We start from the raw sequence: 57,671 nt of genomic DNA, 5'->3' as shown, positions 1-57,671 counted from the left end.
ACGGCTGCGGCGACGGCGTCGGAGACGTCGTCGAAGACGGCGGGCGGCAGGGATTCCGCGAAGGGGCGCAGGCTCAGCACTTCGCCGTCCAGGACCTGCTGGGCGGCCAGGGTGCGGGCGCCGTCGAGGACGGTGCCGGAGCGCAGGACCAGGTGGAAGCCGGTGGGTGCGCCGACGGGCTGGGTCTGGCCGGTGAGGCGCAGCAGCTCGGGGTAGATGTCGGCGACGGCGATGTCCTCGGGGAGGGCGACGTCTATGCGGCTGTCGGGAGCCACGACGGTGACCCTGCGGAAGCCGGTCGCCTCGGCGGTGTTCACCTGATGCCCCCCGGTGGGTGTGTGCGCTGGTGTGCGTGCGTGGGTGCGGTCGCGCCGGTGGCGGTGGTCCGCCCGGCGGTGCGCGGCCGATTCGCGGATGCGCATGCCGCGCGCGCCACCCTACCGGGAGGGCCGGTGACTGTCGGCAAGTAGGATCACCTCTCTGCGGAGGAGACCCCCTTCGCGCCCGGGACTTGAGGGCGCCGGTTGCGACGTCCCGTCTGTTTTCGAGGGATTGATGCTCCGGTGAGCCAGATCGTCGTCAAACGTCCGCCCCGGTCGCTGCCGCCCGAAGTGCCTTCGGACGAACTGAGGCTGGAGGCGCCGCCGGAACTTCCCCGGGGGCAGCAGGAGGGCGTGCTGATGCAGCTCCTCCCGATGCTCGGGATGGGTTCGTCGGCCGTCTTCTTCTTCATGCCGGGTGCCGCGCCGTTCATGCGCATCATGGGCGTGCTGATGATGGTGTCGACGGTGGGCATGCTGGTGGCCCAGCTGATGCGGCACCGGCGCGGTACACAGGGGCAAATGGCCGATGTCCGGCGGGACTACCTCAAGTACCTGGCTCAAACCCGCCGTCAGGTACGCAGGACCGCGCGGGCCCAGCGCGACGCGCAGCTGTACCTGCACCCGGCTCCGGAGCAGTTGTGGTCGGTGGTGGCCGAGGGTTCGCGGCTGTGGGAGCGGCGGGTCGGCGACCCGGACTTCGGGCAGGCCCGGCTGGGGCTGGGCGCGCAGCGCCTGGCGACCCCGCTGGTGGCTCCGGACACGGCGCCGGTGGACGAGCTGGAGCCGCTGACGGCGGGTGCCATGCAGCGTTTCCTGAGGGTGCACTCCTCGCTGGACGGGCTGCCGATGGCGGTGTCGCTGCGGGCGTTCTACCACGTGACGGTCTCCGGGGAGCCGGAGTCGGCGCGGGGCACCGCGCGGGCGCTGGTGGCGCAACTGGCCACGCTGCACTCCCCCGAGGACCTGATGGTGGCCGTGGTGGCGGCGCCGGGCGCGGTGGCGGAGTGGGACTGGGTGAAGTGGCTGCCGCACACCCAGGTGCCGGGCCAGATCGACGGGGCGGGCACGAAGCGGCTGTTCGGCGACGACATCGGTGAGCTGGAGGGGCTGCTCGCCCCGCGGCTGGAGGGGCGGCCCCGGTTCAGCCGGGAGGGCTCCCCGGTGCTGGACCAGCCGCACGTGGTCCTCGTACTGGACTCCGGTTCCCGTGGCGGTCTGGTGCCGCCGGACTCGGTGTTCGCGGCGGCCGAGGGGCTGCAGGGGGTCACCGTCGTCGAGGTGGTGGCGGGCGAGCTGGACGAGGCGCGCGGCGGGCTGTCGGTCGTGGTGCGGCCGGGGCGGCTGCGGCTGGAGTCGGGGGCGGGCTTCGCCTACGAGGGTCTGCCGGACACCCTGTCGCTGCCGGCGGCGGAGGCGCTGGCCCGGCAGCTGGCGCCGCTGCGGACGGGCGGCGGGGACGAGGACGAGCCGCTGCTGGCCAACCTGGACTTCACCGACCTGCTGAACCTGGGCGACGCGGCCGCCGTGGACGTGGCCCGGACCTGGCGGCCGCGCTCCGCCGGTGAGCGGCTGCGCGTGCCGATCGGGGTCGGCGAGGACGGCTCCCCGGTGATGCTGGACCTGAAGGAGGCCGCGCAGGAGGGCATGGGCCCGCACGGGCTGTGCGTGGGCGCGACCGGTTCGGGCAAGTCGGAGCTGCTGCGCACGCTGGTGCTGGGGCTGGCCGTCACGCACACCTCGGAGACGCTGAACTTCGTACTCGCGGACTTCAAGGGCGGTGCGACCTTCACCGGGATGGGGCAGATGCCGCACGTCGCGGCGGTCATCACCAACCTGGCGGACGACCTCACGCTCGTGGACCGGATGGGCGACTCGATCCGCGGCGAGCTGCAGCGCCGCCAGGAGCTGCTGCGTTCGGCGGGCAACTACGCGAACATCCACGACTACGAGAAGGCCCGCGCGGCGGGTGCTCCGCTGGAGCCGCTGGCCTCGCTGGTGCTGGTCATCGACGAGTTCTCCGAGCTGCTGACGGCGAAGCCGGACTTCATCGACATGTTCATCCAGATCGGCCGCATCGGCCGGTCGCTGGGCGTGCACCTGCTGCTGGCCTCGCAGCGGCTGGAGGAGGGAAAGCTGCGCGGGCTGGACACGTACCTGTCGTACCGGATCGGTCTGCGGACCTTCTCGGCGGCGGAGTCGCGGACCGCGATCGGCGTGCCGGACGCCTACCACCTGCCGTCGGTGCCCGGTTCGGGGTACCTGAAGTTCGGTACGGACGAGATGACGCGCTTCAAGGCGGCGTACGTCTCGGGCACCTACCGCTCGGGCGGGCCGGACCTGTCGGTGGGGCTGTTCCCGGTGGAGCGTCGGCCGGTGCTGTTCACGGCGGCGCCGGTGCCCGTGGTGTACGCGGCTCCGGACCCGGCGTACCTGTCGGCGCGGGCGGAGCAGGAGGCGCGGGCCGCGCAGGGCGACGACGCGCTGGCGGACACGGTGCTGGACGTGATCGTGGGCCGGCTGGAGGGGCAGGGGGTGCCGGCGCACCAGGTGTGGCTGCCGCCGCTGGACCAGGCTCCGCCGTTGGACCAGCTGCTGCCGGCGCTGGCGCCGAGCGCGGAGCGCGGGCTGCACGCCGAGGGGTACACGCGGCCGGGCGGGCTGGTCGTACCGCTCGGGCTCATCGACAAGCCGTTCGAGCAGCGGCGCGAGGTGCTGTACCGGGACTTCTCGGGTGCGGCGGGCCACATGATGGTGGTCGGCGGTCCGCAGTCGGGCAAGTCCACGCTGATGCGGACGCTGATCTCCTCCTTCGCGCTGACGCACACCCCGCGCGAGGTGCAGTTCTACGGGCTGGACTTCGGCGGCGGCGGGCTGTCCTCGCTCGCCGAGCTGCCGCACGTGGGCGGGATCGCCTCCCGGCTGGACCCGGAGCGGGTGCGGCGCACGGTCGCGGAGGTGGCCGGGGTGCTGCGCCGGCGCGAGGAGTTCTTCCGCGCGAACGGCATCGACTCGATCGGCACCTACCGGCGCCGGCGGGCCGCGGGCGAGCTGCCCGGGGAGGCCTGGGGCGACGTGTTCCTGGTCGTCGACGGCTGGGGCGGCTTCCGGGGCGAGTACGAGGCCCTGGAGCAGGTCGTCACGGACATCGCGTCCCGCGGACTGGGATACGGCATCCACGTGGTGATCACGGTCGCCCGGTACATGGAGGTCCGGGCCGCGCTGAAGGACCAGATCCTCAGCCGGCTGGAGCTGCGCCTCGGCGATGTCATGGACTCCGAGTTCGACCGCAAGGTGGCGGCGAACGTCCCGGCGGGGATGCCGGGCCGCGGCCAGGTCGCGGAGAAGCTGCACTTCCTGGGCGCGCTGCCGCGGGTGGACGGCTCGCACGCGGCGGAGGACCTGTCGGAGGCGACGGCCGCCTTCGTGGACGCCGTGAAGCAGGGCTGGACGGGCCAGGCGGCCCCCGGCGTACGGCTGCTGCCGCGGCTGCTCCACGCGGACCAGCTCCCCAAGGGCGGGGAGTACCCGGAGCGCGGGATCGCGATCGGCATCGACGAGACCGAGCTGGAGCCGGTGTTCGTCGACTTCGAGACCGACCCCTTCCTCCTCGTGTTCGGCGAGAGCGAGTCGGGCAAGACGAACCTGCTGCGGCTCATCGCGCAGCGGATCTCGGAGCGGTACGGCCCGGACCGGGCACGGCTGGTGGTCGGCGACTACCGGCGCGGCCTGCTCGGTGCACTGCCGGAGGAGCACCTGCTGGAGTACGCGCCGATGGCGAGCTCCCTGCAGATGCACATGGAGGCGCTGGCCGGGGTGTTCGCCCGGCGCCAGCCCCCGCAGGACGTCACCCCGCAGCAGCTGCGCGACCGCAGCTGGTGGACGGGCCCGGACGTGTTCATCATCATCGACGACTTCGACCTGGTGGCCACGAGTCAGGGCAATCCGCTGGCGCAGCTGGTGGAGTTCCTGCCGTTCGCCCGGGACACGGGGGTGCGCTTCATCATCGCGCGCAGCTCGGCCGGGGCCTCGCGGGCGCTGTACGAGCCGTTCATGCAGCGGATCAAGGAGCTGGGCGCGCAGGGCGTGGTGCTGTCGGGCGATCCGTCCGAGGGGGATCTGGTCGGCAGCGTGCGGCCGCGTCCCATGCCGCCGGGCCGGGCCTCCTTCGTCTCGCGCAAGCGCGGGACCTCGCTGATCCAGATCGGGCGGATGCCGGGGCTGTAGCGCGGGACGCCGGCCGGGGTGCGGGGCCGGGCGTCCGGGAGGGTTCCGGAAAGCCTCCCGCGCGCGGCTGGTCAGCGTCGATAATCGGCAGGGACCGCACCACCGAGGGAGAGGCCGCGCATGGGCACCCAGCAGGAGAAGGACGAGCTGTACGGGCTCGACATCAGCGGCGTCGAGTGGGAGGGCCCGCCCGGCACCTCTCCCGACGAGGAGCGGGTCGAGATCGCCCGGCTGCCCGAGGGAGCGGTGGCGATGCGGTCCTCGCTGGACCGTGACACGGTGCTGCGCTACACCGCGGCCGAGTGGGAGGCGTTCGTACTCGGGGCCAGGGACGGGGAGTTCGATCTCGACCGGGATCCGCGCTAGGCCCCGTACACGCGAAGGAGGGGCGCGCCCGGTGCGGGCGCGCCCCTCCTTGCTTCGCGGTACCGCGGGCCTAGTAGGCCTCGGTGAACAGGCGCGAGGCCTTCACGTCGGTGGCGCGGTAGTCGTTCTTGCCGCGCTCGATCAGGTCCGCGACCTGGCGCAGCGTGGCGCGCATGTGGTCGGCCTTGGCGTTGTACTTGCGCTGCAGCTCGACGTACTGGAGGTGCGCCTCGCCGTCCCAGGTGTCGGTGACGACCGTCAGGGCCGCGCCCATCTCGTCGAGGTCCTTCTTGATGTTGTCCGAGACGATGCGGATGCGGTCCGCCATCACCTGGACGCTCTCGTACTGGACCTTGGTGTGCCCGTTGTTCGCGGTCATGCTCTTCTCCTTCGCACGGGGCTGATGGGCAGGTGGGTGGGGAAGCGGGTCAGATCCCGTTCAGGGCGGAGGTGTTGCCGCCGCCGCTGGCGGCCTTGACCGTCTGGAACGCCGCGACCACGTCGTCGTCCTGTGCGTTGCTCAGGTTCTTGGTCTGCGCGACCGCGTTGTGCAGGACACCGAGCAGCCGGCGGATCTCGTCGTGGTCCTCGTTGACGACGGTCTGCGCGGAGGTGAACCCCGACGCGCCCACACCGGTCCAGCCGGCGCTGACGGTGGCGAGGATGTCCGCCAGCTCGCGGGACTGCCGGGTGACGCTGTCGGCGGTCTCCGAGATCTTGTTCAGTGCCTGCTTTACCGGGTCATCAGCGAGTCCGAAATTGTTGGTCATCCGAAGCTCCTCATCTTTCAATTCGCCAGACAGAACCGGCGGATCGCGTGGCGGAGCGGTACTTCGAGAGGGCGGTTTTCAGCCACACGCCCCCGGTTCCCCCTCCGCTCCACGCACCATCCCCGATCACAGTCGTGAAGCCTCCGATCACTGTAGTCAGTTGATCGGCCTTACCCAACACAGCCCTTTGGGATCTGTTGATGAACCGTGACCGTTCACTGCAAACGGCGCCTTCTCCTCCGGGCGTCCCGCACCACCGTCGCGGTCCCGGCGATCACGGCGATGAGCACGCCGCCGATCCCCAGCGCGTAGGTGCCGAGCCGCTCGTCGCGTTCGCGGGGCGATTCGCCCGTCCGCATCACGGCCGGTTCCGGTGCCGCCGCGCGGGGCGGCCCCGGGTCCGGTACGGGGGCCTTGGGGGGTTCCGCCCCCTCGGCGGACTGGGTGAGTGCGCGGACCGGGTCCACCACGCCCCAGCCGACGTAGTCGTCGTGGCCGTTGACGGAGCGCTCGGCGGTGTTCTGGAGCTGCCAGACCACTTCCTGCGCGGTCCACTGCGGGTGCTTGGCGCGCAGCAGGGCGGCGACCCCGGCGACGTAGGGGGCGGAGAAGCTGGTGCCGTTGTCCACGCACTGGCCGAAGCCGGGCACGGTGGAGACCATGTCCACCCCGGGGGCCGCGATCCCGATGAAGGAGCCGGGCTGGGAGAAGGCGGCGCGCTCGTTGTTGCGGTCCGAGGAGCCCACGGCCAGGACCCCGGGGAAGGCCGCCGGGTAGGTGGGGCGCTTCTTCCCGCTCAGGCCGTCGTTGCCCGCCGAGGCGACGACGACCACATTGGCCTCCACCGCCTTCTTGACGGCCTGGCCGAGCTTGGAGTCCTGGGTCATCGCCACCTCGGTGTCCTGCGAGATGTTGATGACCTGGGCGCCCTTGGACACCGCGTGGGTGATGGCCTCGCTCAGGGTCTCGGCGTTGCCGTTGCCCTGTCCGTCGTTCTGCCGGATCGGGATGATCGTGGCCTCGGGGGCGAGCCCGACGAAGCCGGTACCCGCCTTCGGGCGGGCCGCGATCAGCCCGGCGACCTTGGTGCCGTGCCCGACGGTGTCCCCGGTGCCGTCGCCCTTGGCGTCGAGGAAGTCCCGGCCCGCCCCGATGTCGAGGGCGTCCGCGAGCTGCGGGTTGACCCGGTCCACGCCGGTGTCGATGACGGCCACCCGGACGCTGTTCCCGTCCTTGGAGCGGCCCTTGGTGTCCGCCCACAGCTCGTCGAGCAGCAGGCGCTGGAGCGCCCAGGGCCGGTCCTCTATCTGCTTCTTCATCGGGAAGGTGCACTCGCCGGCGCCCGCGAGGCGCAGGGGGTACGGGGTCTCGCGGGCGCTCCCGTACGAGGGCTGCGGCGCGGCCCCCAGGGTGAGGGCGGCCGCCGCCAGCAGCGCGGCGAGGGCGGGCTTCGCTGTGCTCCGCATCACGAGCCCTGGGGCTGACGGGCGGAGTTGCTGTCGAGGCGGGGCCCCTTGGAGAGGAACTCCGACCACGCGATGGGCACCGTCACCGGGACCACGTTCGCGTATCCGAGCCGGGCCTGGGCCTGGCTCGGCACGGGGCGGCCGTCGGTGCCGGCGGGCCCGCCCTGGCCGGGGCCCGGGCTCGCCCCCGGTCCGGGTGAGGGCTGGTCCGCGTCGCTGTCGCCGTTGGCCTGGACGGCGTACCGCAGTCCGGTGTCGGTGACCAGGAAGAGCGCGCCGCCCGCGGTGGTCTGGCGGCCCTGCGCCTGGGTGTAGAGCAGGCCGGTGCCCGGGGTGACGTAGGCGCTCGTGCCGCTGGCGGTGATGTCGACGGGGAATCCGGTGCCGGCCCAGGTGCTCAGCGTCTGTCCGCCCTGGGCGTCGACCGAGCGGAGCACGCTGCAGACGGTGTCGCGGACGCCGTCCGCGCCGGTGGATCCGGCGGCCGGGGCGCCGGACGCGCGGACCTCGTTGATCCGCTCGGTCTTCTTCTGCGGCCATTTCGCGTCGCCCCGGAAGGGCGTGCGGTCCGGGTTGATGGACTGGAGGTCCACCTCGTGGGCCTTGCCGTGCATGTCGAGCCGGTCGGTCGCGGGCGAGGAGATCATCAGCCAGGCGGTGAAGTCGGAGACGGGGACGACCTTGCCGGGCAGCACCAGGTAGTGCTGCGCGCCCGAACCGGTCACGGCCTTCAGGACCATGCCGACCTTGTCGTCCTTGCTGGCCAGCCCCTTGACCCCGGCGGCCGTCCCGGCCTTGGCGCCCGGCAGTTCGGGGAAGGCGAGGTCGTCGCCGGAGCCGAGGGTGGCCAGCCACTCCTCGGTGACCTGCTGCGGGACGGCGCTGCCGCCGACGAGGGCGTTGGTCATCGTGCGCGCGTCCGCGGTGCCTTCGGGGAACTTGTACTTCATGCCCGCCGCGTCGACGAGGTAGCGGGCCCTGCCCTGGCCGGTGCTCTGGACGTAGAGGGCCTGCTCCTCGGAGAGCCGGCGCCCGTCGTCCATCAGCTTCGCCTCGCGGTCGGCCAGGACGAAGGCGGCCGTCTGCACGCCCTTGCCGTTGCCGCCGGGCCGCTGGCAGACGGCCCAGCGCTTGGCCTTGCCCGCCTCCGCCGGGGCCGGCAGCCGGTCGGGGGCGTACGGGATGCCGATGATGGGGCCGCGCGGGAGCTTGCCCGCGTCCAGCACCTTGTCCTCGACCTGGACGACCTTGGCCTTGTTCGGGTCGAGCAGCAGCCGGGCGGAGGCGAGGTTGAGCACCGGGTGCAGCCGGGTCTGGTCCTTGCCGTCCACCTTGGTGGTCAGGACCACGTAACGGGTCGTCGAATCCTTGCCGACGATGACGTGGTCGCCGGGGGTGTCCCAGCCCTTGGGCGCCGTCGGCTTGAACATGCCCCAGGCCCCGAAGGCCGCGAGGACGAGCGCCGCGGTGATCACACCGGGCAGGACGGCGCGCAGCGGTCGCGGAGCGCCCTCCTCCGATCCGCTCGCCGAAGGCTGAAGGAACGCGGCCACCGTGCGTCGCTTCGCAAAGGTGTACGCGTTGAGCTCGTCACGTCGTGAGGCCATGGCCGCCTGATTCTCCCCGCACGGCCCGGGCGATGGGTACGGTCGCCGGGCCTCTGTTGTCCGACCGGCCACCTACTATGCCTCTTGACGGAGGGCGGGTGGGTGCCGGGTAGGGTGAGGCAGCCGCTCCACGCCTTCCGGGCCGGGGGAAACAGGGGTGTTGGGGCGGGTTGGGGAGATTCCGTGGGCGTGCGGCCGGCTGACGCGCGTGCCGCCGGGGCTCACCGGGGCTCAGGGGTACGAACCCCGGAAAGATGAGGTGCGCGAGTGATGGCCACTGCCGTGAGGCCGCGGACCGGGGCGCCCGCACCCGCGCGCGCCGGAGTGACGCCGCATCCGAAGTCCGGCCCGGGGCGGTTCGGCCCGTTCCGATTGCAACAGCTCGTACTCCTCCAGGTCGCCGCGGCCGCGCTGCTGACGGCCTGGGTCGTGGAGCCCCTGCTACTGGCGCCGGCCGGTGTGCTCGCCCTGGCCCTCGTCCTGCTCGCGGTCGTACGCAGGCACCGGCGCTCGCTGCCCGAGTGGATCGGCGGAGCGCTGGCGCTGCGCGCACGCCGCCGCCGGGCCGCCGCCACCGCGGTACCGGCCGGCACGGAGCCCGGGCTGGCGCCGCTCGTCGAGGCCGAACCGGCTTTGCGGACGCTCACGTTCAGCGAGCGGGACCGCGAGCGGGAGCGGGGCCGTGACCGGCGGCCCGTCGGGATGGTCGGCGACGGCACCTTCCTCACCGCGGTGGTCCAGGTCGACATGGACGCCACCGCGCTGCGCCCCGACCGGACGGCGCGGCCGCTGCCGCTGGCCCTCGTACGGGACGTCCTCGAAGTGGACGGCATCCGGCTGGAGTCGGCGCAGCTCGTCCAGCACACCCAGCCGGCGCCCGCCCCGCACCTGCCGGCCCAATCGATGGCCACGCGCAACTACGCCCCGCTGCAGGCCCAGACCGGAAGCCCGGCGGTGCGCCTCACGTGGATCGCGCTCAAGCTGGACCCCGAGCTGTGCCCCGACGCGGTCACCGCGCGCGGCGGCGGACTGCCGGGCGCGCAGCGGTGTCTGGTGCGGGTCGCGGACCAGCTGGCGAGCAGGCTCGCGGGGGCCGGGTTCCGCGCGACGGTGCTCACGGAACAGGAACTGACGGGCGCGCTGGCCACCTCCTCGTGCGCGAACCCGATGGCGATCACCCAGGCCGGGCGGTCGGCGGCCACCGGCCGGCGGACCGAGGAGACCCCGCGGACCTGGCGCTGCGACGACCGGCGGCACACCACGTACTGGATCAGCCGCTGGCCCCAGCTGGGCGGGAGCGGGGCCGGACTCCCGCAGTTCGTCGCCCTGCTGACCTCGCTGCCGGCGCTGGCGACGAACTTCAGCCTGACGATGACCCCGGCCGCGCGGCACGAGGTCACGCTGACCGGGCACGTACGGGTCACCGGGCGCAGCGACGAGGAACTGGTCGCGGCACGGCGCGGACTGGAACAGACGGCCCGGGGCGTCAAGGCCGGGCTGGTGCGGCTGGACCGGGAGCAGGTGCCGGGACTGCTGGCGTCGCTGCCGCTGGGAGGGGCACGATGAGGGGCTCTCGGGCGCGTACGGGGACTGGTTCGGAGCCCGGCGCTCGCTCGGTGCGGGGCGGGTTCGGTCTCGTCGGCCCGCGCCGGGAGCGGCACGTGGTCCAGGCGTCGGAGCTCGATGCGCTCGCGCTGCCGGTCGGGGACGACGGGGTCGTCATCGGCGTGGACTCGGGGGGCCGCCCGGCGGTCCTCGGCGTCAACCGGCCGACACCGTACGAGATCACGCTGATCGGCGGCCTGTGGACGGCGCAGGTCCTCGCCCTGCGGGCGGCCGCCACGGGCGCGCGGGTCACGGTGGAGACCGGACGCGGCCCGGTGTGGTCCGGGCTGGCGCAGGCCGCGGGCGGGGGCCAGCAGTGCGTGACCCTGCACGACGTGGGCCGGGTGCCGCCGCAGGGCGCGTCGGCGGGCAGCCCGGTCCTGGTCATCCGCGACTGCGGCATGCGCCCGCCGCGGGGCCGGGTGGCGGCGGGACCCTGGCAGTCCGTCCTGACCCTGCTCCCGTACCTGAGCCCGGCCGCCCCCCGCCTGGTGCGCAACGCCTCCCTGGTCGGCATCCAGCGGGTCTCCCCGGACGAGGCAGAGCAACTCGGCAGCCTGATGCGGCTGCCCGCGGCGGCGGTGGAGTCCCTGCCGACGCTGGGCGACGGGGTCACGCTGTGGTGCACCGACCGGGACCGGCAGTTCGTGATGACACAGCCGACGGACGGGGAGACGGGGCTGCTGGGGGCGGCGCGGCGCATCGACTGAATGGGGCGGGGACCGGCGGGGGCGGGGGCGCGAGGTTCAGCCTCACGGGGGACACCGGGTCGCGGAGTGGACACTCCGGAGGTACCGGTTCGGGGGTTCCGGGTGGCGGGACTGCATGTGCGGGGCGCTCGGGGCGGAGTTCGGGGACCGGCAGGCCGGGAACAGTAGGCAAGCGTTGTGCCGCTCTGCGGGAACCGTCCGGTGGAGTGGTGTGCCGGGGCCGGCTGGGCGTGCTCGGACGGGCCGCCCCCACCGACGGCTTGCGCCGGTCGCCTGGTGCGGGTGGGTTGGCCCTGCGGGGCAAGGCCCCCGACCCGCCCTTCCACCGTTCCCCGGGCGCCGCCCGGACCCGCGCCTCAAACACCGGCGGGGCTGGGTGTCTCCCCCAGCTACGCCCGGACCCCGGTCCTCGAACTCCGGTGGAGCTGGGTAGCTCCCCGGGCGCTGCCCGGACCCCGGCCCTCAAACACCGGCCGGACTGGGTGGCTCCCCGGGCTACGCCCAGACCCCGGCCCTCAAACACCGGCCGGACTGGATGTCTCCCCGGGCTACGCCCAGAACCCCGCGCCTCAAACACCGGACGGACTGGGTGGCACCCCGGGGCTGCGCCCGGACCCCGGCCTTCGAACGCCGGACCGGCTGGGAAGGGGTGCCGGGCTGCGCCGGGGCGCCTTCTGGGGCTCCGCCCCGGACACCGCGCCTCAAGCGCCGGCGCGGCTGGATGTGGCCGGCGTCGGCCTGTCAGTGCGCGCAGCGCGCCCTCGCGGGCCGGGACGGCCCACAGGGCCGTCCCGGCCCCTCCGGCACCCTCAGCCCCTCCGGCGTTTGAGGAGCGGGGGTCCGGGGCGGAGCACCGGGGAACGGGCGAAGGGCGGGTAGGGGACCTCGCCCCGCAGGGCCAACCCACCCGCACCGGACGAGCGACGGCTCCGAGGCCCGGGCCCAAGCACCGGCAGGCCGAGCCGAGCCGAACCGACTCGAACGGGCAGCGCCGGGACGGGTCCGACCCGGGAGGCGCGCGCAGATTCGGGGCCCGCAGGGCGGGAACGGGCAGGTCGGGACCGGGTACGCACGCGCGGTGCGGGGACGGGGTGACCCGGCAGGTCGGGGAAGGGGAATTGGCCGGGGCACGGCCGTATGGGCAGGATGGAGGCGGCCCGCGCCCCGGGCCCGACCCCGGGTACGGGCGGACGGGGGCGGATACCGGCTGCGGGGCACGATTAGGCTGGGCGCCGGCGTGGCGCGGTGGGACGCCGGACCAGTGTTCGACAGATCAGGAGGACCAGTGAGCGGCGATCGGAACGAGAGGCGCGGCGGGACGTGGGACGTCCCGACGGACGATCAGTCCGACGCGGAGCCCGAGCTGACGGGCGAGTTCACCATCGACTACACCCCGCCGGCCTGGTACACGCAGGGCTCGGCTCCGGCAGCCGCCGCGATCCCGGGCCTGCCCGAAGGCAGCGGCTTCGAGCCCCACCGGCCGGCGGCGGACCACCTGGAAACCCCGCCGACGATGCGCATCGCGCCGCCGGCTCCGCGCGCGGCGTCGAACACACCCGCACCGGCACCGGCACCAGCCGTGCCGTACCCGGGCACCCCCGACACTCCCACGGCCCTGACCGCGGACTCGGCGGCCGCACCGCCGTACCCGCCGACGCCGGGCACCGGACTGCCGTCGTACCCGACGGCTTCGAACGCCCCCGTCCCGCCCTACACCCCGGCCCCGGACGCGGCCCGGCCGCCGTACCCGTCGCCCTCGGACAGCACCCCCTCGCACGCCCCGGCCCCCAGCACCGCACTGCCGACGCAGCCGCCGACCTGGGACAGCCACACCCCGGGGGCGGACTCCGCCGGGACGCCGTTCCCGGCTCCCTCGGACACCGCCGTCCCGACCCACACCCCGGCCCCGGACACGGCCCGGCCGCCGCACCCGCCGACCGTGGACGACGCCGTACCTCCCCACACCCCGGCCCCCGCACTGCCCACGCAGCCGCCGACCTGGGACAGCCCCACCCCGGCCCACACCCCGGGGGCGGACTCCGCCGGGACGCCGTTCCCGCCGGCCTCGGACGCCGCTGTCCCGGCCGACGCTCCGGCCCCGGACACCGCACTGCCGTCCACGCCGTCCGGCCCGGCCGCTGCGGAGGCCGTCGTCCCGGAGCCGGGCACCGGGGTGCCGTCGTACCCGTCCCCTTCGGACGCTGCCCTGCCGTTGGATCCGCCGGCCTCCTCCGCCCCGGCGTACGCGTCCGCGCCGACCGGCGCCGAAGGCACGGGGGGTGACTCGGCGGTGGCTCGTCCGGGTGAGGGGCTGCCCGTCGGAAGCCCGGCCGATCGGGGTTCCTTGAGCGACCCGTACGCGGCCGCGCCGGTCGAAGGCGCGCCGCCCGCTGTCGTGCGTACGCCCACTCCCCCGGCGGGGAACGTCATTCCGGCGCCGCCCGCGGCGAACACGTTCGAGGGATCCGGCGGGGCCGACTCCGCGCCCGGCGGCGAACTTCCGCAGTGGCCCTCGGAGTTGACCGCGCCTGCGGACCCCCGGGGCGGGTACGACATCCAGCCCCCCGTCCAGCAGCAGCCGCAGCAGCCGCAGCCCCAGTCGCCCGACGCCGGGTACGGATTCCCGCCCGCGCAGCCCCAGCCGCAGCAACAGCCGCCGCAGTACGCCGATCCCCGCGGCGGCCAGTGGCCGCAGGGACCACAGGGACCACAGGGCCCTCAGGGGCCCCACGGCCACGACCCCCGCTACGGCGCCCCCCAGCCCTCCGGCGGCGCCCCCCTCGGCTACACCGCCGCCGTCGAGCTGTCCTCCGACCGCCTGCTCCGCGGCCGGCAGAAGGCGAAGAGCGGCAACAACGCCTCCGGTGGCGGCGGCCTGTTCCGCTTCGGCGGGAAGGCGGCCGAGGCGGAGCGGCGGCGCAAGCTGGAGCTGATCCGCACGCCGGTCATGTCCTGCTACCGCATCGCCGTGATCAGCCTCAAGGGCGGCGTCGGCAAGACCACGACGACCACCGCCCTCGGCGCCACGCTCGCCACCGAGCGCCAGGACAAGATCCTGGCCATCGACGCGAACCCCGACGCCGGCACCCTCGGCCGCCGCGTGCGCCGTGAGACCGGGGCCACGATCCGGGACCTGGTCCAGGCGATCCCGTACCTCAACTCGTACATGGACATCCGCCGGTTCACCTCCCAGGCGCCCTCCGGTCTGGAGATCATCGCCAACGACGTGGACCCGGCCGTCTCGACGGCCTTCAACGACGAGGACTACCGGCGGGTCATCGAGACGCTGGGCCGCCAGTACCCGATCATCCTCACCGACTCGGGCACCGGTCTCCTCTACTCCGCGATGCGCGGGGTCCTGGACCTGGCCGATCAGCTGATCATCATCTCGACGCCCTCCGTGGACGGCGCGAGCAGCGCCAGCACCACCCTCGACTGGCTCACCGCCAACGGGTACGCCGATCTCGTCTCGCGCTCCCTCACCGTGATCTCCGGGGTCCGCGAGACCGCCAAGATGATCAAGGTCGAGGACATCGTGCGGCACTTCGAGACCCGCTGCCGCGGCGTCGTCGTGGTCCCGTTCGACGACCACCTCGCGGCCGGCGCCGAGGTCGATCTCGACATGCTCCGGCCCAAGACGCGCGAGGCCTACTTCAACCTCTCCGCCCTGGTCGCCGAGGACTTCATCCGCGCCCAGCAGCAGGCACCCCAGAACCACTGGGGCCAGCCGCAGCCGCCTCAGCAGCCCTACCCGCAGCAGCCTCAGTCTCAGCCGCGCCCGTCCCAGCAGCCGCAGCAGCCGCCGCAGGCCCCGTACGGGCAGCAGCCCTACCCCACCCCCGGCCAGCCCTGGCCCCAGCAGCCCGGCCAGCCCGGTCACGGCCAGCCCGGCGGGCCCCCGCGCGACCCCCGCCTGGGCTGACCGGCGCAGCCGGCACACGCACGAGGGCCCGTACCGCCCCCGGAATCCCCGGGACGGTACAGGCCCTCACCCGTAAGCCAGTAAGCCGGCGGGCCGGCGGGCCCGTCAGTGCTCCGCGTCGTACGAGTCCGTCAGCACCCGCGCACGCTTCACGTCGTCCGCGATGGCCTCCAGCAGCCCGTCCAGCGACTCGAACCGCGCCATCCCGCGCACGTAGGCGAGGAAGTCGACGGCCACGTGCATGCCGTACAGGTCCAGGCCGACCCGGTCGATCGCGTACGCCTCCACGGTCCGCTCGGTGGCGTCGAACTGCACGTTCGTGCCGACCGAGATCGCCGCCGGCATCCGCTCGCCGTCCGCCGTCAGCCAGCCCGCGTACACCCCGTCGGCCGGGATCGCGGTGTGCGGCTGCGTCTCCACGTTCGCCGTCGGGTAGCCGAGCTCGCGCCCGCGCTGCGCACCGCGCACCACGACGCCCTCGACCCGGTGCGGGCGCCCCAGGATCTCGGCCGCGCCGTCCATGTCGCCCTGGGCCACCAGCTTGCGCGCGAGCGTGGAGGAGAACGGCACGCCGTCGCCCGCGTCGCCGCGCTCCACCAGGTCCACGACCTCGACCTCGTAGTCGTAGGTGGAGCCGAGCTGCCGCAGGAACTCGACGTTCCCGGCGGCCTTGTGGCCGAAGCGGAAGTTCGGCCCCTCGATGACGGCCAGCGCGTGCAGCTTGTCGACGAGCACCTTCACGATGAAGTCGGCCGGGGACAGCTGCGAGAACTCCGCCGTGAAGGGCAGGATCAGCAGCGCGTCCACGCCCAGCTCGGCCATCAGCTCGGCGCGCCGGTCGTAGGGGGCCAGGATCGGCGGGTGGCTGCCGGGGCGGACGACCTCGCTCGGGTGCGGGCTGAAGGTGACGACGACCGAGGGGACTCCGAGCTCGCGCGCCTTGGCGACGGCCCGTCCGATGATCAGCTGATGACCCCGGTGGACGCCGTCGTAGGAGCCGATGGTGACGACGCCGCGTCCCCAGTCCTGGGGGATGTCCTCCAAGCCACGCCAGCGCTGCACTGTGACCGCTCCTCGCCCGAACCCTGTGGGCCCACGTCCTGATTGCCGATTGCAGGTCTAAGACTGCCATGCCGGTGCCCGCGGCCCATCATCGGCGTCGTCCGGCGGGGAGGCGCTGTGTGCGAGGGTCCCGACGGTCCGGCGCGCACCCGGCCCCAGCAGCGCCGCCGCCTCCTGCGGCTCCCACTCCAGCCAGGAGGCCACGAGTGCGCCGAAGGCCGGTTCGGAGCGCGCCAGCTCGACCGTGCGCCGCTCGAAGACCGCCGGACCGCCCGGTGCCCGCAGCAGTTGGCGCCCGGTGCGCCGCAGCAGATCGCGGGTGCGGTCCGGCGCTCCGGTGGCCGCGCCCGCGGCCAGTGCGCCGAGGAAGGCATCGAGCACCGAAGGGTCGAGCTCCGCGCCCAGCAGCTCCTCGGCCAGCTCGCCGCGCAGGGTGTACGAGGCCTCCGTGCCCGGGGCGGCCAGTACGCCGGCCAGCGCGGCCCGTACCGGGGGCGGGCCGGAGCCCAGCAGCTCCCGTACGAGCGGGCGGAGCACGGGGGCGGCGGCCAGCCCCTGTTCGAGCCGCCGCTCCACGAACCCGGCGGCGTGCGCGGCGTCCTGCGGGTGCCGCGCGAGGTGGTCCCGTACGAGGTCGGCCGCGCGGCGTGCCAGGCCCGGCGTCGTCAGCGCGGCCAGTGCGCGCACCACCTCGCCGTCGGCCCGCTCCCGCAGGACGGCGAACACCGCGTCCGGGTCGGGCAGCACGGGGAGGGCGGCGACCAGCGCGGCGGCGGGCAGCCGGCGGCCGCGCGCGGGGTCGCGGAAGCAGGCGAGGGCCTCGGGGAGGTAGCGGGCCCGGACCTGGGGATCGCGGAGCAGCATCCCGAGGGCGCTGCCGTGCAGGGAGACGTCCCCGGGGCGGGCGAGGAGGGTCTGCGCGGCGTAGCGCAGCAGTTCGCGGTCGGCGGGGGTCCGCACGTGCGGGGCGGTGAGCGGCCCGTACGCGGCGGCCGCGACCCGGCGGCCGGGCCGCTCGTCGTGGGCCCAGCGGTCCACGGCCCGGCTCAGGGCGGAGGGCTCGTCCTCGGCGAGTACGGCGAGCAGCTCGTCGGCGCGGGGGTGCGCGGCGGTGACCAGCGCCTCCGCGAGGTCGTCTACGGCAAGGCCGCGGTGGGTGTGCAGCAGCGCCTGCGCGGCGGTGGCGACGGTGGCCCCGGGCCGCCCGAGCAGCCGCCGTTCGTCGCGGAACCAGCCGCACAGCAGCGGCTGCACCGTCAGCGGTGCCCGGACCAGCCGCCGGGCGGCGGCGTCGAGGAGCCGGTGGTCACGGGGCACCAGCCGCCGCAGCAGCTCGAACCGGTCCTCCTCGGCGATCCGCACCCGGGTCCAGAACCACGCCCCGAACTCCCCCTCGTCCCCCTCGTCCGGGTCCCCGGAGGCGGCGTCCGGCCGGCCGGCCGCGGTGGGCCCGCCCGCGGGGGTGCCCGGCGGGCACGGGTTCCCCAGGGCACCCGCGTACGCCGCGGATCCGGCCGGCGGGGAGGGAACCGGTCCGTGCTCCCCGGACGGCGCGGGCCCGGCCGGGTGCCCGGCGAGGGCGTGCAGGACCGGGAGGTACGGGGTGGCGTCGGGGGCGCGCAGCAGGGTCTCGGCGAGGAGGCGGGCGGCCCACCAGCGGGGCTCGGGGCCGACGGCCCCGTCGAGCGGGGCCACGAGCCGCTCCAGTGCGGCCGCCCGCTCCCCGGGCGGAAGCAGGCACAGGGCTTCCAGCACGGGACCGATGCGGTGGCGGGGGACGTCCCGGCCCAGGGTGTCCAGGGCCGCGGGCAGGTCCAGGTGCGCGGCCTGCACCCAGTCGGCGAGCTCCTCGTGGGCGAAGCGGTACCCCTCGCCGGCGGGCACGAGCAGCCCCTCGGTGAGCACCGCGGAGGCCCACCCCGACCGCCAGGGGAACAGTTCCTCGAAGGAGGCCCGGTCCAACTGCCCCTGGCCCGGCCCCAGACAGCGCCGGGCGGCTTCGTGCACCCGCCCGGCCACCCGTACGGCCAGCCGGCCCGCGCCGGGCCCGTACACCCCGGCCGTGTCGGTCCCGTCGGGTCTACGGGGCTGCGGGAGCGCGGCCGACACCCGTACGGCCACGCGGAGGCACAGCAGGTCCAGGTGCGCGGCGAACACCTCGTCACGCGACGGACTGCCCGCGGTGACCCCGGCCGCGCGGATCTCCGCGAGCAGCCGCAGCGTGAGCGGGTGGCGGGCGTCGGCTCCCGCGACGGCCTCGGCCGGGATCCCCAGCCGGGCCCGGAGCTGCGCCGCCTCCTCCGGGGCGAGATCGCCGACCGGCACCGCGGGCGGCAGCCGCCGGGCCGGCCTGGCGGGGAGGTGGAGCATCCGCTGCGGGTAGAGCCGCCCGGCCGACTCCCAGTACTCGGGCCGGGCCGCCACGGCCAGCCGGGCCCCGGTCGCCTCCAGCCAGGCGGCGGTGGCGGCGGTCCACGGCCCGGCCCGCCCGGCGAGCCGCGGCGGCATCTCCTCGGGCCCGTCCAGCACGACAAGCAGCCCCCGCCCGGCCAACCCCCCAACCGAAGCCGGCCCCACCACCACTTCGCCCCCGTGCACCACCCCGCACCCGAAGCCAGAACCGGGGCCGGAGCCGGACCCGGGGCCGGAGGCCGCCCCGGAACCGAAAGCGGAGCCAGAGCCGAAACCGGAGACAGCCCCGGAGGCGCAGACAGAGCCGGAGGTCCATCCGGGCCCGGAGTCGTATCCGGAGGCCGGGGCAGAGTCGGAGGCGGGCCCGGCGGGACACCCCGCAGCCGGGCCGTTTCCGGTCGGCGGCGCTCCCCCTGCTGCCGGGGCCGACCCCGCCCCCGGGCCCAGGTCCGGTACCTCCAGGATCCGCGCCGCCTCCGCCAGCGCACGCGCCACCGCGTCGGCCAGTGAGGTGTCCTCGGCGCGCAGGTCGGCGCCGCGGAGCCAGAGGGTCGGGGCCGGGCGCGGGCCGCGGGCGCGGCGGGCCGCCAGGGCGGCGAGGGCGGTCGTGCGGCCGGTGCCGGGGCGGCCGACCAGGGCGAGGACCGGGCGGTCCCCGGCGGTGAAGGCGTCCAGTTCGGCGGCGATCGCCGGGCGGTCCACCGGCTCCGGGCCCCCGGTGGCGAGGGCCGCGCCCAGGGTGGTCCCGGTGAGCTGCAGGGCTCCGGCGAGGTTCAGGTCGGGGCCGTAGCCCGGCACGGTGGCGGCATTGCGCTCCAGCAGCGCGGCGAGGGGCCCGCCCGGATCGGCGGCGGCCGCGGCGGCCAGCGGCACGGCGAGAGCCCCGGATCGGTGCTCCGTCTGCGGAGCGGTGCACAGGACCGCGAGCACCGCTCCGGTCCGGGCGTCCAGGACCGGACCCCCGCAGGGCTCGCCGCCGAGCCTCAGCGCGTCGCGGCCGTCGGTCCCGATGGCCAGGTCCACCAGGGCCGGGAGCGCGCCGGCTGCCCCGGCCGGGCCCAGCACCCGCGCCTGGCGCCAGCCCCGCGCGGACAGCCGTACGTAGGTCCCGGGAGCGATCACCCCCCGCGGCGCGACCGGCAGCGGCCGCACCCCGAGCCCGTCGCTCCGTACGAGCGCCAGCCCCAGCCCGGGCAGGGCGGTCACGTCCGAGGCCCCCGCGAGCCAGGTCCGCTCCCCCGGCGCCGGCCCGTGCAGGACCAGCCGGGCCAGTCCGTCCACCGCCTCGTGGCTGGTGAGCACCGTCCCGCGGTCGTCCGCGACGAACCCGCTCCCCCGCGGCCGCCCGGCGAGATCGCAGATCCTGATCAGTTCCGCCGTCACCGCACCACTCCCCGCCGCGCGTGCCCCGTAGGCACGACCGTAGGCCGGTGAAGATCAGCGGGAACAGCACGCGAGGCGAAAGCGCCCCCTTTCGCTCCCTCCATTCACTCCGAGCGCCTGCTCGGACGGGTGAATAAGGGGGGCCGGGTGGATAGAGACCTACCCGAGGGGGGTCGTGGAGCGGTGAGCAGCAGTCCTTGTGCGCTCACCGCTCCACGTCAAACAGAGCTCCACATCGAACAGAGCTCCACGTCAAACAGAGCCGACGCCTCAGGCGAAGACCGCCAGCGACTTCGCCTTGCCGCCCTTGCTCTCGACGAGCCCGAGCAGCTGCCCGTCCGGCCCGTAGACCGCGACCGCCTTGCCGGGCTCGTACTCGTCCGGCATGTCGATCCGCACGCCGTTCGCCAGCAGGGACGCCCGCCGGGCGTCGAGCTGCCAGCGCGGGAACGCGGCGGCGGCCGCGTCGCCGATCGGCATGACGGTCAGCTCCTCCTGGAGCTGGTCGAGCGTGCGCGCCCGGTCGATCTTGTACGGGCCCACCCGCGTGCGCCGCAGCGCCGTGAGGTGTCCGCCGACGCCGAGATCGGCGCCCAGGTCCCGGGCGAGCGCGCGGATGTACGTACCGCTGGAGCAGACCACGGAGACGACCAGGTCGACGACCTTGGTGCCGTCCTCGGCCTCCGCCTCGCGCATGTCGTACACCTGGAACGAGGAGACGGTCACCGGGCGGGCCGGGATCTCGAAGTCCTCGCCGTCGCGGGCGCGCTTGTAGGAGCGCACGCCCTTGATCTTGATGGCGCTGACCTTGGACGGGACCTGCATGATCTCGCCGGACAGCTTGGCGATGCCCGCGTCCACGCCCTCCCGGGTGACCCCGGTGGCGTCCGTGGACGAGGTGATCTCGCCCTCGGCGTCGTCCGTCAGGGTGTTCTGGCCCAGCCGGATGGTGCCGAGGTACTCCTTCTCCGTGAGCGCGAGGTGGCCGAGGAGCTTGGTGGCCTTCTCGACGCCCAGGACCAGCACGCCCGTCGCCATCGGGTCGAGCGTGCCGGCGTGGCCGACGCGGCGGGTCTTCGCGATCCCGCGCATCTTGGCGACCACGTCGTGCGAAGTGAATCCGGACGGCTTGTCGACGATGACCAGGCCGTCCGGAGTCTTCCCTGCGTTGGTGCTCATTCCGCGGCTGCGTCCTCGTCCTCGTCGCCCGGCTTCTTGTACGGGTCGGCGTCACCGGCGTACTGGGCGCCGGAGGACACCTCGCGCACCTGGGCGTCGGAGGTCCGCGCCTTCTCGAGGAGGTCCTCGATGGTCTTGGCGTTCTCCGGGAGGGCGTCCGCCACGAAGGTCAGGGTGGGCGTGAACTTGGTTCCCGCCGCCCGGCCGACCGCGGAGCGCAGAACGCCCTTGGCGCTCTCCAGGCCCGCTGCCGCACTGGCCCGGTCCTCGTCGTCGCCGTAGACCGTGTAGAAGACCGTGGCCTCCCGCAGGTCGCCGGTGACCCTGGTGTCCGTGATGGTCACGTGCGTACCGAGGCGGGGGTCCTTGACGCCGCGCTGCAGCTTCTCGGCCACCACCTCCCGGATGAGGTCCGCCAGCTTCTTCGCCCGCGCATTGTCGGCCACTGGTCCGTCTCCTTCTTCGTCTTGCGGTCAGTCTTCATCACCGTGGAGCCGCCGTCGTACCGACAGCAGCTCCACTTCCGGACGTGCCGCGACCAGCCGCTCGCAGCGGTCCAGTACATCCGAGAGGAACCCCGTGTCCCCACTCACCAGAGCGACCCCTATACGGGCCCTGCGGTGCAGGTCCTGGTCGCCCACTTCGGCCGCGCTCACAGAGAACTTGCGCTGGAGCTCGGCCACGATGGGCCGGACGACGGAGCGTTTCTCCTTCAGCGAGTGAACGTCGCCGAGGAGCAGATCGAAGGACAGAGTCCCCACGTACATGCAGTTCCGGATATCCCGCCGGTGCGGGTTCGGTGGCCTGCCGGCCGTCGCGCGGCAGGGTCATCAGAACCGTACACGCAACGGCCGGGGCCGATCGACGGATATTCCGCCGACCGGCCCCGGTGTTACAGCTGCCTACGACACGGTGCGAACCGCCTCGCGCTTACGCGCGGGGCTTCTCGCGCATCTCGTACGTCGCGATGACGTCGTCGATCTTGATGTCGTTGAAGGAACCGAGGTTGATACCACCCTCGAAGCCCTCGCGGATCTCGGTGACGTCGTCCTTGAAGCGGCGCAGACCGGAGATGGTGAGGTTCTCGGCGATGACCTTGCCATCGCGCAGGAGCCGCGCCTTGGTGTTGCGCTTGACCTCGCCGGAGCGGATGAGAACACCCGCGATGTTGCCCAGCTTGGACGAGCGGAAGATCTCGCGGACCTCCGCCGTACCGAGCTCGACCTCTTCGTACTCCGGCTTGAGCAGACCCTTGAGGGCCGCCTCGATCTCCTCGATGGCCTGGTAGATCACCGAGTAGTAGCGGACGTCGACACCCTCGCGGTCCGCCATCTGCGCGGCACGGCCGGCCGCACGGACGTTGTAACCGATGACGATGGCGTCGGAGCCCATCGCCAGCGAGATGTCGGACTCGGTGACCGCACCCACACCGCGGTGCAGGACGCGGATGTCGACCTCTTCGCCGACGTCGAGCTGGAGCAGCGAGGACTCGAGGGCCTCGACCGCACCGGACGCGTCGCCCTTGATGATGAGGTTGAGTTCCTGGACCAGACCGGCCTTGAGCACCGAGTCGAGGTCCTCGAGGGACACACGACGGACGCGCTTGGCGAAGTTGGCGTTGCGCTCACGCGCAGCACGCTTCTCGGCGATCTGACGAGCCGTACGGTCCTCGTCGACGACGAGGAAGTTGTCGCCGGCGCCGGGGACGTTGGTGAGACCCAGGACCAGGACGGGGGTCGACGGACCCGCTTCCTCGACGTTGTTGCCCTTGTCGTCGAGCATGGCGCGCACTCGGCCGTAGGCGTCGCCCACGACCATCGTGTCGCCGACGCGGAGGGTACCGCGCTGGACGAGGACGGTGGCGACGGCACCGCGGCCGCGGTCGAGGTGGGACTCGATCGCAATACCCTGAGCGTCCTGCTCCGGGTTGGCGCGCAGGTCGAGCGAGGCGTCGGCGGTGAGGACGACGGCCTCGAGCAGGGAGTCGATGTGCAGACCCTGCTTGGCGGAGATGTCGACGAACATCGTGTCGCCGCCGTACTCCTCGGCGACCAGACCGAACTCGGTGAGCTGACCGCGCACCTTGACCGGGTCGGCACCCTCGACGTCGATCTTGTTGACCGCGACGACGATCGGGACGCCGGCGGCCTTGGCGTGGTTGAGCGCCTCGATCGTCTGCGGCATGACGCCGTCGTTGGCCGCGACCACGAGGATCGCGATGTCGGTCGACTTGGCACCACGGGCACGCATGGCGGTGAACGCCTCGTGACCCGGGGTGTCGATGAAGGTGATCTTGCGCTCTTCATCGTTGACCGTGGCGCTGACCTGGTACGCACCGATGTGCTGCGTGATGCCGCCGGCCTCGCCCGCAACGACGTTCGTCTTGCGGATGGCGTCGAGGAGGCGGGTCTTACCGTGGTCGACGTGACCCATGACGGTGACGACCGGCGGACGCGGCAGGAGGAACTCCTCGCCGCCCTCGTCCTCGCCGAACTCGATGTCGAAGCCCTCGAGGAGCTCGCGGTCCTCTTCCTCCGGGCTGACGATCTGAACGACGTAGTTCATCTCGCCGGCCAGCATTTCGAGGGTCTCGTCGGAGACGGACTGCGTGGCCGTGACCATCTCGCCGAGGTTCATCATCACGGCGACGAGCGACGCCGGGTTGGCGTTGATCTTCTCCGCGAAGTCGGTGAGGGACGCACCGCGCGACAGGCGAACGGTCTCGCCGTGGCCGCGGGGCAGCATCACGCCGCCGACCGACGGGGCCTGCATGGCCTCGTACTCCTGGCGACGCTGGCGCTTGGACTTGCGACCACGACGCGCGGGACCACCGGGACGGCCGAAGGCACCCTGCGTGCCACCACGGGCACCGGGACCACCGGGACGCCCGCCGAAGCCGGGACGACCGCCGCCACCGGCACCCGCCGGACCGCCGCCGAAGCCGCCACCACCGGGACGGGGACCGCCGAAGCCGCCACCGCCGCCGGGACGCGAGCCCGGACCGGCCGGACGACCGGCGAAGCCGCCGCCCGCGGGACGACCGGCGCCACCGGCGCCGCCGGGACGGGGACCGCCCGCACCGGGACCACGGCCACCGGGGCCGCCACCGGGACGGGGACCGGGACCACCGGCAGCGGGACGCTGCGGCATCATGCCCGGGTTCGGACGGTTACCACCGGGAGCACCACCCGGACGCGGGGCGCCGCCCTGCGGACGGGGCATGCCGCCCGGGGTCGGACGACCCGCACCGGCACCCTGCGGACGCGGAGCGCCGCCGGGGCCGCCCTGCGGGCGGGGAGCACCCTGGCCGCCGCCGGCGCCGGGGGCACCGGGACGGGGGGCGCCGGCCGGACGGGGCGCCTGCGGGCGCGCCATGCCGGTGGAGCCACCAGAGGTGAAGGGGTTGTTGCCCGGACGGGGACCGGCCGGACGGGCGCCCTGCGGACGCGGAGCCTGGGCTCCGGGACCGGCGGGACGCTCGGTGCGCGCCGGAGCGGCACCGGCCGGACGCGGGGCGCCGGGACGGGCGCCGGGCTGGCCGCCCTGACCCTGGGCCGGACGCTGCTGCGCCGGACGGGGGCCGGGAGCCGCGGCGGCGGGACGCTCGGTGCGCGCCGGGGCGGCCGGAGCCGCCGGGGGCGCGGAGAACTCGGTCGCCACGGGAGCCGCCGGAGCGGGCTTCGGGGCGGCCGGAGCCTTGGGACCGGGACGCGGACCGCCGGGGGCGGCCGGGGTCACCGGGGCGGGCGCCGCGGCGGCCGGAGCCTCTGCGACGACCGGCTTGGGGGCCGGTGCGCCGGGCTTCGGCGCAGCGGGACGTGCGGGACCCGGGGTCGGTGCCCCGGGCTTGGCGGGCGCCGCGCTGCGGGGCGCGCCAGGCTTCGCAGGGGCCTTGCCGGCGCTGCCGCCGGGACCCTGCAATGCGTCGGTCAACTTGCGTACGACCGGCGCCTCGATCGTCGAGGACGCCGAACGGACGAACTCACCGAGTTCCTGGAGCTTGGCCATGACGACCTTGCTCTCAACTCCGAACTCCTTGGCGAGTTCGTATACCCGGACCTTAGCCACTTCGCTCCTTTTAGGTCCGGGTTACGCCGGACCGTCTCTACTTCATGCTCGTACTCATCGCGTACTCATCGAGGGGTGCTCATCGCAATCTCGACCTACTTCCAACTCGCGAGGTACCTGACCGCACGGTGATCCGTGCCGTACTACGTGCTTACGGTGTCGCCTCGGCCTCATCGGCCACGGCATGGTGCAATTCCGCCGTGTCGAGCGGTCCTGCGGACTTGAAGGCCCGGGGGAACGCCCTGCGGCGGACAGCCTGGTCGAGGCAGACCACGGCGGGGTGCACGTAGGCACCCCGGCCGGGCAGCGTACCGCGAGGATCGGAGACACATTTGTCACCGACCGCCACGATGCGCAGCAGATCGCTCTTGGCCGCTCGCTCCCGACACCCCACACAGGTGCGTTCGGGGCATGCGCGGGCTTGCGTCCGGCCAGACACGCTTAAGTCTACCTCCCCGTACCGACCTCACCCCTTCGGGCGAAAAATCGAACGGATGTTGTCGTGATCACCAGTGCCGGGTCCCGCCGCCGAAACCTCGGTGGCGGACAGCCGTGCACGTCGGACGTTCTTGTGTACCGCCCGGACAGCTCCGGGCGGTAGCGGTTTTATTCCCCGCGGCGGTCGTCGCGGCGCTCGCCGCGCTCGGCCCGGTCGCGGTCCTCGCCGTCCGAGGGCTGCTCGGTGTCGGGTCGGATGTCGATGCGCCAGCCGGTCAGGCGGGCGGCGAGGCGGGCGTTCTGGCCCTCCTTGCCGATGGCCAGCGACAGCTGGTAGTCGGGCACGGTCACCCGGGCGGACCGGGTGTCCCAGTCCACGACCTCGACCTTGCTCACCCGGGCGGGTGACAGGGCGTTGGCGACCATCTCCGCCGGGTCGTCCGACCAGTCGACGATGTCGATCTTCTCGCCGTGCAGCTCGGCCATCACGTTGCGCACGCGGCTGCCCATCGGGCCGATGCAGGCGCCCTTCGGGTTGAGGCCGGAGCGGTTGGCGCGGACGGCGATCTTGGTGCGGTGACCGGCCTCACGGGCGATCGCGCAGATCTCGACGCTGCCGTCGGCGATCTCCGGGACCTCCAGCGCGAACAGCTTCTTCACCAGGTTCGGGTGGGTGCGCGACAGGGTCACGGACGGACCGCGGACACCCTTCGCCACCCGCACGACGTACGACTTCAGGCGCAGTCCGTGCGTGTACTCCTCGCCGGGGACCTGCTCCTGCACCGGCAGCATGGCCTCCATCTTGCCGATGTCGACGAGGACGTTCTTCGGGTCCTTGCCCTGCTGCACCACGCCGGTGATGACATCACCCTCGCGGCCCAGGAACTCGCCGAAGGTCAGGTCGTCCTCGGCGTCGCGCAGACGCTGGAGGATCACCTGCTTGGCGGTCGTCGCGGCGATGCGGCCGAAGTCCGACGGGGTGTCGTCGAACTCCTTGGCCTCCTGGCCCTCTTCCAGGTCCCTCGGGTCCTCGGTCGCCCACACGATCACGTGACCGTTGGTGCGGTCGAGCACGACGCGTGCGCGCCGGAAGCTTCCCTCGGTGCGGTGGTACGCGATGAGGAGGGCCGACTCGATCGCCTCGACGAGCAGGTCGAAGGAAATCTCCTTCTCCCGGACCAGACCCCGCAGGGCACTCATGTCGATGTCCACGACTACGCCTCCTCTTCCTTCTTGTCCTTGCGGTTGAACTCGATCTCGACACGCGCCTTGGCGATGTCGGTGAACACGATGCGGCGGGCGGTCGCCTTGCGGCCCTTCACGCCCGGGACCTCCAGGTCCATGCCCTCGTCGTCTACGTCGAGGATGCGGGCGATCACTTCCCCGCCGTCCGACGTCTGGAACTTCACGAGGCGGCCGATCGCCCGGATGTAGTGACGGTGCTCGGTCAGCGGGCGGTCCGCGCCCGGCGAGCTCACTTCGAGGACGTACTCGTCGTCACCCATCACGTCGGTCTCGTCCAGCAGGTCCGAGACCTCGCGGCTCAGCTCGGCGCACGCGTCCAGCTCCACGCCGTCGTCGGAGTCCACGATGATGCGCAGCATCCGGCGCTTGCCCGCCTTCGAGGTCTCGATGTCCTCGAGGTCCAGGCCCTTGGCGGCGGCGAGCGGCTCCAGCAATGCGCGCAGCCTGTCGCTCTGGGTGGTGCTCATCCGGGTGACTCCTCGGCCGCGTGTGCTGTTGTGGTTTCCGTCGTGCGTCAGGTCAAAGGGTATCCGGTCGCGGAGGGTGTTGCCGTCCGCGCCGTGGCGGGGGCCCCGGGTACCGTGATCACAGCCTGCCCGCCATCACCCCTGCCAGCCCCGGAGGACGTCCCCGTGCCCTCGATCCTGCCGTCGCGAAGAGCCCTGCTCGCCGGTGCCGCGGGCGTCGCCGGAGCCGCGCTGCTCAGCGGTTGCTCCGACGGCGCGCCTCCCGCTGCGGACCCCGAGGTTCCACTCGAACGGCGGATGCGCGAGACGGCCGTTCGTGAGAGCGAGCGACTGCTGGAACGTTACGACGCCACGACCGCGGCCCATCCGGCCCTCGCGCAGCGCCTCGCACCGCTGCGCGCCTCGGTCGCCGCGCACGCTGCGGCCCTCGCGGACGGGGGCTCCACGACTTCCCGGCCCTCCCGCTCCGCCTCCTCCCCCGCGCCCTCCCCGGTCCCGTCCGGCGCCGCGGCCGCCGCTCCCCCCGTTCCCCCGGCCGCGCCGGTGCCCCCCGCGCCCGCCGAGGCGCTGACCGCGCTCGCGGACGCCGAGCGCAGCACGGCCGAGGCCCGGACGATCGCCCTGGGCGGTGCCCCCGGGGAGCTGGCCCGGGTGCTCGCCTCGGTGGCGGCGTGCGGCCACGTGCACGCGTACCTTCTGACCTCGACCCCGGGAGCCTCCTCGTGACCCCCGCCCCCTCCCCCGCCGCCCAGGTCCTGGAGGCGGCGCAGGCCGCGCTCGCCGCCGAGCACGCAGCGGCGTACGGCTACGGCGTGATCGGTGCCCGGACCGCGGCCGCCCGCTCCGCCGAGGCCCGCGAGGCCTACGGGGACCACCTCGCGCGCCGCGACGCGCTCGCCCGCACCGTGCGTGAGCTGGGAGGTTCCCCCCGCCCCTCGGAGGCCGCGTACACGCTGCCCTTCACCGTGCGCACGCCCGCCGACGCCCAGCGGCTGGCCGCCGGGATCGAGGACCGGGTGGCGGGCGCGTACTCCGATCTGGTGCGTGCCGCCGAGGGTCCGCTGCGCCGCGAGGCGGCCGACGCGCTGAGCGCCTCGGCCCTGCGGGCGGCACGCTGGCGCGGTGTCGGCGTAGCCTTCCCTGGGCTCACGGAACGCGCGGACACACCGCCGGCCTAGCGCGCAACGATGCGCGACGAGCCCGGGCACAGCTGAAAGGGACCACTCACGCATGGCTTTCGAACCGCCGCAGCGGCTCGTACGGGCGCTCGGCGAGCTGCCGGAATCGGCGCACCTCGCGCAGTGGCTGGGACAGCTCCCCGGGCTGGCGGAGGGCGCGCTGGCCCGGCGCGCGGTCCTGGCGCAGCGGGTGCAGGCCCCCGGCGGCCGCAGCAGCCTGGTCGTCCTCGTCCGGTACGCCGACGGGACCCCGGCCGCGCTGAAGCTGGCCCCGCCGGCGCTCCGGCCCGACCGGGAGCTGGCCGCGCTGGCGCACTGGGGCGGCTTCGGGGCGGTACGGGTCCTCGACACGCGCCACCACGAGGAGGACGGGGCGCTGCTGCTGGAGCGGCTGCACCCCGAGGTCTCGCTGCGCTCCCTCCCGGAGGCGAAGGCGCTGCTGGAGGCCTGCGGCACGCTGCGCAGGCTGTGGGTGGCCCCGGCGCCGGGGCACGGCTGGGAGACCGTCGCCGAGCGGACCGCCGAGCAGGCCGAGGTGCTCCGCAAGGCTCCCCCTGAGGCGGCGGAGCTGGCCTCGGCTGCGCTGTCTGCCCGTGAGGAGCTGCTGGCGGCGCCGGCCGAGGAGCTGCTGCTGCACGGGAACTTCCGGCAGGGCAAGGTCCTTTCCGGCGAGCGCGCTCCGTGGCTGGCGGTGGGCCCGGACCCTATGGTCGGCGAGCGCGCCTACGACCTGGCGCGGCTGGTACGGGACCGGCTGGAGGACCAGATGGCCTCCTCGGCGGGGGCCTCGGGCGCCCGGCGGCGGGTGAACAAGCTCGCGGACGCGCTGGAGGTGGACCGGGACCGGCTGCGGGGCTGGACGCTCTTCCGCGCGGTCGAATCGGGCAACCGGGCCCTGGCCGCGGGGCGGCGGCGGGACGCGGAGCTGCTGCTGGAGTTCGCGGGCTGGTTGTAGGGCATAACCCCTGTGGGGGGAGTGCCGACCGGCCCGGGCAGGAGGCCGCCATGGTCGAGGAACTGCTCACAGCGGGCGCCGTCGCGGGCGTCGGGATCGTGGCCTACCTGGGCGCCGCCGCCCGGGTGGTGAAGCAGTACGAGCGCGGCGTGGTCTTCCGGCTCGGCCGGCTGCGGGACGGCATCCGGGGGCCCGGCTTCACCTTCGTGGTCCCGGGCCTCGACCGGCTGCGCAAGGTCAACATGCAGATCGTGACGATGCCGGTGCCCGCGCAGGAGGGGATCACGCGGGACAACGTCACGGTGCGGGTCGACGCGGTCGTGTACTTCAAGGTGGTGGACGCGGCCAACGCGATCATCGAGGTCGAGGACTACCGCTTCGCCGTCTCCCAGATGGCGCAGACCTCGCTGCGGTCCATCATCGGCAAGTCCGACCTGGACGACCTGCTGTCCAACCGGGAGCAGCTCAACCAGGGCCTGGAGCTGATGATCGACAGTCCGGCGGTGGGCTGGGGCGTCCAGATCGACCGGGTGGAGATCAAGGACGTGTCGCTCCCCGAGACGATGAAGCGGTCGATGGCGCGGCAGGCGGAGGCCGACCGGGAGCGGCGGGCGCGGATCATCAACGCGGACGCGGAGCTCCAGGCGTCGAAGAAGCTGGCCGAGGCGGCGGAGGTCATGTCCGAGCAGCCGGCGGCGCTGCAGCTGCGTCTGCTCCAGACGGTCGTCGCCGTGGCGGCGGAGAAGAACTCCACCCTGGTCCTCCCCTTCCCGGTGGAACTCCTCCGCTTCCTGGAACGCGCAGCCCCTCCGCCCGCGGCGCCGCCGCCCCCGGCTCCCGCGGCCCCTCCGCCGGCGGCGGAGCCTGACGGCCGCCCGGGGTAGCCGCTGCGCGGGGCGAGGTCCCCTACCCGCCCTTCGCCCGTTCCCCGGGGCTCCGCCCCGGACCCCGCGCCTCAAACGCCGGCGGGGCTGGATTTATCCAGCCCGGGTCCGGGCAGCGCCCGGGGAACGGTGGAAGGGTGGGTAGGGGACCAGACCCGCAGGGCTACGGGGTCGCGGTCAGGCGGGACAGGGCTTCCGGCAGGGGGAGTTCCTCTCGGGTGCCGGAGCGGCGGTCCTGGAGCTCTACCACCGACTCCGCGGAGCGGCGTCCCGCGACCAGGATCCACGGGACACCGATCAGCTCCGCGTCCGTGAGCTTCACTCCCGGGGACAGCCCGGGCCGGTCGTCCAGGAGGACGCGGAGACCGGCCGCGGCCAGGGACTCCGCCGCCGACTCCGCGAGAGCGAGCGGCACCGCCTTCCCCGCCGCCACCACGTGCACATCGGCCGGAGCCACCGCCGCGGGCCAGCACAGCCCCCGCTCGTCCGCCGTCTGCTCGGCCAGCGCCGCCACCGCACGGGAGACGCCGATCCCGTAGGAGCCCATCGTGACCCGGACCGGCTTGCCCTGCGCCCCGAGGACGTCGAGCCCGAACGCGTCCGCGTACTTGCGGCCGAGCTGGAAGATGTGGCCGATCTCGATCGCCCGGTCCAGCCGCAGCCCCGCGCCGCAGGACGGGCAGGGGTCGCCCTCCTCGACGACGACCACGTCGAGGTACTGGTCCACCTCGAAGTCCCGGCCGCAGACCACGTTCCGGGCGTGGGTGTCGGGCCGGTTGGCCCCGGTCACCCAGGAGGTGCCCGGCGCGACGCGCGGGTCGGCGAGGTAGCGGACCTTCTCCAGGCCCTGCGGGCCCACGTAGCCACGTACGAGGTCGGGCCGGCCGGTGAAGTCCTCGGCCGTCACCAGTTCCACGACCGCCGGGGCCAGGTGCTCGCCGAGCTTGCCCAGGTCGACCTCCCGGTCCCCCGGTACTCCGACGGCGGTGATCTCGCCGTCGACCTTGACCAGGAGGTTCTTCAGGGTCGCGGAGGCCGGGACGCCGAGGTGCGCCGCCAGGGTCTCGATGGTGGGGGTGTCGGGGGTCGGGATCTCCTCCAGCGGGCCGTGGTCCCCCTGGACCGGGGTCAGGGCGAAGGTGACCGCCTCCGTGTTGGCCGCGTAGCCGCAGGAGGGGCAGTCCGCGAAGGTGTCCTCGCCGGCCGGGGCCGGTGCCAGGAACTCTTCCGACGCCGAGCCGCCCATCGCGCCGGACACCGCCGACACCACCCGGTGGTCGAGGCCGAGCCGCTCGAAGATGCGTACGTAGGCCTCGCGGTGGAGCCGGTAGGACTCGGCCAGGCCCTCGTCGGACACGTCGAAGGAGTACGAGTCCTTCATCTGGAACTCGCGGCCGCGCAGGACGCCCGAGCGGGGCCTCGCCTCGTCGCGGTACTTGGTCTGGATCTGGTACAGCATCACCGGCAGGTCCTTGTAGGACGTGCACTGGTCCTTGACCACCAGGGTGAAGATCTCCTCGTGGGTGGGGCCGAGGAGGTAGTCCGCGCCCTTGCGGTCCTTGAGCCGGAAGAGCAGGTCCCCGTACTCCGACCAGCGCCCGCTGACCTCGTACGGCTCCTTCGGCAGCAGCGCCGGGAGCAGCACCTCCTGCGCCCCGATCCCGTCCATCTCCTCGCGGACGATGCGCGAGACGTTGTCCAGGACCCGCTTGCCGAGCGGCAGCCAGCTCCACACGCCGGCCGAGCTGCGCCGGACGTAGCCGGCCCGGACCAGCAGGCGGTGGCTGAGGGTTTCCGCGTCGGCGGGGTCCTCGCGGAGGGTCTTGGCCATGAGGCGGGACATGCGCTGTACGTGTTGCGTCGACATGCCGGGAGGCTACCGGGGGCTCCGGGGGCCGCGGAAACCGTTTCACGGCCCCGCGGGGTCCGCCTCGGGGTCAGGGCCTGCGCAGCGGCAGCGGGGCGCCCATCACGGCGTACGGGAGGCTCGCGCTCGGGAAGAGGACCTGGCGGGCGAGGTCCGTGTAGCCGAGGGAGCGGTAGAGGCCGCGGGCGGGGCTTTCGGTGTCGATCGCGGAGAGGATCGAGCGCTCCTCGGCGGCGGTGTCGGTGATGAGGGTGATGAGGGCGCGGCCTACGCCCTTGCCCTGGAAGCCGGGGTGGACGTGGAGCTCGGTGATCACGAAGGAACCGTCGAGCCAGCTCTCGTGGCCGCCGGTCCGCAGGTAGGGCTCGACGACTCCGGACCACCAGTGCGCGCGGTCGTTGGGCATGCCGTAGACGAACCCGGCGAGCACCCCGTCCTCGGTGAACGCGCCGAGCGCGCGGGCGCCGCGGCAGGTCATGTGGCGCTGGACGATGTAGCGCCGGATGCCGACCTCCTCCTCGCTCAGCCCGAAGGCCATGGCCTGCACGCGCAGGGCCTCGTCGACCCGGGCGGCCAGGTCGAGGGGCCCGATGCGCAGTCCGGCGGGCCGGCCGGGGTCTTCTCCCGCGGGGGTTGGCATCATGCCGCGACCTTACTGGCCGACCGCGGGGTCGAACAGGAAGATCGGAAGGACGCTCGGAACGGGGTGCCCGGAACAGGACGCTCGGAACGGCGCGCTCAGAACAGCACGCTCATGAACGCGCCGACCTCGCGGAATCCGACCCGGTGGTAGGAGGCGCGGGCGGCGGTGTTGAAGTCGTTGACGTACAGGCTGACCACGGGGGCCACGTCCCGGAGCGCGTAGGCGACGACGGCGGCCATCCCGGTCTCGGAGTGCCCGCGGCCGCGGAACTCGGGGGCCACCCAGACGCCCTGGATCTGGCAGGCGCGGGCGGTCGCGGCGCCGATCTCGGCCTTGAAGACGACCTTGCCGTCCTCGACGCGGGCGAAGGAGCGCCCGCCGGCGACCAGCTCGGCGACCCGGGCCTGGTAGAGCAGGCCGCCGTCGCCGGTCATCGGGGAGATGCCGACCTCCTCGGTGAACATGGCCACGCAGGCGGGCATGATCAGGTCCATCTCGTCCTTGCGGATCCGGCGGACCCGGGGATCGGCGGCCACCGTGGTGGACTGCTGCTCCATGACCATGAGCGGCTGCCGGGAGCGGACGTCGCGGGCCGGGCCCCAGCTGGGCTCCAGGAGCTGCCAGAGCAGGCCCGTGGCCTCGGCGGGGCCCACGATGGAGGAGCAGCGGCGGCCGGTGCGCCGGGCGCGGTCCGCGAAGGCCCGTACCGCGTCGGGACCGGCGCCGACGGGCACCAGGTTGGCGCCGGCGTAGCAGAGGGAGCGGAGCTCGCCGTCGGCGTAGTAGCCCCACATCTCGCCGCCCAGGCGCCACGGATCGAGTCCGGCGACCTGGACCCGGGAGGTGACGAAGGCGTTCTCGACCGGCTCGCGGCCGAGGACGTCGAGCGCGGCGTCAAGATCACTGGGCTCAAGGACCCGGGTGGTGGTCTGCGTCAACACTGGGGCCTCACCATGCAAGTCTGCTGATCTCCGCACTGTACCCGGACCTGCTCCGAGATGCCCCCGAGGCCCCTCGGGCCCCTCCCGGACCGGGCCCGACCCGGGAGGCCGGGACCCGCATGCCGACGGGCCCGGGACCGCACCTGCGGTCCCGGGCCCGTCGCCGTTCACTCTGCTCCAGCGGGCTACTACACGCCGATCGCGACGGTCGGCTCGCCCGACATCACGCCGTCCTTCTCCATCTGCTCGGCGATCTTCATCGCCTCTTCGATGAGGGTCTCGACGATCTTCGACTCGGGAACGGTCTTGATGACCTCGCCCTTGACGAAGATCTGCCCCTTGCCGTTGCCGGAGGCGACGCCCAGGTCGGCCTCACGGGCCTCGCCGGGGCCGTTGACGACGCAGCCCATGACCGCGACGCGCAGCGGGACCTCCATGCCCTCCAGGCCCGCCGTGACCTCCTCGGCCAGCTTGTAGACGTCCACCTGCGCACGCCCGCAGGACGGGCAGGAGACGATCTCCAGACGGCGGGGCTTGAGGTTCAGCGACTCCAGGATCTGGATGCCGACCTTGATCTCCTCCACCGGCGGGGCCGACAGGGAGACGCGGATCGTGTCGCCGATGCCCTCGGAGAGCAGTGCGCCGAAGGCGACGGCGGACTTGATCGTGCCCTGGAACGCCGGGCCGGCCTCGGTGACGCCGAGGTGCAGCGGGTAGGTGCACTGGGCGGCCAGCTGCCGGTAGGCGTTGACCATGACCACGGGGTCGTTGTGCTTGACCGAGATCTTGATGTCGCTGAAGCCGTGCTCCTCGAAGAGGGAGGCCTCCCACAGCGCGGACTCGACCAGCGCCTCGGGGGTGGCCTTGCCGTACTTCTTCAGCAGTCGCGCGTCGAGCGAGCCGGCGTTGACGCCGATCCGGATCGGGGTGCCGGCGTCCTTGGCGGCCCGCGCGATCTCCTTGACCTTGTCGTCGAACTGCTTGATGTTGCCCGGGTTGACGCGGACGGCGGCGCAGCCCGCGTCGATCGCGGCGAACACGTACTTCGGCTGGAAGTGGATGTCGGCGATGACCGGGATGTTCGACTTCTTCGCGATCACGGCGAGCGCGTCGGCGTCGTCCTGCGTCGGGCAGGCCACACGGACGATGTCACAGCCGGACGCGGTCAGCTCCGCGATCTGCTGGAGCGTGGCCCCGATGTCGGAGGTCCTGGTGGTGGTCATCGACTGCACGGAGATCTGGGCGTCCCCGCCGACGGCGACCGAGCCGACCTGGATCTTGCGACTGAACCTGCGCTCGGCCAGCTTCGTCGGCACGGCGGGCATTCCGAGAGAGATGGCAGTCATCTGCTGTGCAACCCCAAGGTGTGGATATAGGTGCCGGGATCGGCGGGCTCCGACCTCCGAGATTACGCCAACCGGCACGCCTCCCGTGCATCACAGGTCGCGTGCCACTCGAACGTACGGAGCCGGGCACGATGCGTGCCCGGCTCCGGCGTGCGTGCTGTAGGGACGGCCCGCGGGAGGTCCCGCGGGTCTTCCGGCTCGGCCGATTCAGGTGATCTTGATGGGGTTGACCACGTCCGCGGCCAGCACCAGCAGGGTGAAGCAGAGGAAGACTCCGGCCACCACGTACGCGGCGGGCATCAGCTTCGCCACGTCGAAGGGGCCCGGGTCGGCGCGCCGGAAGACCCGGGCGAAGGCCCGCCGCACCGACTCCCACAGGGCGCCCGCGATGTGCCCGCCGTCCAGCGGCAGCAGGGGCAGCATGTTGAACAGGAAGAGGGAGAGGTTGAACATGCCCAGGACGTTCAGCATGATCGACATCCGCTGCTCGCTCGGGATGTCCAGGGTCGCGATCTCCCCGTTGATCCGGGCCGCGCCGACGATGCCCATCGGGGAGTCGGGCTCGCGCTCGGCTCCGTTGAAGACCGCGTTCCACAGGGCCGGGATCTTGCTCGGGAGCTGGGCCAGGCCCTGCACGCTGGCCTCGACGACCTCGCCGACCCGGTCCGCGGACTGGGCGAAGGTGAGCGGGGCGATCACGGACTTCGGGCCGACGCCGAGGTAGCCGGCCGAGACGTACTCGCCCTTGACGTAGCCGCCGTGGCCATCGGTCTTGCCCACCCGGTTCTCCACGAGGTCCGCGTGGAGGGTCAGCTTCTGCCCGTCGCGCAGGACGGTGAGGGTGGCCGGTCCGATGGTGCCCCGGATGTTCTTCTGGAGGGTGCCCCAGTCCTCGACCGGCTTGCCCTGGAAGGCCACGATCTTGTCGCCGACCTGCAGGCCGGCGGCCTTGCCGGGGGCCGCCGGGTCGCCGGCCCGGCACTCGTCGCGGTTCTCGCTCTGCTTGATGACGCAGTCGGTGACGGTCTGGACCTGCGTGGTCGTCTGCTGCACCCCGAAGGTCATCCACACACCGAAGAAGATCGCCATCGCCAGGACCAGGTTCATGAACGGTCCGGCGAACATCACGATCACGCGCTTCCACGGCTTGCGCGTGTAGAAGAGCCGCGATTCGTCGCCCGGCTGCAGTTCCTCGTACGCCGCCGAGCGCGCGTCCTCGATCATCGAGCGGAACGGCGACGTGGAGCGGGCGGTGACCTTGCCGTCCTCACCCGGCGGGAACATCCCGATCATGCGGATGTATCCGCCCATGGGGATGGCCTTGAGCCCGTACTCCGTGTCGCCCTTCTTGCGCGACCAGATGGTCCGGCCGAAGCCGACCATGTACTGGGGCACGCGGATGCCGAAGAGCTTGGCCGTGGAGAGGTGGCCGAGCTCGTGCCAGGCGATCGAGAAGAGCAGCCCTACGACGAAGACGAGCACGCCGATCAGGGTCAGCAGTACGGTCATGCGCGCGCCTCCAGGGCGGCCCGTGCCGCCATCTCCTGTGCCCGGGCCCTGGCCCAGGTCTCCGCTTCAAGGACGTCCGTGACCGTGAGGGAAGTTCCCCGGGCCGGGGTCCCGTGCTCGTCGACCACGGCTGCGACCGTATCCATGATTGCTGTGAACGGGAGCCGACCGGCCAGGAACGCCTCTACGCACTCCTCGTTCGCCGCATTGAACACGGCGGGCGCGGTCCCGCCGAGCGCGCCGACGTGCCGGGCCAGGCCCACCGCCGGGAAGGCCTCGGTGTCCAGCGGGAAGAACTCCCAGGTGGACGCCTTGGTCCAGTCGAAGGCGGTGGACGCGTCCGGGACCCGCTGGGGCCAGCCGAGGCCGATGGCGATCGGTCCGCGCATGTCCGGCGGGGTCGCCTGGGCCAGCGTGGAGCCGTCCGTGAACTCCACCATGGAGTGCACGTAGGACTGCGGGTGGACCACGACCTCGATCCGCTCGAAGGGGATGTCGTAGAGCAGGTGCGCCTCGATGACCTCCAGGCCCTTGTTGACCAGGGTCGCCGAGTTGACGGTGATCACCGGGCCCATCGCCCAGGTCGGGTGGGCCAGGGCGTCCTGCACGGTGACCGAGGCCAGCTCGGCGCGGGTGCGGCCGCGGAAGGGCCCGCCGGAGGCGGTGACCACGAGCTTGCGCACCTCCGCGCGGGTGCCCGCGGCGAGGGCCTGGAAGAGGGCCGCGTGCTCGGAGTCGACCGGGATGATCTGGCCCGGCTCCGCCAGGGCCTTCACCAGCGGGCCGCCCACGATCAGCGACTCCTTGTTCGCGAGGGCCAGGGTCCGCCCGGCCCGCAGCGCGGCGAGGGTGGGCGCCAGGCCGATGGAACCGGTGATGCCGTTGAGCACGGTGTGGCACTCGGAGGCGGCAAGCTCGGCCGCCGCGTCCGGTCCGGCGAGGATCTCGGGCAGCGGCTCGCCTGCGCCGTACTCGGCCTGCAGCGCCTCCTTGAGGGCCGGTGCGACGTCTTCGCGCGCGACGGCCACGGTCTTCACGCGCAGCAGCCTGGCCTGCTCGGCCAGCAGCGCGACCCGGCCGCCGGCGGCGGACAGGGCCGTGACCCGGAAGCGGTCCGGGTGGCGCAGGGCGAGGTCGATGGCCTGCGTCCCGATGGACCCGGTGGAGCCGAGGATGACGATGTCCCGACGGCCGGCCGCGGGGTCGAAGAGGAGGTGCGGATCGGCGAGGGGGGATGGGCGGTCGCTCATGGACCCATTGTTGCCGCAACTCAGGGGCGTTTGGACACGGAGTCCCCCTGAATCACCACGGCGAGCAGCTCGGGCAGCGTCCCGGCGAACGCGGGCAGGGCGCAGGCGGCGCGCCACCAGGCTTCGGCGTCGGCGCCGAGGGCCGCCGCGAACAGCCGGTCCGCCTCGGCGGCGGCCGCCAGCACCGGGCCGGGCAGGTTGTTGCGGTCGGGGTGCTCGATGCGGCCGAGCCACTGGTCCGGATCCAGGGCCCAGGAGGCGGGCACCTTGTGGCGGAGCACGTCGGTGCCGGTGAGCAGCCCCTCGGCCAGGCCGTGGCGGACGGCACTGATGTCGTCGCCGAGGTCGGGCAGCGGGAGCGAGAGCCCGGCCAGGGCCAGCTCGCGGTCGATGCTGCCCGGGGGTTCGGCCGCTCCCGCCGCGAGCGACTCCACGGCCTCGGTGAGCCCGTGCACCCCGGGTATTCCGGGGAACCCCCGCGGCCCGGCGGCCTCGGTCATCACAGCCGCGGCCGGCGCCGGTACGGTGCCCGCGGCCACGGCGCGCGCCAGCTCGGGCAGGGTGCCGGGGAACCCCGGTGCGTGCCGCAGGAGCTCGGCCCACAGCCGCGGGTCGTCCCCGAGTACGGGGCGCAGCACGCGGGTGACGGCCGATCGCAGCTCGGTGCGCTCCTGGAGGCACCAGCGCAGCGCGTCGCGGTCCTGGCGGCCGGTGAGCAGCAGGGTGCGGTGGGCCGGGGCGACGTGGGCGACGAGTTCGTCCATGGTGGCCAGGCCCATCCGGACGGCCCGTACCGCCGGGCGCCCCCACCAGCGCCCGTACGAGACCGCGGCCCGGGTGTCGAGCAGGGCCAGGCAGACGCCGAGCGGCAGCCCGCCGGTCAGCAGCAGCGCCTCGACGGAGCCGGGCGGCAGCGGGGCGCGGGCGTGCTCGCGCAGCAGGACCGCGTGTTCGAGGGTGTGCGGGAGGCTCAGCACGTCGAGCGGGACCCGCGGGCGGTGGCTTCCGTAGAGGCGCAGCAGTCCGATGAGCTCCTCGCTGGTCAGGGGCGGTCCCAGGGGGCGGCCGAGTTCCTTGGCGAGGGTGTCGAGCAGTCCCGGCGTGGGGGTGCGCCCGGCGGCGTAGATGCGGGCTCCGGGCAGGCCCGGGAGCGGGCGGCCGAGGACCTCCGGGTTGCGGGCGATGGTGCGGCGGTCCTCGTCGGTGCCGTGGCGCAGCAGCAGGGTGACGGCGGAGGCGGTCAGGTCATGGTCGCGGCACAGGAAGCGCCGGGTGGGCGCGTCGAGGCGCGCGAGGAGGCTGGAGGCGACGTCGTCCGGTGCGTGGCGCAGCAGCAGCGCCACGCACCAGGCGAGCCGCCTGCTCTCCCTGTCCGCCTGCTCCATATGCATCCGATTCCCCGTCTCAGCGCGCGTACGCCTCTCCGGCGTACGCGCGATGATCTCAACTCACCGCAGGGGCCGGTGCACGTTTTTTCGCGTGGAGGGGCCGGGGGTGGCGTCGGCGATCCACGGGCCGTCGCCGGAGGGGTCGAGGACGCCCTCCTCCAGCCAGGTGTAGGTGCCGGACAGGACCCCGGCCACGACCTTGCGGTCCAGGTCGTCGGTGTTGTCCCAGAGCCGCCCGAAGAGCTCCTCCACGCGGAGCCGGGACTGCCGGCAGAAGGCGTCGGCCAGCTGGTAGGCCTCGCGGCCGTGCTCGCCGGAGGCCCGCAGGTGCTCGGCGCGCACGCAGGCCGCGCTCATCGCGAAGAGCTCGGCGCCGATGTCGACGATCCGGCCGAGGAAGCCCTGCTTGGTCTCCATCCGGCCCTGCCAGCGGGACATGGCGTAGAACGTCGACCGGGCGAGTTTGCGCGAGCCTCGCTCGACATAGCGCAGATGGGTGGCGAGGTCGGGGTGGCCGGCCGGGTGGAAGGCCCGGTAGGTGCCGGGGACCTGGCCGGCGCCGGTGGCGAGCTGGGGCAGCCAGCGGGCGTAGAACCCGGCGGCGCGGGCGCCCGCCTTCGCCTTGTCGCCCAGGGCCTTCTCCGGGTCGATGAGGTCGCCGGCCACCGACAGGTGGGCGTCCACGGCCTCGCGGGCGATCAGCAGGTGCATGATCTCGGTGGATCCCTCGAAGATCCGGTTGATGCGCAGGTCGCGCAGCATCTGTTCGGCCGGGACGGCCCGCTCGCCACGGGCGGCCAGCGATTCGGCGGTCTCGAAGCCGCGCCCGCCGCGGATCTGGACCAGTTCGTCGGCCATCAGGCAGGCCATCTCGGAGCCGTAGAGCTTGGCGAGGGCGGCCTCGATGCGGATGTCGTTGCGGTCCTCGTCGGCCATCTGGGAGGCCAGGTCGACCACGGCCTCCAGGGCGAAGGTGGTGGCCGCGATGAAGGAGATCTTGGCGCCGACGGCCTCGTGCAGCGCGACCGGCCTCCCCCACTGCTCCCGTACGCCCGACCACTCGCGGGCGATCTTCAGGCACCACTTGCCCGCGCCCACGCACATGGCGGGCAGCGACAGCCGGCCGGTGTTCAGCGTGGTCAGCGCGATCTTCAGGCCGGCTCCCTCGGCGCCGATGCGCTGGGCGGCCGGGACCCGTACCTGGTGGAAGCGGGTGACGCCGTTCTCCAGGCCGCGCAGGCCCATGAAGGCGTTGCGGTGCTCGACGGTGATGCCCGGCGAGTCGGCCTCGACGACGAAGGCGGTGATCCCGCCGCGGTGGTTCTCGCTCCTGGGGACCCGGGCCATGACGACGAGCAGGTCGGCGACGACCCCGTTGGTGGTCCAGAGCTTCACCCCGTCCAGGACGTACGCGTCCTCCCCGTCCGGGACCGCCGTGGTGGCGAGCCGTGCCGGGTCGGAGCCGACGTCGGGCTCGGTGAGGAGGAAGGCGCTGATGGCGGTGGTCGCGCAGCGCGGCAGGTAGGCGTCCTTCTGCTCCTGCGTGCCGAACATCTTCAGCGGCTGGGGCACGCCGATCGACTGGTGGGCGGAGAGCAGGGCGCCGATGGCCGGACTGACGGAGCCGACGAGGGCGAGCGCCTTGTTGTAGTACACCTGGGTGAGGCCGAGGCCCCCGTACTTCGGGTCGATCTTCATGCCGAGCGCGCCGAGCTCCTTGAGCCCGCGCACGGTCTCGTCGGGGATCTTCGCCTCGCGCTCGATGCGCGCCCCGTCGATGGACGTCTCGCAGAACTCCCGCAGCCGGGCCAGGAAGGCCTCGCCGCGCCGGACGTCCTCCTCGGCGGGGAGCGGGTGGGGGTGGATCAGGTCCAGCCGGAACCGCCCGAGGAACAGCTCCTTGGCGAAGCTCGGCCGCTGCCAGTTCTGTTCCCGGGCCGCTTCCGCGACCTGCCGTGCCTCGCGCTCGGTCACCTTGGGCTGTGCGGGCTGTGCGGGCGGAACGGGCTGTGCGGGCTGTGTTGCGGACATGAGCGGGCTCACCTCGCCGCCGAGAGAGGGGGTGCTTACCGGTGGGTGCTACCGGTTAGTCGTACCCGTTTCGGGCGGCGCGGAAGCGGCGGTAAAAGGGGGATCCGCCGTCAGGCGCCGTGCCGGGCCACGGCCAGCCGGGCGACCCGCTCCGCGTGCGGGACGAGGTAGAAGTGGCCGCCCTCGAATACGTGGGCCGCGAAGGCGCCCGTGGTGACCGCGGCCCATCCCTCTACGTCCCGGGGGGTGACGCGGGGATCGCGGTCCCCGGTGAAGGCCGTGACCTCGGCGCGCAGCAGCGGGGCGTCCCGGCGGCGGCGGTAGTTGTCGATCAGCAGGAAGTCGTTGCGCACGATCGGCAGGAACAGGCCGCGCAGGTCCGGGTCCTCCCAGATCTGCACGTGGGGCCCGCCCAGCGCCGTGACGGCCGCGATCACCTCCTCGTCCGTCCGGGTCCGTATCCCGGCGACGGCCGCGGGCGGGGTGGGGCCGCGGCCCGAGACGCACAGGCGCGTGAAGTGGTCCGCGCCGGCGGCTTCGAGGCGCAGCAGGCTCTCGTACGCCACGGCCGCGCCCATGCTGTGGCCGAGGAGCACCGTGGGCACGGGTGCTTCGGCCAACAGTTCCGCGGTGATCTGCGGGGACAGCTCGTCCATGGTCGGGATCAGGGGCTCGGCGTGGCGGGTCTCGCGCCCCGGGTACCGCACGGACACGACCTCGACCGAGGGGTCCAGGTGGCGGGGCCAGTCGCGGAAGAAGGCCGCGCCGCCTCCGGCGTGGGGGAAGCACACGAGGCGCAGCGCGGGGGCGGCCACGGGACGGTGGCGGACCAGGTAGGACACGTGCGACTCGATTCTCCGGCCGGGGGTCGTCCCGCCCGGCGTCGCCGGGCCGCGGAACTGGGCCTCACGAGCCTGCCACACGGCGGCCGCGGCCTCCGGCTCCGGGGTGGCCGCGACCGGGTGCCGGACCGCGCCCGGAAGAGATCACGGGCCGGTCCGGAAGAGATCACGGGCCGGCCCGGCAGTGGTCGCGGGCCGGCCCGGAAAAGGGGGACGGCCGGAGCCCCCGCACAGTAGGCTCCGGCCGTCGGCTTGGTGGGCCGTACGAGTTCGGTCCGAGACTCAGATGTCGAGGCCGCTGAGGACCAGGACCCGCTCGTAGGTGTAGTCGTCCATCGCGTAGCGCACGCCCTCGCGGCCCACACCGGACTGCTTGACGCCGCCGTACGGCATCTGGTCGGCGCGGTAGGACGGGACGTCGCCGACGATCACGCCGCCGACCTCCAGCTCGCGGTGGGCACGGAACGCGGTCTGGATGTTCCGCGTGAAGACGCCGGCCTGCAGACCGAACTTCGAGTCGTTGACGGCGGCGAAGGCCTCGTCGGTGTTCTCGACCCGGCGCAGGGTGAGGACCGGTCCGAAGACCTCCTCGGTGGCGAGGGTGACGCCCTCGGGCACCTCCGCGACGACGGTGGGCTCGTACGAGGCACCCTCGCGCTTGCCGCCCGTGAGCAGCTTGGCTCCGGCGGCCACAGCCTCGTCGACCCAGGACTCGACCCGCTTGGCGGCGTCCTCGGAGACGAGGGGGCCGACGTCGGTGGCGGAGTCGTTCGGGTCACCGGTGACCTGCGCCTGCACCTTGGCGACGACCTTCTCGACCAGGCGGTCGTAGACGGCGGCGTCGGCGATCACGCGCTGGACGCCGATGCAGGACTGGCCGGCCTGGTAGTTCGAGAAGGTCGCGATGCGGTTCGCGGCCCAGTCGAGGTCGGCCTCGGAGGACCAGTCCTCCAGGACCACGGCCGCGGCGTTGCCGCCGAGCTCCAGGGTGCAGTGCTTGTGGGGCACGGCCTGCTGGATCGCGTAGCCGACCTTGTCCGAACCGGTGAAGGAGATGACGGGCAGGCGCTCGTCCTTGACCAGCTCCGGCATCTTGTCGTTGGCGACGGGGAGCACGGACCAGGAACCGGCCGGCAGGTCCGTCTCGGCGAGCAGCTCGCCGAGGAGCAGACCCGAGAGCGGGGTGGCCGGGGCCGGCTTCAGGATGATCGGCGCGCCGACGGCGATGGCGGGGGCCACCTTGTGGGCGCACAGGTTCAGCGGGAAGTTGAAGGGCGCGATGCCCAGGACCGGACCCTTGACGAAGCGGCGGGTCAGGGCCAGGCGGCCGACGCCGCCGGCGTCGGTGTCCAGGCGCTGGGCCTCTCCGCCGTTGAAGCGGCGGGCCTCTTCGGAGGCGAAGCGGAACACGGACACCGCACGGCCGACCTCACCGCGGGCCCACTTGATCGGCTTGCCGTTCTCGGCGGAGATCAGCAGCGCGATCTCCTCGGTGCGCTCGGCGAGCCGGCGGGCGACGTGGGCCAGGGCCTCGGCGCGTACGTGGGCCGGGGTGGCGGAGAACTCCGCGGTCACGGCGTACGCGGCGGCCACGGCCTCTTCGACCTGGGCGTCGGTCGGGATGCTCACGGTACCGACGGTGCGGCCGTCCCACGGGGAGTGGACGTCGAAGCTGTCGTCGCCCGTGGCCTGGCGGCCGGCGAGCCAGAAGGCGTGGGTGGAAGTCATGCTGATCCCGGCCCTTCGGAGTGTGTGCGGTGGGTCCTTGTCCCCTCCACCGTAGGACTCCGCCGGGGTTTCGGCGTTTGTCCGGGGTGGAGTACGCGCGTGGCGCGGCGCGCCGCTTTGTCAGTGTCGGGGGCGCGGGCACCCATGCGGGTCCCCTGCGGGGTGCCGTACGGGGCCCTGCGCGGCCCCGGCTGCGCCGCGCGGGGTGCCCGCTGCGACCGCTGCCGCTGCGCGGGCGGAACTCCCCTACCCGCCCTTCCACCGTTCCCCGGGGCTCCGCCCCGGACCCCGCGCCTCAAACGCCGGCGGGGCTGGATAAATCCAGCCCGCCCGGCGTTTGAGGGCACGGGCGCGAAGCGCACGTACGGGTCCGGGCGCAGCCCGGGGAACGGGCGAAGGGCGGGTAGGGGACCTCGCCCCGCAGGGCCAACCCACCCGCACCGGCCCACCGGGCCCCACGCCGGGACGGTGGTGGCGGGCACCCCGCCCAGCCACTGGCGGACGGAATCCGGCGCGTCAGGAAGGCGCCGTGGCCTTCAGGGCGAGCCAGAGCTCCATGCGGACGTCCGGGTCGTCCAGGGAGCGGCCGAGGATCTCCTCCACGCGGCGCATGCGGTAGCGCAGCGTGTGGCGGTGCACGCCCAGATCGGCCGCTGCCGCGTCCCACTGCCCGTGCCGGGAGAGCCACGCCTGGAGGGAGGCCACCAGGTCGCCCCGGCCCTTCTCGTCGTGCTCGCGCAGCGCCCGCAGCGTGCCGTCCGCGAAGGCCCGTACCGCTTCGTCGGCGAGGAGGGGGAGGACCGAGCCCGCGGCGAGGTCCTCGTGTTCCACCAGCGGGCGGCCGCGCCGCCGGGCCACGGCCAGGGCCTGGTCGGCCTGTTTGAAGGCCGCCGCCACGCCGGAGGCCATCGCGGGCGCCGACAGCCCGAGGACCAGCTCGTCCGGCTCCGGTTCCCCCGCCGCCTCCCGGCCGCGGCGCGATTCCAGGGCCTCCGCGTGGGCCACGCACGCCTGCACCGCCGAGCCCCCGTCGGCCGCGAGGACCACCAGCCGGCCGGGCTCCGGCACCGTCAGCAGGGTCTCCCCCGTGCGCGCCGCCGCCGATTCCACGGCGTCGGCGAGCAGCGCGAGTCCCTCCGGCTGGGCCGTGCCCGCCAGGGCCGGTTCCGCCACGAGGATCCGGAAGGGTGCGTCGAGCAGGGCCCCGTACAGGTCCCCGGCCACGGCCTGGGCGTGCTCCGCCTGGCCGGCGAGGAGCATGCGCAGCACGGCGGCGCCGAGCCGGGACTCCGCGTCGTGCAGGGAGCGGGAGCGTTCGGTGGTGAGGGTCAGCAGGGCCACCGCAGAGTGGACGGCGTACCGCTCCGCCGTGCCGAGCGGGGCCCCGGTGCCGACCGCGAGGGCTCCGCGGGCCCGCCTCCCGGTGCCCAGCGACTGGAGTTCCACCCGGTCCTCGGAGCCGCCGACCACGGCGCTGGCCGGCGCCGGCCGCTCGCGCAGCCGTTCCACGTCGGGGGTGAGCCGGGCGGCCCGGCGCGCCGCCCAGTCGGGCGCGGCCGCGACGACGGCGCCCGAGGTGTCGTACAGGGCGGCCCAGCCGTGCACGTGCGCCGCCAGCTTCGTCAGCAGTTCGGCGGGCCCGTCGGCGGAGAGCGCGGCCCGGGTCAGCTCGCGCTGTGCCTCGAAGCCGGCGGTCACGGCCCGGTACTGGTCGGCGGCGAGGGCCGCGGAGACGGCCTTGCTGATGGCGAGGAACGGGGTGCGCCGGGGCACTTCCAGCAGCGGCATGTCCTCGGCGGTGGCGGCCTCCACGAGCGCCTCGGGCACGGCCTCGTAGTTCACCCCGATGGCGAAGCCGATCCCGACGACCCCGGCCGCGGAGAGCCTGCGCACGTAGCGCCGCATCTCCTCGGGGTCCTCCGCGTCCAGCTTCATCGCGGTGATGAGGAGGAGCTCCCCGCCCTCCATGTAGGGGACGGGGTCGGCGAGCTCACTGACGTGGGCCCAGCGCACGGGGGTGTCGAGGCGGCCCTCCCCGGCCCGGACGCTGAGCTTGAGCGCCGAGTGCTGGACGAGCGAGGCGAGGGTGAGCGGCATGGGTACCGGGGCGCCTTAGGGAGAGGAGGGAGTTCGGCGGCGGGGTGCCGACGGAGGATTCTCGCCGTGGACCACCCCCGCGGTTTTCGCCGTGTCGTACGAACGACTCCCCTCGATTCTGCCACCCCGTACGGGTCCGCTCAGTCCGGACCCACATCCCGCCCCGCATCCCGCCTCACGCCCGGTCCCCGAGCCGCACCAGCAGCGGAGCGGCCCGCTCACCGCGGACGGAGGTCAGCGAGAGCACGGCGTGGCCGGGGGGCACGGTGTTGGCGAGGGCCGAGGCCGACCACCGCTCGCGCTCCACCTTCCGCACGGTGACCGCGTCCGTGGTGACCGCCTTGCCGGTGATCACCTTGCGTACCGCGTGTACGGCCCGGGTGAAGGGCTGGTCGGCGTAGACCGTGCGGCTCGTGACGTCACGCGTCTCGACCAGCTCGGTTCCCCAGGCGTCCGCGAACCACTTGCCGTCCCACGTGGTGACCCCGGAGAGGGCGATCCGGCAGCCGACCGAACCGAGGAGGGGGGTGCGCAGCCCTTCCGGTACGTCTTCCAGGGTGCGCAGTGCCAGCAGGACCCCCGCGTTGGCCGAGCGGAGACCCTGCATGCTGCGCACGGCCTCGGCCGTGACGGTGTGCGAAGCGTCGTCGAGGGCCAGGAAGGCGAACAGGGAGCGGTCGGCACGGGCCGCGGCCGCCGCGTTGAACTGCGCGAGCAGCAGCCGGGCCAGCAGCCGGGAAGCATCCGGATGGCCCCGCTCCGGGAGGTCCACACGCACCCGGACGGGATGCTCCAGGGTGCGGAGGGAGAAGGGCCGTCCGCCGCCGGTGGTGTCGAAGAAGCCGTGGAACGCCGGCCGGTCGAGCAGGGCCGCCCTGTCCGCTAGAGCCGGTCCCGGGTCGCCGTGGACGGCGTGCTGCCGCGCCCTGGCATCGAGCTCGCGCAGCATGGGCTGCTGCCCGGAACCCTCCAGCTCCTGGCGCAGTGCCCCCAGCGCCGCGGGCAGCTGCTCCAGCAGCGCACGCAGCTCGGGCACGGTCGGGAAACGGCCGTACGCGGCATGGAACGGGCCGAGGACCTGGGCGAGCGCGGTTGCCGACCGGCGTACGTCGACGCCCGGGAGGTCGCCTGCGAATGCTTCGGCGAGGAAGGAGGCCGCCTCGTCGGGGTCGCCGGTCCCGCCGTAGAGGTCGAGGTCGTGGACGGACGCGGAGTCGCCCAGGCGCACCACGATGTCGTAGGCCTCGTCAGGACCCAGCCGGGATCCTGCGGCGCCCACCGCGATGACGGCCGCCTGTCCGGCCAGTGCCTGGAGGGCCAGCGACTCCACGACCGGCCTGACCAGCCCGGTCGTCTTGCCCGAACCCGAGGGGCCGACGACGAGGACCGAAGTACCCAGCACGCCGGGATCGAGGGCCAGACCGGTCCCGCGGCGCTCCTGGGGGTTCGGCTGGGCGCCGGTGACCCGGCCGAGCCGGACCTGCCCGACGGTCAGGTCGTGGGAGGCGGTGCGGGCAGGCAGGTCGCGGGCGCCCGACGGGTGGCAGCAGGCGGCCGCACCCTTGGCCCGTACGGCTTCCACGAAGGCGGGGCGCCTCGAGGGGTCGGCCCTCACGGACTCCCAGGCCCGCTGGATCCGTGCGTGGTCGACGTCGTTCATCCGCCCCTGCCGGGCTTCTGCCGCCAGCCGGTCCGCGGTCTCCGGCAGCCCGGCGGCACGCAAGTGCGGCCAGCCGGCCGGCGAGTCCGGGCCGTCCGGGGGCACTGCCTGCGGGGCATCGGCGGGATGGGCGGAGGAGCGGAGGCCGGTCAGCAGGGCGGTCCAGCCGCCGAGGCGGGCGAAGAAGAAGACGACGGGTGCATAGATCAGTACGTAGAGAACGTTCGTGACCACCGCACCGCCCGTTTCGCCGAGCTCCGCATACGGAAGGTGCCCGAAGGCCAGTGGATAGACCTTGAGGATCGGCGTCGGGTTCTGGATCACCAGCACGACGGCGAGGGCTCCTGCTGCGGCGCCCAGCGCGCGGTACCAGGGGCCCCGAGCCGCGATCAACCGGTCGAAGGCCGTCCGCCAGCCTCCCAGCTTGGCGAAGCCGAGGAACAGGCCCACGGTGACCAGCAGCTCGTAGAACTCAGTGGCCGCCATGCCCCGGTGGTCGACCGGCTGCTTGACCAGATTGCCCGTCCACCAGCTGTCGGGTGTGAAGTAGTGGAGCGGGGCTCCTTCGATGTCGAGGGGGAGGTTCTGATCGAGGAAGGCCTGCCAGCACACGAAGAAGACGAGGAAGGAGATCACGACCCGCGTGATCAGCACCCGGCCGTTGGTGTCGGACTTCGGTGCGGCCGGGGTGTAGGCGTAGCGCCAGATGCCGGGCTTGGCCTCCGGTCGCGGGACGCTCAGCCACGCGGTGAAGGGCGTCGCTGCGGGAGCCGTGGTCGCGCCCGCGACGGGGCTCCCCGGCGCGTACGCGGGCGGCGGCGGGGGCGCGGCCGGTCGTGGCGGCACGGGCGGCGGGCCGGATGGCCGGGGGATGTGGGGACCGCCGGCCCCCACATCGTGCGAGCCGCCGTAACTGCCGCGCTCCCCGCCGTGCGTGCCGTCGGTGTCCATGAAACCTCTGCCCCCTGCCCGTTACCGCTCCGCCGTGCTGCACCGCACCGCGCGCTCAATCTAGTGGCCGTCGCCGCCCCGCGGCCCGTACCCGGTCATGATCCACAAGACAGGCGCGGATTCCTTCCTATGGCCGTCACGGACAAGGACACGCGGGCACCACTCCCGAACGGAGCATGCAGGACCCCGCCTCCCGGGCCTAGCCTGCGGACAAAGACACAAGTGCGTCCGAAAACACCCCCACCCTCCAGGAGCCCCCTATGACCGCTGTCCCGCAGGAGCGCCGCATCGTCACCGCGATCCCCGGCCCCAAGTCGCAGGAGCTGCAGGCCCGCCGTCTGTCGACGGTGGCCGGTGGCGTGGGGTCCGTGCTTCCCGTCTTCACGGCCCGCGCGGGCGGCGGCATCATCGAGGACGTCGACGGCAACCGCATGATCGACTTCGGTTCCGGCATCGCCGTGACCTCGGTCGGCGCCTCCGCCGAGGCCGTCGTGCGCCGCGCCGCGGCGCAGCTCGCCGACTTCACCCACACCTGTTTCATGGTGACCCCCTACGAGGGCTACGTGGAGGTCTGCGAGGCCCTCGCCGAGCTCACCCCGGGTGACCACGAGAAGAAGTCGGCGCTGTTCAACTCCGGCGCCGAGGCCGTCGAGAACGCCGTCAAGATCGCCCGTTCGTACACCAAGCGCCAGGCCGTCGTCGTCTTCGACCACGGCTACCACGGCCGTACGAACCTCACGATGGCGCTGACCTCGAAGAACATGCCGTACAAGCAGGGCTTCGGCCCGTTCGCCCCCGAGGTCTACCGCGTCCCGGTCGCCTACGGCTACCGCTGGCCGACCGGCGCCGAGAACTGCGGCCCCGAGGCCGCCGCCCAGGCGATCGACAACATCGTGAAGCAGATCGGCGCCGAGAACGTCGCCGCGATCATCATCGAGCCGGTCCTCGGCGAGGGCGGCTTCATCGAGCCGGCCAAGGGCTTCCTCCCGGCGATCGTGAAGTTCGCCAACGACAACGGCATCGTCTTCGTCGCCGACGAGATCCAGTCCGGCTTCTGCCGCACCGGCCAGTGGTTCGCGTGCGAGGACGAGGGCATCGTCCCCGACCTGATCACGACCGCCAAGGGCATCGCGGGCGGTCTGCCGCTCGCCGCCGTGACCGGCCGCGCCGAGATCATGGACTCCGTGCACGGCGGCGGCCTGGGCGGCACCTACGGCGGCAACCCGGTGGCCTGCGCCGGTGCGCTCGGCTCCATCGAGACCATGAAGGAGCTCGACCTCAACGCCGCGGCGAAGAAGATCGAGTCCATCATGAAGGCCCGCCTGACGGCCATCCAGGAGAAGTACGACATCGTCGGCGACATCCGCGGCCGCGGCGCCATGATCGCGATCGAGCTGGTGAAGGACCCTGCGTCCAAGACCCCGAACCCGGAGGCGGCCGGCGCGCTCGCCAAGGCCTGCCACGCCGAGGGCGTGCTCGTCCTCACCTGCGGCACCTACGGCAACGTGCTCCGCTTCCTGCCCCCGCTGGTCATCGGCGAGGACCTGCTGAACGAGGGCCTGGACGTCATCGAGGCCGCGTTCGCGACCCTCTGATCGAACGTCTGATGCCGGCGGTAGAACGCGGAGCCGCGATCCTCGATCACCGAGCGATCACTACCGCAGGTAACCGTCGGGCACTGTGAAGAAGGTGTGGGGGGCCGATGGCGGGAGCGTTTTCCCGCTGTCGGTCCCCCTTCCGCTGCCGTACGGTTTCTGCAGATGAGTGAGACACCCCGCTCCCGGGAAACCGGTGGCGACACCAGTACCGGGCTTCCCCAGCGCCGCACTGGGCATGCGTTCGCGCACACTCCTCACCGATCGGACCGCCGCACGCCCCAAACCCCCCGGGGCGCCCGGCAGGCCGATCCGGGCGGCCGCCCCGGAACCACCCCCCCTGTTCCGGGGCGGCCGGCCACTCTCCGCTACGCCCGGGCCTACGGGCTCCACGCGCTCTGCGCGCTCTGCGCCGTGCTCTTCGCCCTGATCACCTGGCAGGTCCTCGTGTCCGGGCCGCTGCTGGCACCGGACGCCGCCCTCAGCCGGGTGCTCGTGCGCACCGTCCCCGACGGCGTCACCCAGCGCCTCTCCGACCTCGGCAACATCCCGGTCGCCGTCCCGGTGCTGCTCCTCGCCGCCGTCTACGCCGCCCGGCGCGGCAACCGCCGGGGCGCGGCCGCCGCGGCCCTGGCCATGGTGCTGGTGCCGGCGCTGGTCGTCCCGCTGAAGGAGTGGACCGGCCGGCCGGGCCCCCTGGAGCCCTGGGCCTCCGGCTACTACCCCTCGGGCCACACGGCCACCGCGTACGTGGCGTACGTGGGCGCGGCCCTGCTGGTGCGCCCGTACGTCCGGGGCCGCTGGCCCCTCCCCCTCGCGGCCGCCCTCACCGCCCTGACGGCGGCCGGGCTGATCCTGCGCGGCTACCACTGGCCCCTGGACGTCCTGGCCAGCCTGCTGATGTGCACGCCCCTGCTGCTCGGGGTGCGCGCGGCGGGGCCGGGGCGCGCCCGCCCCGGCCCCGCCGCATCCGTACCGCCCGGTCAGCCGCCGAAGTAGGCGTCGAAGTTCTTCGAGAACTCCCAGCTGCCGAAGCGGTCCCAGTTGATCGACCAGGTCATCAGGCCGCGCAGGGCCGGCCAGGTGCCGTGGGTCTGGTACGAGCCGCAGCTGACCTTCTTCGTCAGGCAGTCCAGGGCCTTGTTGACCTCCGCCGGGGAGGTGTGGCCGTTGCCCGCGTTGGTGGTGGCCGGCAGGCCGATGGCGACCTGGTCGGCGCGCAGCGCGGGGAAGACGCGGGAGGTGTTGCCGGCCACGGGGAAGCCGGTGAGCAGCATGTCCGTCATGGCGATGTGGAAGTCGGCTCCGCCCATGGAGTGGTACTGGTTGTCGAGGCCCATGATCGAGCCCGAGTTGTAGTCCTGGACGTGGAGCAGGGTGAGGTCGTCGCGCAGGGCGTGGATGACCGGGAGGTAGGCGCCGGCGCGCGGGTCCTGGCCGCCCCAGGGGCCGGATCCGTAGTACTGGTAGCCGAGCTGGACGAAGAAGGTCTCGGGGGCCATCGTCAGGATGAAGTCCGGGCCGTACTTGGCCTTCAGGGTCTTCACGGCGGAGATCAGGTTGACGATCACCGGGGTGGTGGGGGCGCGGAAGTCGGTGTCGCCGGTGGCCAGGGAGAGGGAGTGGCCCTCGAAGTCGATGTCGAGGCCGTTGAGCCCGTACTCGTCGATGATCTTGCTGACGGAGGAGACGAAGGTGTCGCGGGCTGCCGTGGTGCCCAGCTGGACCTGGCCGTTCTGGCCGCCGATCGAGATCAGGACCTTCTTGCCGGCTGCCTGCTTGGCCTTGATGGCCGCCTTGAACTCGGCGGCCGATTCGACGGTCGGGCACTCGCTGACCGGGCACAGCTGGAAGCGGATGTCGCCCGAGGTCACCGAGGTGGGCTCGCCGAAGGCCAGGTTGATGACGTCCCAGGAGGCGGGTACGTCGGCCATCCGGACGTAGCCGGAGCCGTTGGCGAAGCTGGCGTGCAGGTAGCCGACCAGGGCGTGCGCCGGGAGGCCCGGGTTGCCGGGGTTTCCGCCGCCGCTCTGCGTGGTCACGGGGACCGCCGCGCTCCTGGGGGATTCGCCGGCCGCGTTGACCGCGCTGACCTGGAAGGAGTAGGTCGTGGAGGCGGTGAGGCCGGTGACCGTCGCCGAAGTGCCGCTGACGGTGGTCGGGTTCGCGCCGTCCCGGTAGACCTTGTACGAGGTGGCCCCGGTCGCGGCCGCCCAGGAGAGGCCGACGGTGGTGGCGGAGGAGGCGGAGCCGGTGAGCCCCGCGGGGGCGGCCGGGATCTGGGGGTCGCCGGGTCCGGAGCCGCCGGGGTCGGGGCCGATCAGGGTCACGTCGTCGGTGAACTGCGGCGGCTGGCCGTACCAGCCCTGGGTGTAGACCGTCACCGAGGTGGTGTTCGCGCCGGTACGGAAGCTCGTGCTCAGCTGCTTCCAGGCACCCGGGGTCTGGGTCCAGGTCTGCGGGTCCGTGGTCCCGGTGCCGGTCGCGCCGAGGTAGACGTACGCGCCCTGCACCCAGGCGCTCAGCGTGTACGCGGAGTCGGGCTTGACGGTGACGGTCTGGGAGCAGCGGGCGTTGTCCTGCCCGGCCGGGGTTCCCTTGAGGGCGGAAGTGCCGCCGTGCACGGGCGTGCTGACGGCGGCTCCGCTGCCGGCCGAGCAGCTCCAGCCGGTGAGGCCGGCTTCGAAGCCGCCGTTGCGGATGAGGTCGGCGTCGGCCGCGGCGGCCGGCTGACCTGTGGCGAGCAGGCCGGCCGCCGCGAGGGCGGCGGCGGTAAGGAGGGACAGCGCGGAGCGCATGAGGGTGGGTCTGGCGGGGCGGACAGGGCGGATGGGGCGCACAACTGCCTCCGGTGCATCGGGGGATGGAGCCGGGCCGCGCGCGGGCGTGCCGTGGGGGAAGGCGCAGCGGCGCCCAAGATGGTCCAGACCAATGTTCTTGTCAAGACTTCCCACCCGTCCGCCCCACGACGCGCGCCGCCGCCTCGTGCATCGCGAGCTCCAGCACCGCCGGATCGGTGAGCGTGCCCCGCCCGTCCGGGACCACCAGCCAGCGGACCCCGCCCGTGGCCCGACCGGGGTACGGGACCACGATCCAGGTCCCGCGCCCGGCTCCCCGTACGCCCGTCCCGACCCAGCGGGAGGCCGTGCCCGGAGGCACGAAGAAGCCCAGCCGCGAGTCGCCGAAATCGGCGAGCACCGGGCCGGGCCGGTCCAGCAGCACTTCCAGTACGTCGAGGGTGGTGTGTCCCAGCTCCCCCGGCAGGATCAGCACGTCCCACCGGCGGCCGGCGGGGAGCAGGGCGACCCCGAGGGGGTTGCGCTCCCACTCCCACCGGCAGGCGTCCGGATCGGGCGCCGCCGAGACCAGCCATTCCACTGCCGTCTTGTGCCCCGGGATCGTCATCGCCCGGCCTCCGCTCTCTGTGGGTGAGGTGAAGCGTTCTCACCAGGGAGAGAGCGGGGCCGGGCGCAGGTATGACGCGGGTTTCACTACTCCGCGGTAGTGAAGCAGGTCACACCGCCAAGGGTGGTGTGCGCCCGGGGCGTGCGGAGGTCGTTTGTCCGCTACCCGATCAGCTGTCGAAGCCGAGGCCGAAGCGGTCCAGGGTCTTCAGCCACAGGTTGCGGTGGCCGCCCATCCGGTCCGCCCGGGCCAGCGACCACTTCGTCATGGTGATGCCGGTCCAGGCGAAGGGCTCCGGCGGGAAGGGCATCGGCTTGGAGCGGACCATCTCCAGCTCCGTGCGCTCGGTCTTCTCCCCCGCCAGGAGGTCCAGCATCACGTCGGCGCCGAAGCGGGTGGCTCCGACGCCCAGGCCGGTGTAGCCGGCCGCGTAGGCCACCTTGCCCGCGTGCGCGGTGCCGAAGAAGGCGGAGAAGCGCGAGCAGGTGTCGATCGCCCCGCCCCAGGCGTGGCTGAACTTCACCCCTTCCAGCTGCGGGAAGCAGGTGAAGAAGTGCTCGGCGAGTTTGAGGTAGGTCTCGGGCCGGTGGTCGTGCTCGGCGTCGAGCTTGCCGCCGTACGGGTAGATCGCGTCGTAGCCGCCCCACAGGATCCGCCGGTCGGGGGTGATCCGGAAGTAGTGGAACTGGTTGGCGCTGTCGCCCAGTCCCTGCCGGTTCTTCCAGCCGATCGAGGCGAGCTGCTCCTCGGTGAGCCGCTCGGTCATCAGGGCGTAGTCGTAGACCGGGACGGTCAGCGGGCGCACCCGCTTGACCAGCGACGGGAAGATGTTGGTGCCCAGCGCGACCCGGCGGGCGAAGATCCGGCCGTACGGGGTCCGCACGGCCATCCCGGCTCCCGAGCCGGCCAGGTCCAGCCCGCGCGTGTTCTCGTAGATCCGTACGCCCAGCTCCAGGCAGGCCCGCTTCAGCCCCCAGGCGAGCTTCGCCGGATTGAGCATGGCGACGCCGTCGCGGTCCCAGATCCCGCCGAGGAAGGTCGGGGAGTCGACCTCGGCCCGCACGGCGTCCGCATCCAGCCATTCCGAGCGGCCTGCGAGGCCGAGCCGCTCGGCCTCGGCGTGGAACTCGCGGAGCTCCGCGACCTGGTGCGGCTCGGTGGCCACGTCGATCTCGCCGCTGCGCTCGAAGTCGCAGTCGATGCCGTAGCGGGCGACCGCCTCCTCGATGGCGTCGAGGTTGCGGGCGCCGAGCTCCTCCAGCTTGGCGAGCTCGTCCGGCCAGCGGGCCATCCCGTTCGCCAGGCCGTGGGTGAGGGAGGCGGCGCAGAAGCCGCCGTTGCGGCCCGAGGCGGCCCAGCCCGCCTCGTGGCCCTCGATGAGGACGACGTCCCGGGCGGGGTCCCGCTCCTTGGCGATGAGCGCGGTCCACAGGCCGCTGTAGCCGCCGCCGACGACGAGCAGGTCGCAGTGCTCGTCCCCGGTGAGGGCGGGCTCGGCGGCGGGCTTGCCGGGGTCGTCCAGCCAGTACGAGACCGGCTTGGCTTCGGAAAGAGATCGTGCAGCGGTGCGCATGGCGTCTGGGGCCATGTCTTCCAACTCCCTACAGGTGTTACTTGGGCTGTGCTTTCTTGCGGCGGTTGGCGACCATCTGGCCGCCCAGCACCACCAGGACCGCGATGACGAACATCGCCGTTCCGATGACGTTGATCTGTACAGGCGTACCGCGCTGGGCCGATCCCCACACGAACATGGGGAAGGTGACGGTGTTGCCCGAGTTGAAGTTGGTGATGATGAAGTCGTCGAAGGAGAGCGCGAAGGAGAGCAGCGCGCCCGCGGCGATACCGGGGGCCGCGATCGGCAGGGTGACGCGCAGGAAGGTCTGCACGGGGCCGGCGTAGAGATCGCGGGCCGCTTCCTCCAGGCGGGGGTCCATGGAGAGCACCCGGGCCTTGACGGCGGCGACGACGAAGCTGAGGCAGAACATGACGTGGGCGATCAGGATCGTCCAGAAGCCGAGCTGGATGCCCATGTTGAGGAAGAGGGCGAGCAGCGAGGCCGCCATCACGATCTCGGGCATGGCCATCGGCAGGAAGATCAGCGAGTTGACCGCGCCGCGCCCGCGGAACCGGTAGCGGACCATCGCGAAGGCGATCGCGGTGCCCAGCACGGTCGCTCCGAGGGTGGCCCACAGGGCGATCTGGAGCGACAGGGACAGGGACCCGCACATGTCGGCGACCCCGCAGGGGTCCTTCCACGCGTCGAGGGAGAACTCCTGCCAGGCGTAGTTGAACCGCCCGGTGGGGTTGTTGAAGGAGAAGACCGTGACGACGACGTTCGGCAGGATCATGTAGGCGAGCGTGCCGAGCCCCGCGATCACGACGAGATTGCGGCGCAGCCAGGTGGTGGCGCTCTTCATCAGACCAGGTCCTCCGTCCCCGCTCGGCGGATGTAGATGGTGACCATGACGAGCACGATGGCCATGAGGATGAAGGACAGCGCGGCCGCCGTCGGATAGTCGAGAATGCGCAGGTACTGCGACTGGATGACGTTTCCGATCATGCGGGTGTCGGTCGAGCCGAGCAGTTCGGCGTTGACGTAGTCGCCGCTCGCCGGGATGAAGGTGAGCAGGGTCCCGGAGACCACGCCCGGCATGGAGAGCGGGAAGGTCACCTTGCGGAAGACCGTGGCGGGGCGGGCGTACAGGTCCCCGGCCGCCTCGTGGAGGCGGGTGTCGATGCGCTCCAGCGAGGTGTAGAGCGGCAGGATCATGAAGGGGAGGAAGTTGTACGTCAGACCGCAGACGACCGCGAGCGGCGTGGCGAGGACGCGGTCGCCCTCGGTCATGCCGAGCCAGCTGGTGACGTCCAGGAAGCCGATCGTGTTGAGGACGCCGACCACCGGGCCGCCGTCGGCCAGGATCGTCTTCCAGGCGAGGGTGCGGATCAGGAAGCTGGTGAAGAACGGGGCGATGACCAGCACCAGGAGCAGGTTGCGCCAGCGGCCCGCCTTGAAGGCGATCAGGTAGGCCAGCGGATAGCCCAGCAGCAGGCACAGCGCGGTCGCGGTGCCGGCGTAGAGCAGCGAGCGCAGGAACTGCGGGTAGTACTCGGTGAAGGCGTCCCAGTAGGTCTGGAAGTGCCAGGTGACCTTGAAGCCCTCTTCGAGGGAGCCGGTCTGCACCGAGGTCGAGGCCTGGTAGACCATCGGCAGCACGAAGAACACGAACAGCCACAGGATGCCCGGGAGCAGCAGCCAGTACGGGACCAGGCGCTTCTTCAGCGACGGCTTGTGGACCGGGGGCTCGGCCGGGGCGGGCGCCTGGGGCGGCGCGAGTGTGGTGGTCACGCGGACTCCCCGACCGTCTCGATGCCCGCGTCGATGTCCTGGGCGGCATCCAGCCCGAAGGTGTGGTCCGGGTTCCAGTGCAGTATCACGTCGGCGCCGGGGACGAGGCGGCCGTCGCGCTCGATGTTCTGCACGTACACCTCCAGCTCCGGGCAGACCGGGCTGTCGACGACGAACTGGGTGGAGACTCCGATGAAGGAGGAGGCGACGATCTTGCCGGCGACCTTGTTGCGGCCGGCCCCGACGGTGTCCTCTGCGTCCGCGTGGACCAGGGAGATCTTCTCCGGGCGCACCCCGACCAGCAGCTTGCCGCCGGCGCGCGGGGTGGTCGAACATCGCTCCGCCGGGACGCGCAGCTTCGTACCGGCCGAGGAGACGACGACGTCGGACGCGCCGGCCTCCAGGACCTCGGCCTCGATGAGGTTGGAGGTGCCGAGGAAGTTCGCCACGAAGGTCGTCTTCGGGTTCTCGTAGAGCTCGGCGGGGGCGCCGAGCTGCTCGACGCGGCCGCCGTTCATCACGGCGACCGTGTCGGCCATGGTCATGGCCTCCTCCTGGTCGTGCGTGACGTGCACGAAGGTGATGCCGACCTCGGTCTGGATCCGCTTCAGCTCCAGCTGCATCTGGCGGCGCAGCTTGAGGTCGAGGGCGCCGAGCGGCTCGTCGAGGAGCAGCACCTGCGGGTGGTTGATCAGCGCGCGGGCGACGGCCACGCGCTGCTGCTGGCCGCCGGAGAGCTGGTGCGGCTTGCGCCGGGCGAACTGGCCGAGCTGGACCAGCTCCAGCATGTCGTCAACCTGCTTCTTGA

At 73.1% G+C, this 57,671-nt stretch carries 43 protein-coding genes (2 of these 43 running past the window's edge); 11 read left to right on the top strand and 32 right to left on the bottom strand.

Annotated elements, in window-relative coordinates:
* Positions 1–317, bottom strand: the 5' portion of a protein-coding gene (gene eccD / locus NLX94_RS27900) for a type VII secretion integral membrane protein EccD (RefSeq protein ID WP_254385867.1). It extends 1,198 nt beyond the left edge of the window; the window shows 317 of its 1,515 coding nt (coding positions 1–317); it begins with the start codon at positions 315–317; its stop codon lies beyond the left edge, outside the window.
* Between the two features lie 246 nt (positions 318–563).
* On the opposite strand from eccD, the gene eccCa reads away from it, so the two are divergent.
* On the top strand, positions 564–4,547 hold the full coding sequence (gene eccCa / locus NLX94_RS27895) for a type VII secretion protein EccCa (protein ID WP_254385842.1): 3,984 nt from the start codon (positions 564–566) through the stop codon (positions 4,545–4,547).
* A 120-nt stretch (positions 4,548–4,667) separates the two neighbouring features.
* Positions 4,668–4,913 carry a DUF397 domain-containing protein gene (locus tag NLX94_RS27890; protein ID WP_254385841.1) on the top strand — a complete coding sequence of 82 codons (246 nt, stop codon included), beginning with the start codon at positions 4,668–4,670 and terminating at the stop codon, positions 4,911–4,913.
* 70 nt (positions 4,914–4,983) lie between these two features.
* Here NLX94_RS27890 and NLX94_RS27885 read toward each other — a convergent pair whose 3' ends face one another.
* From NLX94_RS27885 to eccB, 4 genes are all read right to left on the bottom strand, one after another.
* Entirely contained in the window at positions 4,984–5,292 is a 309-nt protein-coding gene (locus NLX94_RS27885; RefSeq protein WP_254385840.1) for a WXG100 family type VII secretion target, read from the bottom strand.
* Between the two features lie 49 nt (positions 5,293–5,341).
* On the bottom strand, positions 5,342–5,683 hold the full coding sequence (locus tag NLX94_RS27880; protein WP_254385839.1) for a WXG100 family type VII secretion target: 342 nt from the start codon (positions 5,681–5,683) through the stop codon (positions 5,342–5,344).
* A gap of 215 nt (positions 5,684–5,898) precedes the next feature.
* Complete coding sequence (mycP, locus tag NLX94_RS27875; protein WP_254385838.1) at positions 5,899–7,149, bottom strand: type VII secretion-associated serine protease mycosin; 1,251 nt, start codon at positions 7,147–7,149, stop codon at positions 5,899–5,901.
* Complete coding sequence (eccB, locus tag NLX94_RS27870; RefSeq protein WP_254385837.1) at positions 7,149–8,756, bottom strand: type VII secretion protein EccB; 1,608 nt, start codon at positions 8,754–8,756, stop codon at positions 7,149–7,151. Before eccB ends, mycP begins: the two co-directional genes overlap by 1 nt.
* Positions 8,757–9,026: 270 nt before the next feature.
* Here eccB and eccE point away from each other — a divergent pair, with 270 nt between their 5' ends.
* The 3 genes from eccE to NLX94_RS27855 all read left to right on the top strand — a co-directional run bounded on the left by eccE (position 9,027) and on the right by NLX94_RS27855 (position 14,993).
* On the top strand, positions 9,027–10,322 hold the full coding sequence (eccE, locus tag NLX94_RS27865) for a type VII secretion protein EccE (RefSeq protein ID WP_254385836.1): 1,296 nt from the start codon (positions 9,027–9,029) through the stop codon (positions 10,320–10,322).
* Positions 10,319–11,071, top strand: coding sequence for a hypothetical protein (locus tag NLX94_RS27860; protein WP_254385835.1), 753 nt, complete (start codon positions 10,319–10,321; stop codon positions 11,069–11,071). The genes eccE and NLX94_RS27860 overlap by 4 nt, the downstream gene beginning before the upstream one ends.
* 1,285 nt (positions 11,072–12,356) lie before the next feature.
* A complete protein-coding gene (locus tag NLX94_RS27855) occupies positions 12,357–14,993 on the top strand; it encodes an SCO5717 family growth-regulating ATPase (protein ID WP_254385834.1) in 2,637 nt (878 codons plus the stop codon).
* A gap of 105 nt (positions 14,994–15,098) precedes the next feature.
* On the opposite strand, the gene NLX94_RS27850 is transcribed toward NLX94_RS27855, so the two are convergent.
* The 9 genes from NLX94_RS27850 to rimP form a co-directional block, all read right to left on the bottom strand.
* Positions 15,099–16,055, bottom strand: coding sequence for a bifunctional riboflavin kinase/FAD synthetase (locus tag NLX94_RS27850; protein WP_254385833.1), 957 nt, complete (start codon positions 16,053–16,055; stop codon positions 15,099–15,101).
* Between the two features lie 57 nt (positions 16,056–16,112).
* The gene (locus NLX94_RS27845) at positions 16,113–19,850 is read right to left on the bottom strand and encodes a serine protease (protein WP_254385832.1); all 3,738 of its coding nucleotides are present in this window, start codon (positions 19,848–19,850) and stop codon (positions 16,113–16,115) included.
* Between the two features lie 270 nt (positions 19,851–20,120).
* Positions 20,121–21,029 (bottom strand): tRNA pseudouridine(55) synthase TruB, encoded by a 909-nt coding sequence (gene truB / locus NLX94_RS27840; protein WP_254385831.1) that lies wholly within the window; start codon positions 21,027–21,029, stop codon positions 20,121–20,123.
* Positions 21,026–21,475 carry a 30S ribosome-binding factor RbfA gene (gene rbfA, locus NLX94_RS27835; protein WP_254385830.1) on the bottom strand — a complete coding sequence of 150 codons (450 nt, stop codon included), beginning with the start codon at positions 21,473–21,475 and terminating at the stop codon, positions 21,026–21,028. Before rbfA ends, truB begins: the two co-directional genes overlap by 4 nt.
* Before the next feature lie 27 nt (positions 21,476–21,502).
* Positions 21,503–21,796 carry a DUF503 domain-containing protein gene (locus tag NLX94_RS27830; protein ID WP_030161467.1) on the bottom strand — a complete coding sequence of 98 codons (294 nt, stop codon included), beginning with the start codon at positions 21,794–21,796 and terminating at the stop codon, positions 21,503–21,505.
* A gap of 163 nt (positions 21,797–21,959) precedes the next feature.
* Positions 21,960–25,097, bottom strand: coding sequence for a translation initiation factor IF-2 (infB, locus tag NLX94_RS27825; protein WP_254385829.1), 3,138 nt, complete (start codon positions 25,095–25,097; stop codon positions 21,960–21,962).
* A 151-nt stretch (positions 25,098–25,248) separates the two neighbouring features.
* On the bottom strand, positions 25,249–25,536 hold the full coding sequence (locus NLX94_RS27820) for a YlxR family protein (RefSeq protein ID WP_254385828.1): 288 nt from the start codon (positions 25,534–25,536) through the stop codon (positions 25,249–25,251).
* Positions 25,537–25,703: 167 nt separating this feature from the next.
* Positions 25,704–26,747 carry a transcription termination factor NusA gene (gene nusA / locus NLX94_RS27815; protein ID WP_254385827.1) on the bottom strand — a complete coding sequence of 348 codons (1,044 nt, stop codon included), beginning with the start codon at positions 26,745–26,747 and terminating at the stop codon, positions 25,704–25,706.
* 2 nt (positions 26,748–26,749) lie between these two features.
* Entirely contained in the window at positions 26,750–27,247 is a 498-nt protein-coding gene (gene rimP / locus NLX94_RS27810) for a ribosome maturation factor RimP (protein WP_254385826.1), read from the bottom strand.
* A 165-nt stretch (positions 27,248–27,412) separates the two neighbouring features.
* On the opposite strand from rimP, the gene NLX94_RS27805 reads away from it, so the two are divergent.
* The 4 genes from NLX94_RS27805 to NLX94_RS27790 are packed head-to-tail and all read left to right on the top strand — an operon-like array spanning position 27,413 to position 30,264.
* The gene (locus NLX94_RS27805) at positions 27,413–27,973 is read left to right on the top strand and encodes a hypothetical protein (RefSeq protein ID WP_254385825.1); all 561 of its coding nucleotides are present in this window, start codon (positions 27,413–27,415) and stop codon (positions 27,971–27,973) included.
* A complete protein-coding gene (locus NLX94_RS27800; protein WP_254385824.1) occupies positions 27,970–28,425 on the top strand; it encodes a ferritin-like domain-containing protein in 456 nt (151 codons plus the stop codon). The genes NLX94_RS27805 and NLX94_RS27800 overlap by 4 nt, the downstream gene beginning before the upstream one ends.
* A gap of 52 nt (positions 28,426–28,477) precedes the next feature.
* Positions 28,478–29,380: an aminoglycoside phosphotransferase family protein gene (locus NLX94_RS27795; protein ID WP_254385823.1), complete on the top strand. Its 903-nt coding sequence runs from the start codon at positions 28,478–28,480 to the stop codon at positions 29,378–29,380.
* A gap of 50 nt (positions 29,381–29,430) precedes the next feature.
* Positions 29,431–30,264 (top strand): slipin family protein, encoded by an 834-nt coding sequence (locus tag NLX94_RS27790; RefSeq protein WP_254385822.1) that lies wholly within the window; start codon positions 29,431–29,433, stop codon positions 30,262–30,264.
* Between the two features lie 163 nt (positions 30,265–30,427).
* On the opposite strand, the gene NLX94_RS27785 is transcribed toward NLX94_RS27790, so the two are convergent.
* From NLX94_RS27785 to NLX94_RS27730, 12 genes are all read right to left on the bottom strand, one after another.
* Entirely contained in the window at positions 30,428–32,131 is a 1,704-nt protein-coding gene (locus tag NLX94_RS27785; protein WP_254385821.1) for a proline--tRNA ligase, read from the bottom strand.
* A gap of 70 nt (positions 32,132–32,201) precedes the next feature.
* Positions 32,202–32,771 carry a GNAT family N-acetyltransferase gene (locus NLX94_RS27780; protein WP_254385866.1) on the bottom strand — a complete coding sequence of 190 codons (570 nt, stop codon included), beginning with the start codon at positions 32,769–32,771 and terminating at the stop codon, positions 32,202–32,204.
* 98 nt (positions 32,772–32,869) lie between these two features.
* Positions 32,870–33,715: a DUF4081 domain-containing GNAT family N-acetyltransferase gene (locus NLX94_RS27775; RefSeq protein WP_254385820.1), complete on the bottom strand. Its 846-nt coding sequence runs from the start codon at positions 33,713–33,715 to the stop codon at positions 32,870–32,872.
* A gap of 188 nt (positions 33,716–33,903) precedes the next feature.
* Positions 33,904–35,061: a flavodoxin-dependent (E)-4-hydroxy-3-methylbut-2-enyl-diphosphate synthase gene (gene ispG / locus NLX94_RS27770; protein ID WP_250749283.1), complete on the bottom strand. Its 1,158-nt coding sequence runs from the start codon at positions 35,059–35,061 to the stop codon at positions 33,904–33,906.
* Between the two features lie 207 nt (positions 35,062–35,268).
* Positions 35,269–36,570 carry an RIP metalloprotease gene (locus NLX94_RS27765; protein WP_254385819.1) on the bottom strand — a complete coding sequence of 434 codons (1,302 nt, stop codon included), beginning with the start codon at positions 36,568–36,570 and terminating at the stop codon, positions 35,269–35,271.
* On the bottom strand, positions 36,567–37,820 hold the full coding sequence (gene dxr, locus NLX94_RS27760; protein ID WP_254385865.1) for a 1-deoxy-D-xylulose-5-phosphate reductoisomerase: 1,254 nt from the start codon (positions 37,818–37,820) through the stop codon (positions 36,567–36,569). The genes NLX94_RS27765 and dxr overlap by 4 nt, the downstream gene beginning before the upstream one ends.
* Before the next feature lie 20 nt (positions 37,821–37,840).
* The gene (locus NLX94_RS39095; protein ID WP_302170531.1) at positions 37,841–39,205 is read right to left on the bottom strand and encodes a hypothetical protein; all 1,365 of its coding nucleotides are present in this window, start codon (positions 39,203–39,205) and stop codon (positions 37,841–37,843) included.
* A 63-nt stretch (positions 39,206–39,268) separates the two neighbouring features.
* Complete coding sequence (locus tag NLX94_RS27750; RefSeq protein ID WP_254385818.1) at positions 39,269–41,239, bottom strand: acyl-CoA dehydrogenase family protein; 1,971 nt, start codon at positions 41,237–41,239, stop codon at positions 39,269–39,271.
* Positions 41,240–41,349: 110 nt separating this feature from the next.
* Complete coding sequence (locus NLX94_RS27745; protein ID WP_254385817.1) at positions 41,350–42,081, bottom strand: alpha/beta fold hydrolase; 732 nt, start codon at positions 42,079–42,081, stop codon at positions 41,350–41,352.
* Between the two features lie 282 nt (positions 42,082–42,363).
* Positions 42,364–43,809: an aldehyde dehydrogenase family protein gene (locus NLX94_RS27740; protein ID WP_254385816.1), complete on the bottom strand. Its 1,446-nt coding sequence runs from the start codon at positions 43,807–43,809 to the stop codon at positions 42,364–42,366.
* Positions 43,810–44,325: 516 nt separating this feature from the next.
* Entirely contained in the window at positions 44,326–45,906 is a 1,581-nt protein-coding gene (locus NLX94_RS27735; RefSeq protein ID WP_254385815.1) for a PucR family transcriptional regulator, read from the bottom strand.
* Positions 45,907–46,081: 175 nt separating this feature from the next.
* Positions 46,082–48,517, bottom strand: coding sequence for an ATP/GTP-binding protein (locus NLX94_RS27730; protein ID WP_254385814.1), 2,436 nt, complete (start codon positions 48,515–48,517; stop codon positions 46,082–46,084).
* 260 nt (positions 48,518–48,777) lie between these two features.
* Between NLX94_RS27730 and gabT the strand changes: the two genes are divergently transcribed.
* Together gabT and NLX94_RS27720 are read left to right on the top strand one after the other, a co-directional pair.
* Positions 48,778–50,112, top strand: a complete 1,335-nt coding sequence (gene gabT, locus NLX94_RS27725; protein ID WP_254385813.1) for a 4-aminobutyrate--2-oxoglutarate transaminase — start codon at positions 48,778–48,780, stop codon at positions 50,110–50,112.
* Positions 50,113–50,526: 414 nt separating this feature from the next.
* Positions 50,527–51,111, top strand: coding sequence for a phosphatase PAP2 family protein (locus tag NLX94_RS27720; protein WP_308402552.1), 585 nt, complete (start codon positions 50,527–50,529; stop codon positions 51,109–51,111).
* On the opposite strand, the gene NLX94_RS27715 is transcribed toward NLX94_RS27720, so the two are convergent.
* The 6 genes from NLX94_RS27715 to NLX94_RS27690 all read right to left on the bottom strand — a co-directional run.
* Positions 51,096–52,910, bottom strand: coding sequence for a chitinase (locus NLX94_RS27715; RefSeq protein WP_254385811.1), 1,815 nt, complete (start codon positions 52,908–52,910; stop codon positions 51,096–51,098). The genes NLX94_RS27720 and NLX94_RS27715 overlap by 16 nt on opposite strands.
* A gap of 142 nt (positions 52,911–53,052) precedes the next feature.
* Positions 53,053–53,517 (bottom strand): hypothetical protein, encoded by a 465-nt coding sequence (locus NLX94_RS27710; protein ID WP_254385810.1) that lies wholly within the window; start codon positions 53,515–53,517, stop codon positions 53,053–53,055.
* A gap of 169 nt (positions 53,518–53,686) precedes the next feature.
* Complete coding sequence (locus NLX94_RS27705) at positions 53,687–55,105, bottom strand: FAD-binding oxidoreductase (RefSeq protein WP_254385809.1); 1,419 nt, start codon at positions 55,103–55,105, stop codon at positions 53,687–53,689.
* A 22-nt stretch (positions 55,106–55,127) separates the two neighbouring features.
* A complete protein-coding gene (locus tag NLX94_RS27700; protein ID WP_254385808.1) occupies positions 55,128–55,934 on the bottom strand; it encodes an ABC transporter permease in 807 nt (268 codons plus the stop codon).
* Positions 55,934–56,863, bottom strand: a complete 930-nt coding sequence (locus NLX94_RS27695) for an ABC transporter permease (RefSeq protein WP_254385807.1) — start codon at positions 56,861–56,863, stop codon at positions 55,934–55,936. The genes NLX94_RS27700 and NLX94_RS27695 overlap by 1 nt, the downstream gene beginning before the upstream one ends.
* Positions 56,860–57,671: the 3' portion of an ABC transporter ATP-binding protein gene (locus NLX94_RS27690; protein WP_254385806.1), read on the bottom strand. It continues 340 nt past the right edge of the window; 812 of the gene's 1,152 nt are visible here — the last part of the coding sequence; its start codon lies off the right edge, out of view; it ends in the stop codon at positions 56,860–56,862. The genes NLX94_RS27695 and NLX94_RS27690 overlap by 4 nt, the downstream gene beginning before the upstream one ends.

The organism is Streptomyces sp. TBY4, assembly GCF_024213195.1.
Classification (GTDB): domain Bacteria; phylum Actinomycetota; class Actinomycetes; order Streptomycetales; family Streptomycetaceae; genus Streptomyces.
The sequence above is the reverse complement of the archived record's forward strand: the minus strand, read 5'-3'. Positions and strand labels throughout refer to the sequence as shown.

Coding starts and splice junctions, on each gene's coding strand:
- NLX94_RS27890 (WP_254385841.1), top strand. CDS start 4,668: ATGGGCACCCAGCAGGAGAAGGACGAGCTGTACGGGCTCGACATCAGC.
- NLX94_RS27885 (WP_254385840.1), bottom strand. CDS start 5,292: ATGACCGCGAACAACGGGCACACCAAGGTCCAGTACGAGAGCGTCCAG.
- NLX94_RS27880 (WP_254385839.1), bottom strand. CDS start 5,683: ATGACCAACAATTTCGGACTCGCTGATGACCCGGTAAAGCAGGCACTG.
- mycP (WP_254385838.1), bottom strand. CDS start 7,149: ATGCGGAGCACAGCGAAGCCCGCCCTCGCCGCGCTGCTGGCGGCGGCC.
- eccB (WP_254385837.1), bottom strand. CDS start 8,756: ATGGCCTCACGACGTGACGAGCTCAACGCGTACACCTTTGCGAAGCGA.
- eccE (WP_254385836.1), top strand. CDS start 9,027: ATGGCCACTGCCGTGAGGCCGCGGACCGGGGCGCCCGCACCCGCGCGC.
- NLX94_RS27860 (WP_254385835.1), top strand. CDS start 10,319: ATGAGGGGCTCTCGGGCGCGTACGGGGACTGGTTCGGAGCCCGGCGCT.
- truB (WP_254385831.1), bottom strand. CDS start 21,029: ATGAGCACCAACGCAGGGAAGACTCCGGACGGCCTGGTCATCGTCGAC.
- NLX94_RS27830 (WP_030161467.1), bottom strand. CDS start 21,796: ATGTACGTGGGGACTCTGTCCTTCGATCTGCTCCTCGGCGACGTTCAC.
- rimP (WP_254385826.1), bottom strand. CDS start 27,247: ATGAGCACCACCCAGAGCGACAGGCTGCGCGCATTGCTGGAGCCGCTC.
- NLX94_RS27795 (WP_254385823.1), top strand. CDS start 28,478: ATGGCTTTCGAACCGCCGCAGCGGCTCGTACGGGCGCTCGGCGAGCTG.
- NLX94_RS27790 (WP_254385822.1), top strand. CDS start 29,431: ATGGTCGAGGAACTGCTCACAGCGGGCGCCGTCGCGGGCGTCGGGATC.
- NLX94_RS27785 (WP_254385821.1), bottom strand. CDS start 32,131: ATGTCGACGCAACACGTACAGCGCATGTCCCGCCTCATGGCCAAGACC.
- NLX94_RS27780 (WP_254385866.1), bottom strand. CDS start 32,771: ATGCCAACCCCCGCGGGAGAAGACCCCGGCCGGCCCGCCGGACTGCGC.
- ispG (WP_250749283.1), bottom strand. CDS start 35,061: ATGACTGCCATCTCTCTCGGAATGCCCGCCGTGCCGACGAAGCTGGCC.
- NLX94_RS27765 (WP_254385819.1), bottom strand. CDS start 36,570: ATGACCGTACTGCTGACCCTGATCGGCGTGCTCGTCTTCGTCGTAGGG.
- dxr (WP_254385865.1), bottom strand. CDS start 37,820: ATGAGCGACCGCCCATCCCCCCTCGCCGATCCGCACCTCCTCTTCGAC.
- NLX94_RS39095 (WP_302170531.1), bottom strand. CDS start 39,205: ATGGAGCAGGCGGACAGGGAGAGCAGGCGGCTCGCCTGGTGCGTGGCG.
- NLX94_RS27750 (WP_254385818.1), bottom strand. CDS start 41,239: ATGTCCGCAACACAGCCCGCACAGCCCGTTCCGCCCGCACAGCCCGCA.
- NLX94_RS27740 (WP_254385816.1), bottom strand. CDS start 43,809: ATGACTTCCACCCACGCCTTCTGGCTCGCCGGCCGCCAGGCCACGGGC.
- NLX94_RS27735 (WP_254385815.1), bottom strand. CDS start 45,906: ATGCCGCTCACCCTCGCCTCGCTCGTCCAGCACTCGGCGCTCAAGCTC.
- NLX94_RS27730 (WP_254385814.1), bottom strand. CDS start 48,517: ATGGACACCGACGGCACGCACGGCGGGGAGCGCGGCAGTTACGGCGGC.
- gabT (WP_254385813.1), top strand. CDS start 48,778: ATGACCGCTGTCCCGCAGGAGCGCCGCATCGTCACCGCGATCCCCGGC.
- NLX94_RS27715 (WP_254385811.1), bottom strand. CDS start 52,910: ATGCGCTCCGCGCTGTCCCTCCTTACCGCCGCCGCCCTCGCGGCGGCC.
- NLX94_RS27710 (WP_254385810.1), bottom strand. CDS start 53,517: ATGACGATCCCGGGGCACAAGACGGCAGTGGAATGGCTGGTCTCGGCG.
- NLX94_RS27705 (WP_254385809.1), bottom strand. CDS start 55,105: ATGGCCCCAGACGCCATGCGCACCGCTGCACGATCTCTTTCCGAAGCC.
- NLX94_RS27700 (WP_254385808.1), bottom strand. CDS start 55,934: ATGAAGAGCGCCACCACCTGGCTGCGCCGCAATCTCGTCGTGATCGCG.